Annotated in this window: 54 protein-coding genes (1 of these 54 running past the window's edge); 27 read left to right on the forward strand and 27 right to left on the reverse strand. The window is 66.5% G+C overall.

The genetic code is table 11. From position 1 onward, the window contains the following. Positions 1-355 precede the first annotated feature (355 nt). From B215_RS0116130 to B215_RS0116145, 5 genes are all read left to right on the forward strand, one after another. The gene (locus B215_RS0116130) at positions 356-1246 is read left to right on the forward strand and encodes a DMT family transporter (protein WP_019370680.1); all 891 of its coding nucleotides are present in this window, start codon (positions 356-358) and stop codon (positions 1244-1246) included. Continuing rightward, positions 1243-1722, forward strand: a complete 480-nt coding sequence (locus B215_RS0116135) for a GNAT family N-acetyltransferase (protein WP_019370681.1) — start codon at positions 1243-1245, stop codon at positions 1720-1722. Before B215_RS0116130 ends, B215_RS0116135 begins: the two co-directional genes overlap by 4 nt. Further along, entirely contained in the window at positions 1722-2045 is a 324-nt protein-coding gene (locus tag B215_RS0116140; protein ID WP_019370682.1) for a DMT family transporter, read from the forward strand. The genes B215_RS0116135 and B215_RS0116140 overlap by 1 nt, the downstream gene beginning before the upstream one ends. Positions 2046-2165: 120 nt before the next feature. Further along, complete coding sequence (locus tag B215_RS21030) at positions 2166-2408, forward strand: TfoX/Sxy family protein (RefSeq protein ID WP_236704373.1); 243 nt, start codon at positions 2166-2168, stop codon at positions 2406-2408. 56 nt (positions 2409-2464) lie between these two features. Beyond that, positions 2465-4822 carry a TIM-barrel domain-containing protein gene (locus B215_RS0116145; RefSeq protein WP_019370683.1) on the forward strand — a complete coding sequence of 786 codons (2358 nt, stop codon included), beginning with the start codon at positions 2465-2467 and terminating at the stop codon, positions 4820-4822. Between the two features lie 19 nt (positions 4823-4841). On the opposite strand, the gene B215_RS0116150 is transcribed toward B215_RS0116145, so the two are convergent. The 6 genes from B215_RS0116150 to B215_RS0116175 form a co-directional block, all read right to left on the reverse strand. Further along, entirely contained in the window at positions 4842-5984 is a 1143-nt protein-coding gene (locus tag B215_RS0116150) for a CehA/McbA family metallohydrolase (RefSeq protein ID WP_019370684.1), read from the reverse strand. Positions 5985-6026: 42 nt separating this feature from the next. Further along, the gene (locus tag B215_RS0116155) at positions 6027-6551 is read right to left on the reverse strand and encodes a DUF1345 domain-containing protein (RefSeq protein WP_019370685.1); all 525 of its coding nucleotides are present in this window, start codon (positions 6549-6551) and stop codon (positions 6027-6029) included. A 140-nt stretch (positions 6552-6691) separates the two neighbouring features. Further along, entirely contained in the window at positions 6692-7231 is a 540-nt protein-coding gene (gene ppa / locus B215_RS0116160; RefSeq protein WP_010543473.1) for an inorganic diphosphatase, read from the reverse strand. A 36-nt stretch (positions 7232-7267) separates the two neighbouring features. Continuing rightward, positions 7268-9157 (reverse strand): M61 family metallopeptidase, encoded by a 1890-nt coding sequence (locus tag B215_RS0116165; RefSeq protein WP_019370686.1) that lies wholly within the window; start codon positions 9155-9157, stop codon positions 7268-7270. Positions 9158-9248: 91 nt separating this feature from the next. Continuing rightward, positions 9249-9965 (reverse strand): hypothetical protein, encoded by a 717-nt coding sequence (locus tag B215_RS0116170; RefSeq protein WP_019370687.1) that lies wholly within the window; start codon positions 9963-9965, stop codon positions 9249-9251. A 6-nt stretch (positions 9966-9971) separates the two neighbouring features. Next, complete coding sequence (locus B215_RS0116175) at positions 9972-11177, reverse strand: toxic anion resistance protein (protein WP_019370688.1); 1206 nt, start codon at positions 11175-11177, stop codon at positions 9972-9974. Positions 11178-11313: 136 nt separating this feature from the next. On the opposite strand from B215_RS0116175, the gene B215_RS20310 reads away from it, so the two are divergent. Beyond that, a complete protein-coding gene (locus B215_RS20310) occupies positions 11314-11862 on the forward strand; it encodes a DUF3237 domain-containing protein (protein WP_160327941.1) in 549 nt (182 codons plus the stop codon). A gap of 105 nt (positions 11863-11967) precedes the next feature. After that, a complete protein-coding gene (typA, locus tag B215_RS0116185; protein WP_026009342.1) occupies positions 11968-13809 on the forward strand; it encodes a translational GTPase TypA in 1842 nt (613 codons plus the stop codon). 131 nt (positions 13810-13940) lie between these two features. Here the strand turns inward: typA and B215_RS0116190 are convergent, their stop codons facing one another. Then, complete coding sequence (locus B215_RS0116190; protein ID WP_019370691.1) at positions 13941-14468, reverse strand: rhodanese-like domain-containing protein; 528 nt, start codon at positions 14466-14468, stop codon at positions 13941-13943. After that, positions 14465-14794, reverse strand: coding sequence for an ArsR/SmtB family transcription factor (locus B215_RS0116195; RefSeq protein ID WP_201785374.1), 330 nt, complete (start codon positions 14792-14794; stop codon positions 14465-14467). Before B215_RS0116195 ends, B215_RS0116190 begins: the two co-directional genes overlap by 4 nt. Before the next feature lie 50 nt (positions 14795-14844). Between B215_RS0116195 and B215_RS0116200 the strand changes: the two genes are divergently transcribed. After that, complete coding sequence (locus tag B215_RS0116200; protein ID WP_019370693.1) at positions 14845-15201, forward strand: carboxymuconolactone decarboxylase family protein; 357 nt, start codon at positions 14845-14847, stop codon at positions 15199-15201. Between the two features lie 126 nt (positions 15202-15327). On the opposite strand, the gene B215_RS0116205 is transcribed toward B215_RS0116200, so the two are convergent. From B215_RS0116205 to B215_RS0116215, 3 genes are read right to left on the reverse strand one after another with little or no spacing between them, the layout of a single operon-like run. After that, complete coding sequence (locus B215_RS0116205; RefSeq protein WP_019370694.1) at positions 15328-15789, reverse strand: GNAT family N-acetyltransferase; 462 nt, start codon at positions 15787-15789, stop codon at positions 15328-15330. After that, on the reverse strand, positions 15786-16904 hold the full coding sequence (locus tag B215_RS0116210) for a M14 family metallopeptidase (RefSeq protein WP_019370695.1): 1119 nt from the start codon (positions 16902-16904) through the stop codon (positions 15786-15788). The genes B215_RS0116205 and B215_RS0116210 overlap by 4 nt, the downstream gene beginning before the upstream one ends. Beyond that, positions 16901-17512 carry a DUF4136 domain-containing protein gene (locus B215_RS0116215; RefSeq protein ID WP_236704371.1) on the reverse strand — a complete coding sequence of 204 codons (612 nt, stop codon included), beginning with the start codon at positions 17510-17512 and terminating at the stop codon, positions 16901-16903. Before B215_RS0116215 ends, B215_RS0116210 begins: the two co-directional genes overlap by 4 nt. A gap of 205 nt (positions 17513-17717) precedes the next feature. Here B215_RS0116215 and ykgO point away from each other — a divergent pair, with 205 nt between their 5' ends. The 3 genes from ykgO to B215_RS0116230 all read left to right on the forward strand — a co-directional run bounded on the left by ykgO (position 17718) and on the right by B215_RS0116230 (position 20184). After that, positions 17718-17843, forward strand: coding sequence for a type B 50S ribosomal protein L36 (ykgO, locus tag B215_RS0116220; protein WP_010543750.1), 126 nt, complete (start codon positions 17718-17720; stop codon positions 17841-17843). Positions 17844-17853: 10 nt separating this feature from the next. Beyond that, positions 17854-18474: an HAD family hydrolase gene (locus B215_RS0116225; RefSeq protein WP_019370697.1), complete on the forward strand. Its 621-nt coding sequence runs from the start codon at positions 17854-17856 to the stop codon at positions 18472-18474. A 789-nt stretch (positions 18475-19263) separates the two neighbouring features. After that, entirely contained in the window at positions 19264-20184 is a 921-nt protein-coding gene (locus tag B215_RS0116230; RefSeq protein WP_019370698.1) for a GGDEF domain-containing protein, read from the forward strand. Between the two features lie 182 nt (positions 20185-20366). Here the strand turns inward: B215_RS0116230 and B215_RS0116235 are convergent, their stop codons facing one another. After that, positions 20367-21236: a class I SAM-dependent methyltransferase gene (locus tag B215_RS0116235; RefSeq protein ID WP_019370699.1), complete on the reverse strand. Its 870-nt coding sequence runs from the start codon at positions 21234-21236 to the stop codon at positions 20367-20369. Then, positions 21233-22624: a threonine synthase gene (gene thrC, locus B215_RS0116240; RefSeq protein WP_019370700.1), complete on the reverse strand. Its 1392-nt coding sequence runs from the start codon at positions 22622-22624 to the stop codon at positions 21233-21235. The genes B215_RS0116235 and thrC overlap by 4 nt, the downstream gene beginning before the upstream one ends. Positions 22625-22720: 96 nt before the next feature. Between thrC and trhO the strand changes: the two genes are divergently transcribed. Continuing rightward, positions 22721-23698, forward strand: coding sequence for an oxygen-dependent tRNA uridine(34) hydroxylase TrhO (gene trhO, locus B215_RS20315; RefSeq protein ID WP_019370701.1), 978 nt, complete (start codon positions 22721-22723; stop codon positions 23696-23698). Here the strand turns inward: trhO and B215_RS0116250 are convergent. The 7 genes from B215_RS0116250 to B215_RS0116280 are packed head-to-tail and all read right to left on the reverse strand — an operon-like array spanning position 23671 to position 27578. After that, entirely contained in the window at positions 23671-24312 is a 642-nt protein-coding gene (locus tag B215_RS0116250; protein ID WP_019370702.1) for an SURF1 family protein, read from the reverse strand. The genes trhO and B215_RS0116250 overlap by 28 nt on opposite strands. Before the next feature lies 1 nt (position 24313). Then, positions 24314-24712, reverse strand: a complete 399-nt coding sequence (locus tag B215_RS0116255) for a DUF983 domain-containing protein (RefSeq protein ID WP_019370703.1) — start codon at positions 24710-24712, stop codon at positions 24314-24316. 1 nt (position 24713) lies between these two features. Then, positions 24714-25598 carry a cytochrome c oxidase subunit 3 gene (locus tag B215_RS0116260; RefSeq protein WP_019370704.1) on the reverse strand — a complete coding sequence of 295 codons (885 nt, stop codon included), beginning with the start codon at positions 25596-25598 and terminating at the stop codon, positions 24714-24716. A 38-nt stretch (positions 25599-25636) separates the two neighbouring features. Continuing rightward, entirely contained in the window at positions 25637-26176 is a 540-nt protein-coding gene (locus tag B215_RS0116265) for a cytochrome c oxidase assembly protein (protein ID WP_019370705.1), read from the reverse strand. After that, positions 26173-26343: a hypothetical protein gene (locus B215_RS21630; protein WP_019370706.1), complete on the reverse strand. Its 171-nt coding sequence runs from the start codon at positions 26341-26343 to the stop codon at positions 26173-26175. Before B215_RS21630 ends, B215_RS0116265 begins: the two co-directional genes overlap by 4 nt. Then, positions 26340-27248: a heme o synthase gene (locus B215_RS0116275; RefSeq protein WP_019370707.1), complete on the reverse strand. Its 909-nt coding sequence runs from the start codon at positions 27246-27248 to the stop codon at positions 26340-26342. The genes B215_RS21630 and B215_RS0116275 overlap by 4 nt, the downstream gene beginning before the upstream one ends. Before the next feature lie 42 nt (positions 27249-27290). Continuing rightward, positions 27291-27578, reverse strand: coding sequence for a hypothetical protein (locus tag B215_RS0116280; protein WP_019370708.1), 288 nt, complete (start codon positions 27576-27578; stop codon positions 27291-27293). Positions 27579-27766: 188 nt separating this feature from the next. Between B215_RS0116280 and B215_RS0116285 the strand changes: the two genes are divergently transcribed. After that, a complete protein-coding gene (locus B215_RS0116285; protein ID WP_019370709.1) occupies positions 27767-29932 on the forward strand; it encodes a TonB-dependent receptor in 2166 nt (721 codons plus the stop codon). A 223-nt stretch (positions 29933-30155) separates the two neighbouring features. Here B215_RS0116285 and ctaD read toward each other — a convergent pair whose 3' ends face one another. Further along, positions 30156-31814 (reverse strand): cytochrome c oxidase subunit I, encoded by a 1659-nt coding sequence (gene ctaD, locus B215_RS0116290; RefSeq protein WP_019370710.1) that lies wholly within the window; start codon positions 31812-31814, stop codon positions 30156-30158. A gap of 3 nt (positions 31815-31817) precedes the next feature. Continuing rightward, positions 31818-32933 (reverse strand): cytochrome c oxidase subunit II, encoded by a 1116-nt coding sequence (coxB, locus tag B215_RS0116295; protein WP_019370711.1) that lies wholly within the window; start codon positions 32931-32933, stop codon positions 31818-31820. Positions 32934-33103: 170 nt separating this feature from the next. Here coxB and pyrE point away from each other — a divergent pair, with 170 nt between their 5' ends. The 7 genes from pyrE (at position 33104) to B215_RS0116330 (ending at position 39652) form a co-directional block, all read left to right on the forward strand. Continuing rightward, positions 33104-33688 carry an orotate phosphoribosyltransferase gene (pyrE, locus tag B215_RS0116300; protein ID WP_026009343.1) on the forward strand — a complete coding sequence of 195 codons (585 nt, stop codon included), beginning with the start codon at positions 33104-33106 and terminating at the stop codon, positions 33686-33688. Beyond that, a complete protein-coding gene (locus B215_RS0116305; RefSeq protein ID WP_019370713.1) occupies positions 33685-34413 on the forward strand; it encodes a pyridoxine 5'-phosphate synthase in 729 nt (242 codons plus the stop codon). Before pyrE ends, B215_RS0116305 begins: the two co-directional genes overlap by 4 nt. A gap of 136 nt (positions 34414-34549) precedes the next feature. Continuing rightward, positions 34550-34963: a holo-ACP synthase gene (gene acpS, locus B215_RS0116310; protein WP_019370714.1), complete on the forward strand. Its 414-nt coding sequence runs from the start codon at positions 34550-34552 to the stop codon at positions 34961-34963. After that, complete coding sequence (gene lepB, locus B215_RS0116315; protein WP_019370715.1) at positions 34960-35853, forward strand: signal peptidase I; 894 nt, start codon at positions 34960-34962, stop codon at positions 35851-35853. Before acpS ends, lepB begins: the two co-directional genes overlap by 4 nt. Further along, positions 35850-36947 carry an AI-2E family transporter gene (locus tag B215_RS0116320; RefSeq protein ID WP_019370716.1) on the forward strand — a complete coding sequence of 366 codons (1098 nt, stop codon included), beginning with the start codon at positions 35850-35852 and terminating at the stop codon, positions 36945-36947. The genes lepB and B215_RS0116320 overlap by 4 nt, the downstream gene beginning before the upstream one ends. A gap of 4 nt (positions 36948-36951) precedes the next feature. Further along, positions 36952-37593: a maleylacetoacetate isomerase gene (gene maiA, locus B215_RS0116325; protein ID WP_019370717.1), complete on the forward strand. Its 642-nt coding sequence runs from the start codon at positions 36952-36954 to the stop codon at positions 37591-37593. Beyond that, positions 37586-39652, forward strand: coding sequence for a TonB-dependent receptor (locus B215_RS0116330; RefSeq protein ID WP_019370718.1), 2067 nt, complete (start codon positions 37586-37588; stop codon positions 39650-39652). Before maiA ends, B215_RS0116330 begins: the two co-directional genes overlap by 8 nt. Here the strand turns inward: B215_RS0116330 and B215_RS20320 are convergent. After that, positions 39637-40707 carry a glycosyltransferase gene (locus tag B215_RS20320; RefSeq protein WP_019370719.1) on the reverse strand — a complete coding sequence of 357 codons (1071 nt, stop codon included), beginning with the start codon at positions 40705-40707 and terminating at the stop codon, positions 39637-39639. The two genes, B215_RS0116330 and B215_RS20320, sit on opposite strands and share 16 nt — an antisense overlap. A gap of 212 nt (positions 40708-40919) precedes the next feature. Between B215_RS20320 and B215_RS0116340 the strand changes: the two genes are divergently transcribed. From B215_RS0116340 to B215_RS0116350, 3 genes are read left to right on the forward strand one after another with little or no spacing between them, the layout of a single operon-like run. Beyond that, positions 40920-41846, forward strand: coding sequence for a hypothetical protein (locus B215_RS0116340; protein WP_019370720.1), 927 nt, complete (start codon positions 40920-40922; stop codon positions 41844-41846). After that, positions 41843-42364, forward strand: coding sequence for a DUF2141 domain-containing protein (locus tag B215_RS0116345; protein ID WP_019370721.1), 522 nt, complete (start codon positions 41843-41845; stop codon positions 42362-42364). The genes B215_RS0116340 and B215_RS0116345 overlap by 4 nt, the downstream gene beginning before the upstream one ends. 9 nt (positions 42365-42373) lie before the next feature. Beyond that, positions 42374-43573, forward strand: coding sequence for a glycosyltransferase (locus tag B215_RS0116350; protein WP_019370722.1), 1200 nt, complete (start codon positions 42374-42376; stop codon positions 43571-43573). On the opposite strand, the gene B215_RS0116355 is transcribed toward B215_RS0116350, so the two are convergent. After that, positions 43510-45057: an ArnT family glycosyltransferase gene (locus tag B215_RS0116355; RefSeq protein ID WP_019370723.1), complete on the reverse strand. Its 1548-nt coding sequence runs from the start codon at positions 45055-45057 to the stop codon at positions 43510-43512. The two genes, B215_RS0116350 and B215_RS0116355, sit on opposite strands and share 64 nt — an antisense overlap. A 270-nt stretch (positions 45058-45327) precedes the next feature. Here B215_RS0116355 and B215_RS0116360 point away from each other — a divergent pair, with 270 nt between their 5' ends. Beyond that, positions 45328-46950 carry an alkaline phosphatase D family protein gene (locus tag B215_RS0116360; protein ID WP_019370724.1) on the forward strand — a complete coding sequence of 541 codons (1623 nt, stop codon included), beginning with the start codon at positions 45328-45330 and terminating at the stop codon, positions 46948-46950. Positions 46951-46995: 45 nt separating this feature from the next. Here B215_RS0116360 and B215_RS0116365 read toward each other — a convergent pair whose 3' ends face one another. Beyond that, positions 46996-48504 carry an ABC1 kinase family protein gene (locus tag B215_RS0116365; RefSeq protein ID WP_019370725.1) on the reverse strand — a complete coding sequence of 503 codons (1509 nt, stop codon included), beginning with the start codon at positions 48502-48504 and terminating at the stop codon, positions 46996-46998. Further along, the gene (pepN, locus tag B215_RS0116370; RefSeq protein WP_019370726.1) at positions 48504-51092 is read right to left on the reverse strand and encodes an aminopeptidase N; all 2589 of its coding nucleotides are present in this window, start codon (positions 51090-51092) and stop codon (positions 48504-48506) included. The genes B215_RS0116365 and pepN overlap by 1 nt, the downstream gene beginning before the upstream one ends. Before the next feature lie 158 nt (positions 51093-51250). On the opposite strand from pepN, the gene B215_RS0116375 reads away from it, so the two are divergent. Genes B215_RS0116375 through B215_RS0116385 form a run of 3 tightly spaced genes read left to right on the forward strand, consistent with a single transcriptional unit; the run spans position 51251 to position 55369 of the window. Further along, positions 51251-52903 (forward strand): M28 family metallopeptidase, encoded by a 1653-nt coding sequence (locus B215_RS0116375; protein WP_019370727.1) that lies wholly within the window; start codon positions 51251-51253, stop codon positions 52901-52903. 25 nt (positions 52904-52928) lie between these two features. Then, on the forward strand, positions 52929-54542 hold the full coding sequence (locus tag B215_RS0116380) for a M20/M25/M40 family metallo-hydrolase (RefSeq protein WP_019370728.1): 1614 nt from the start codon (positions 52929-52931) through the stop codon (positions 54540-54542). Between the two features lie 53 nt (positions 54543-54595). Further along, positions 54596-55369 (forward strand): epimerase, encoded by a 774-nt coding sequence (locus B215_RS0116385; protein ID WP_050990209.1) that lies wholly within the window; start codon positions 54596-54598, stop codon positions 55367-55369. Here B215_RS0116385 and B215_RS0116390 read toward each other — a convergent pair. After that, positions 55279-56009 carry the 3' portion of a DMT family transporter gene (locus tag B215_RS0116390; protein ID WP_019370730.1) on the reverse strand. 187 nt of this gene lie beyond the right edge of the window, so 731 of the gene's 918 nt are visible here — the last part of the coding sequence; its start codon lies off the right edge, out of view — the gene reads right to left on this strand; its stop codon occupies positions 55279-55281. The two genes, B215_RS0116385 and B215_RS0116390, sit on opposite strands and share 91 nt — an antisense overlap.

The raw sequence follows: 56009 nt of genomic DNA on the forward strand, positions 1-56009 counted from the left end.
CCCCCCCCCCGCCTCGCCGGCGGCATGTTCGGCTTTCCTACAGCCTGTAGTTCTTGCTATGTTCTCTCCTTCCCGGATATGCCGTGCGGAGGGACGAACGAAGGTGGCACGCCTAAACTTCCTGAACGTAAGCCACCGCGATCACCGCGCGGATGCCTGCCCGCCCGCGCTCGGCGCGCTGCCGGCGAAACATGCCGGGAGCCTAAACTTCCTAAACTTAAGCCACCGCCATCACCGCGCGGATGCCCACCGGCCCGCGCTCGGCGCGCTGCCGGCGAAACATGCCGCAAGCCTAAACTTCCTAAACTTTGTGCGCCTCTCGCCAACCGTCGCGGCGGTCGCTAACCGGCAGCCAATGTCCCGTTCTCCCGCTCTTGCCTTTGTCGTCGCCGCGATCGGCATCGCCAATTATTCGCTGATGGATGCCGTGATGAAGAGCATGTCGATCGCGTATGGCGCCTATAGCGCGGTGCTGTGGCGGTCGCTTGGTGCCATCGTGCTGCTCGGGCCGATCTTCCTCGTACGGCGGACACCCTGGCCGGGGCGCCAGGCGCTCAAGCTGCACGTCGCCCGTGGTGCCTTGGCGGGCACGTCGGTGCTGCTGTTCTTCTGGGGGCTTGCCCGCGTCACCATGGCACAAGGGATTGCGCTTACCTTTCTCGCGCCGCTGATTGCGCTGTTTCTTGCCGCCGCTTTTCTCGGCGAGCGCATCCGGCGCGCGGCGATCGGCGGGTCGATCGTCGCCAGCCTGGGCGTGCTGCTCATTGCCGGCGGGCAGGTACAGGCCGATGCGTCGACAGACGTGGTATTGGGCTCGATCGCGGTTTTCCTCGCCTCGATCCTCTATGCCGGCAGCCTCATTCTGTTGCGGCGCCAGGCCCAGATCGCCGATCCCATCGAAGTCGCGCTGTTCACCAGCATCGTGCTGGCGCTGCTCCTGCTCCCCGGCGCGCCCTGGTTCTCGGCGGTGCCGCAGGTGGCGATCTGGCCCTGGATCCTGGGCGCGGCGTTCGTCGGATCGATCTCGGCGGTGCTGCTCGCCTGGGCCTATGCCCATGCCGAGGCGCAGGTGCTCGCGCCGGTCGAATATACCGCCTTCGTCTGGGCGGCGCTGCTCGGCTATGTCGTGTTCGACGAACGCGTCTCGCCCTGGACGGTGGGCGGGGCGATGCTGATCATCCTGGGGTGTCTGGTCGCGATCCGCGGCCGCGTGGCGCCCGCTCCCCAAACCGAGGCCGGTGCATGACCCAGATCCGTTTCGCGCAGCCGGGCGATGTGCCCCAGATCCTGGCCTTTGTCCGCGAACTGGCGGCATTCGAGCGCGAACCCGATGCGGTGCTGGCGACCGAAGACATGCTGCAGGCTGCCCTGTTCGGATCCCGTCCGGCCGCGGAGGCAGTGATCGCCGAGCGGCCGGACGGAACGCCGCTCGGCTTCGCCCTTTTCTTCCAGAACTTCTCCACCTGGACCGGGTTGCCCGGCATGTACCTGGAAGACCTGTACGTCACGCCGGCCGCGCGTGGCGCCGGCGTCGGTAAGGCCCTTCTGCGGCATTTGGCCGATATCGCCGTAGAGCGCGGTTATGGCAGGTTCGAATGGTCGGTGCTCGATTGGAACCAGCCGGCGATCGACTTCTACCGGGCGATGGGGGCGAAGGGGATGGACGAATGGACGGTGCAGCGCGTCACCGGCGATGCGCTTCTGGCGCTGGCAGGCCGCTGATGGGCTGGCTCTTCCTGTTGCTCGGCGGCCTGTGCGAAGTGGGGTTCACCACCTCCATGCGGTTCACCGACGGGTTTCGCAACGTGCCATGGACGCTCGTCTTCCTCGGGTTCATCGCCGTGTCGATGGCGTTGCTCGATCTCGCCTCGCGCACCATCCCGCTCGGCACTGCCTATGCCGTGTGGGGCGGGATCGGCGCGCTCGGCACGGTGATCGTCGGCATGCTGTGGTTTGGTGAGCCGGTCAGCATGGTGCGGTTGCTGCTGATCCTCGGGCTGGTCGGCTGCATCGCCGGATTGCGGCTCGCCGGCGGCGGGCACTGATGGCCTTCGACACCGGACTGGTCGAATGGGTGCGCGAAGCACTCGCGCCGATCGGCACGGTGACGATGCGGCCGATGATGGGCGGGGCGACCGCTCTACTGCGACGGCACGGTCTTCGCGATCCTCGCCTTCGACGAACTCTGGTTCAAGGCCGACAGCGAAAGCGATGCCGCCTGGGATGCGGCAGGGGCCGATCGCTTCACCTATGCCGCCAAGGATCGCACGATGGTGATGAACTACCGCCGCGCGCCCGCCGATGTGTACGACGATGCGGAAGCCTTGCGCGAATGGGCCGGTATGGCGGTCGCGGCAGGGCTGCGGGCGCCGCGCCGAAGGCGGAGAAAAGCTGAAAAAGGGGACTAGGCGGCATCTATATAGTCTGACAAAATATCCGAAAGAAACTATCGTCGGAGGAGAGGATGTTCGTGCCAGCCAAGTGGCTCTTGCTAGTGGGTGCTGCATTCGCCACGACGATTGCGCCGAGTTTTGCGACCGAGTCCGCCGCCGCGCAGGTCGCTGCTGACCAGGGCACGACGCTGCTTGCCAAGACGCCGACCGGCGCGACTTTCCGCACCGCCCAAGGCGTGCTGGCGCTCACCGTCTGGGGCGATCGCATCCTCCGCGTGACGATGCTGCGCGAGGGCGCCGAGCGCATGCCGGATCTGGCGCTGGTCGGCGCGCCTGGCAAGGTGGCTTGGACGCTGGATCAGCAGGCGGAGCGCTATCTGCTCGCCACCCCGGCGATGCGGGTGAGCGTCGACCGGAGGAGCGGCGCGGTGGCGCTGCTCGGCGCGGATGGCAAGCCATTGGTCGCCGAAGCCAATCTAGAACGCCGCAAGCTCGGCGGCACGCCCGATGCGGAGGGCGCCGTCCGGATGCTGTTCACGCTGCCGGAGGGGCGGGCGGTTTATGGGCTTGGCCAGCATCAGGCGGGACTGCTGGACTATCGCGGATCGATCGTGCGGCTCCAGCAGGCGAACACCGATGTCGGCGTGCCGGTGCTGGTCTCGCCTGCGGGCTTCGGGTTGTTCTGGAACAATGCCTCGGTGACCGACGTGGCCGTGGATACGCCGCAAGCAGGCGGCCGAGTCCTGTTCCGGTCGCAGGCGGGCGAGGGCACCGACTATTTCCTTTTCGCCGGGCCGGACGTCGACCAGGTGATCGGTGCCTATCGCCAGCTGACCGGCGCGGCCTCGCTGCTGCCGCGCTGGGCCTGGGGGCTATGGCAGTCGAAGGAACGCTATGCCTCGCAGGCGGAACTGCTGGGGGTGGCGGCCGAATATCGCCGGCTGGGCATTCCGCTCGACGCGGTCGTGCAGGATTGGCAATATTGGCCGGCCGGTCGCTGGGGTAGCCACGAAATGGATGCCGCCCGCTTTCCCGATCCCAAGGGGATGCTCGATACGCTGCATCGGCAGAACCTTCACAGCATCGTCTCGGTCTGGCCGCGCTTCGACGTGAAGCTGGAGAATACGCAGGCGCTCGACTCGGTCGGCGGGCTGTATCCGAAGATCTATCCCAATGTGTATCCCGCCGGTGAAGGCCGCTGGTACGATGCCTTCTCCTCCAGGGCGCGGGCATTGTATTGGCGGCAGATTTCGGACCGGCTGGGGAAGGCCGGGTTCGACGGCTATTGGCTCGACGGCAGCGAAGCCGAACTGGGCGGGCAATGGGGCGAGATGGCGGAGGTTGCGACCGCCGCCGGCCCGGGAGCACTGCTCTTCAACGCCTATCCGCTGATGCACACCACCGCTGTGCACGACGGCATGGCCGCCGACTATCCCGCCAAGCGTCCGCTGCTGCTCACCCGCTCGGCCTGGGCCGGGCAACAGCGCAACGGTGCCTTCACCTGGTCCGGCGACGTGGCGGGGCGATGGGATGTGTTTGCCCGGCAGATCCCGGCGGGCGTGAATTTCTCGATGACGGGCAATCCCTTCTGGTCGGCCGATATCGGCGGCTTCTTCGGCGGCAGCCCCGAGGATCCGGCCTATCAGGAGCTGTTCACGCGCTGGCTGCAGTTCGCGGTGTTCAACCCGATGTTCCGCATTCACGGCACCGGCGAGGGCAAGGAAGTCTACAGATTCCCGGCAAGCGTCCGCCAGCCGCTGCTCGATGCGGTGGCGCTACGCTATCGGCTGCTGCCGTTCCTGTATGCGCAGAGCTGGCAGGTGGCGGCGCACGGCGGCTCCTTCCTCTATCCGGCGGGCATGGTGTTCCCCGAGGATCGTACGGCGCAGGATCTGCGCGACCAATATCTGTTCGGCCGCACGCTATTGGTAAGCCCCGTGATCGAGCCGGGCGCGACTGCGCGCAGCGTCTACTTGCCGGCGGGTACCGAATGGATCGATTTCTGGACCGGTGCGCGCCACGCGGGCGGGGCGAAGCTCCAGGTCGCCGCGCCGATCGGCCAGATTCCGGTGGCGGTGGCGGCGGGCACGATCCTGCCGCTCGGATCGCCGGTGCAACATGCCGATCAGTCGCCCGATCGGCCGATCGAGCTGCGCGTCTATCGCGGCGCCGACGGGCGCTTTACCTTGTACGACGATGCGGGGGACGGCCAGGGCTGGCGGCGCGGCGAGCGCGCGACGATCGAACTGGTACTCGACGACAAGGCCGGATCGCTGGTGATCGGCGCCCGGCAGGGCAGCTATCCCGGCATGGCCAGGACGCGCCGCTTCCGGGTGGTAACCGTCGCGCCCGGCACGGGGACCGGCCTCGCCGAGGCGGCGGGGCGCGAGGTAGTCTATAGCGGCAAGCAGGTGGTGGTGGCGCTGTAGCGCCCGACACCAGCTGCGGTCAGAAATTTGGATCGAAGTTGAAGAAGATCGGGTTGGACAGCGCGACCGTTGGGCCCGCCACCTTCAGGTGGTTGTCCACGCCGGGATAGGGGGTCTGGGGGCCGTCCACCTCGACGCGATAATAGCTGCGGGCGGTTGCCGCGGGCGTGTCGGTAAAGCGCGCGGTGCCGTCGGCGCCGATGTCGAGCGTGGCGAAGCTCTCGCCGTCCTTGACGACGCGAACATGGTAGGGGCCGGCCTCGCGCTTGCCGGCCAGGCGGACGGTGAAGCGCACCGGGTTGGAGGGTGCCGGGGCGTTGTCGCCCATCATCAGGTCCGCCCGGTCGTCGCCGTCCATGTCGGCGGTCAGCTCGACACGGGGAGCGAAGGGATTGGCGCTGATCGACACCCGCCCGCGGCCGATCGCGGCAATCACCGCCTCGCGGCTTCGAGCCGGCGCGAACACCCAGGTGCTGGGCGTGCCGATGTTTTTTTCGGTGGCCTCCACCGCCTGGCGGGCGGTGCTGCCGGGCACGGTGCCGTGGTGCGAATCGCTGCCGCCGCGCGCTGCGATCTTTCGCCCGGATCGCAGCATGTCGTCCCAGATCATCACATTCGCCCGATTGTTCGACCAGATGCCGTTCCAGACCTCCATCGAATCGACCATGTCGTAGGAATAGCCGAAATGATCCTTGTTCGAAGGATGGTTGGCCGACAGGTGGACGCCAAGGCCGTCCTTGACTTTCTGCACTTGCACGTCGCGGGCATCGCGGATGTCGTACAGCGTCTTGTGGTCATAGGGTGTGGCTGACAGGATCGCCGCATGGCCGCGGTTGGTGGTCCACTCGGCACCGTAGAGCAGCAGCAGCTTGTCAGAACGGAAGTCGGGGTCGCTCCAGGTATGGTGCGCCGTGTCGCCGTCTACATGATTGTCGTGATCGCTGATCAGCAGGAAGTCGAAGCCGATCCGCTCGGCATCCTCGATGATCCGGCGTTCGCTGTGGTTGGTCGAATCCAGGCTGTGGCGCGAGTGCACGTGCAGGTCGCCCTTCATCCAAACGCCGTCGGTAAGGCTGGCAACGACGAACTTGTCGTTGATCTGGGCATGCCCGGCGACAGGGACGAGCAGCGCGGCGAGCACGAGGGGGGCAAGGCGGTACATCGATTCTCCGGCAAGCTGATGTCGGGCGGACGCCCGCGCTGCTCAACTACCGCCGAGAACGTTGATCGTGAAGGCCAGCACGCCCAGGTTGAACACAAAGGCGGCGAGACAATGTAGCGTTACCACCCGTCGCATCTGCCTTGAGGTGACGGTGACGTCGCTGGTCTGAAAGGTCATGCCGAGGCAGAAAGCGAAATAGAGGAAGTCCCAGTAATTCGGCTCAGGCGTCTTTGGGAATTCCAGCCCGCCGCTATCGCGCCCGCCGGGCGCCGCGGTGTAGAACAGGTGGGCATAGTGGAGCGCGTACACGCCGTTGCTGAACGTCCAGCTGAGAGCAAGCGTGCCCAGAATCAGCGCGAGCGTTGCCGGTTGCGGTGCATGGCGTTCCATCAACTCGCTGGCCACGGCAATGAGGATGATGATCGTGACCGCGCCGGTTATGCCGAGCAGCATCAGGCGGTTTGCATCGTTGTTGCAGGCGGAGCGCCGCATCGCATCAGATTGGTGGCGCAGCATCGGCGCGCACAGCGCTAAGAAGAGCAATGCGCCCAGATCGAAGGCGAGCATCGCCCCCGTCCGGATGCCAAGGTGAGGGATTAGCGCCAGCGCCGCGGCACCAGTTGCGAGCGCAAAGGCAAGGAATCGCGGCGGCGCGAGAACGTTGCCGATCCCTCGGGGATCAGCGCCGCGCCGCCGCGATTGCCGGTTCAGGCTGCCTTGGCCTTCTTGGCGGCTTCAATTGCGTCGAGCACGATCTGGCGCGCTTCGGCGGCATCTCCCCAATTGCCGATCCGCACCCACTTTTCGGACTCCAAGTCCTTATAGTGGGTGAAGAAATGCTCGATCTGCTGGAGCACGATCGACGGCAGATCCGAACGCTCGCCTACGTCCGAATAGTAAGGGAAGGTGCTGTCGACCGGCACGCAGACCAGCTTCTCGTCGCCGCCGGCTTCGTCTTCCAGCTTCAGCACCGCGATGGGGCGTGCGCGAACGACGCAGCCCGGCACAAACGGCGATCGTGCAATCACGAGCGCGTCGAGCGGATCTCCGTCCGGCGACAGCGTATGCGGCACGAAGCCGTAATTCGCCGGGTAGCGCATCGGCGTATGCAGGATGCGATCGACGAACAGTGCGCCGCTCGCCTTGTCGAACTCGTACTTTACCGGTTCGCCGCCGACCGGCACTTCGATGATGACGTTCAGATTGTTGGGCGGGTCATCCCCGACCGGGATCAAATCGATGCGCATGGTTTTCCTAAACCTATGGTTGGCTTTCCCCCCGTCTCAGCGGGGTTGGAGCAGCTTGTCGAGGCCAGCCTCTCCTTCGACCGTCTTGACCAGGTGCGGATAGCGCAGCCCGTCATGATAGTCGATGATAACCTCTCGGTAACGATCGTCCCGTTTCAGAGTTAATTGAATTGGTGTCTTGGTGCCCTTGGCCGCCTTGATCGCCTCGACCAATGCTTCGCTGGAATAGCTGCGGCCATTTACCGCAATGATCTCGTCGGCGACGGTGACGCCCGCTTTGAACGCCGGACTGTCCCAGGCGACGCCGGCGATCCCGCTCTTGCCCAGCGCCAGACCCAGCGAATAGCTGAGATCCGTGGTGCCGGAGCGCGTCATCTTGTTCGGCACATCGGTGTAGACGAGCTTGTAGCCATTGCGCTCGAAGCCCTTCAGCGGCGCGCGATCGGAAACGTCGTGCAAGCGCGCGGTGAGCAGCGTGCGCCAGTCATAACGCTGGATCCCCTCCAGCGTCTTCACCACATCGTCGAACGTGTAGGTGACCTCGCCGTAATCGCCGTCGCGGCCGCCGAAGAAGATGCGAGCGAAATCGTCGATCGACTTGGTACCACGGCTTTGCTCGCGCAGGATGGAGTCGACCTCCATCCACACCAGCAGACCTTCATTGTAATAATCTTCCGAACGCTGCCAGCTGGTCCATGCCTTGGGCGCGCGGGGGGTGAGGATCGGATCGTTGGTCGTATCGATCAGCGGGCGCCACTCGCGGCCGGCGCGCGTATCGAGCGCCGCCATGATGCCTGCATAGCCTTCCAGCGTCTCTTCCTTGGAGACCAAGCCCGACCGCGCTTGAAAGACATACCCCCAGAACTGTGTCTGACCTTCATAGACCCAAAGCGACTGATCGCGCATGGGCATCCGGAAGTCGGGAGTCCAGAGCTCCGCGCCGCGACGATATTTGCCGTCCCAGCTATGAGTGAATTCATGGGGCAGCAGATTGCGCGACCCCGCCTGCTCTGCCCATTTGGTGAAATAGCCCGGCCGCACGCCATTTTCCGAGCTGCGGTGGTGCTCCAGCCCGATGCCGCCGAGCTTGTCGCTGATCGACAGCAGGAAGTGATATTGATCGTAATGCTGGGCGCCGAACGTCTTCACCGCCTGTTCGACCAGCCGCTTATGCGCATCGATCTGCTCGGGCTTGGCCTCGAGCTCCTCGGCGCTGTCTGCCACGACGTCGAGCGTCACGCGATCGGTGAGCGGGAACTTGCGATAATGGCGGCCGGCGATCACCGGCGAATCCACCAGGATTTCGTAGCTGGTCGTTTCATAGGCATAAGTCGACCCCGTCGCCTTGGCTGGCACCGCGCCCGCCGCCGTCCAGCCTTCCGGATACTTCACCGTCGCCTGAATGGGGATGCGGCGCGTGAAATAGCCCGCCGGATAGAGGCTGAGCGAGTTGAACTGCAGACTCATCATCTCGGGCGTCATCACGATCCGGCCCTGATCGCCCTCAGTGGCCGACACGAACTGGAATTCGATATCTAGCTGCTTGGTACCGTTCGGTACATCAATATGGAAGGCGAACACGTCTACCGTGTCGCGCGTCCAGGGCAGGCGCTTGCCGCCGGCACGGATCTGCAGGCCGGCAAGCTTTTCAATCTCGCCGCGGGGGCCATGCTTGCCCGGCAGCCATTCGGGGAAAAGCAAGGTAACGCGTCCGGCCTTGGCGACCGGGATCGTTTCCCGCACGCGGAAGATGCCGCGCATCGTGTCCGTGGCGTCGACGGTGAGCTTGATCGTTCCCGGATAGGCAACGTCGCGCGCGGCCGGGATCGTGTCGACGAACGATGTCGGCTGCGGCGCTGAGTTCTGCGCCAGCGCGGGCGTGGTGGTGGCCAGCAGCAGGCTGGCAAGCGACATGGCGCGAAACATTCGGTGACGGCCCCTTATGACGAGTTTCCAAGCAAGAATGCGCCCGGATCGGGTAACATTGTTGCTCGGGAATGTCCCCGGGGCAAGGGGCTCAGCTCAGTTCGTCGTCCTTGTACTTGATCTGCAGAAAATGGCCGCGTGTGGCCAACGCGTCGAGGTCGCCCTGAGCCAGCTGTGCCGTCATCTCCGCGATTTCCTCGTCGATCACCTGCAGGCCTTGTGCCAGCTGCTGATCGGGCGTCAGGCCGTTACGAGCAACGGTGCGCAGTGGCTCGGGGACACGGCCATAGCCCTTGACCAGCTCGGGCAGTTGCTCGCCGATGAGCTTGCGAACTTCATTGGCCGCGGGGGAGGTTTCGTCGAGGCGGGCGAGCTGCGGCGCCAGCGTTTCCAGCTTCACGCCGATTGAATCCACCAGCGTGCGCGCCGGCGCCGGCAAGGCCAGCCGCTGCGTCTCCAGCCAGCGCTCGGTGGTGGCCGGCAATGCCTTGAGCGGCACCTGCACCAGTTGCTCGACCCGTGGTGCCGTCGTGACAGGCAGGGTGGCGAAAACAAACGTCGCCAGGATCAGCAGTGCCATCACTGCTAGCGCGCCGAACATGCCAATCCCGGTCGGCAGCAGCATGCCGACGGCGATTGCGGCAATGATGATCACTGCGTCCGCCGCAGCGATTCGGCCCAGTCGCGCAAGGATCTCCGCCTCGCGCCGCTTGCGGGTGCGGGTGGCGAGCGCGCCTTCGGTGCGGGCGCGCGAACGCTCGATCAGTTCCTCGCCGCGGGCGAGCAGGCGGTCCACGTCACTCGGCATCGCGGGTTACATCGCCTCCAGCTTGAAGCCGTCCGCCGTGCCGCTCAGGCGGTTCTGCTCGGCACCCTCGGCACGGGCGATATAGCCCTTCGACTTCTCGACCTCGTTCGACAGCGTGTTGACCGTCACCTTCATGCTGTCGAGCGCCTTGAGCTTGAAGGTGTCGATCGCGTCCATCGTGTCGTAGATGTTCTGGAAGGCCCGCTGCAGCGTCTCGACGGGAATGGTCGAGCTCGCCGCCTGTTCGTGAATCGCTGCCGTCTGGCTCTTGAGCAACTGCCCGGTGGAATCAATCAGGTTGGCGGTTGTGGTGTTGAGCGCGGTGATCTGGTCGAGCACCAGCTTCTGATTGTTGAGCGCCTGCGCCACGGTGACCGCGGTGCGCAGCGCCGAGACGGTGGTGGTCGACGCGCGATCAACACCCTTGATAAGCTCGACATTGTTCTTCTTGACCAGGTCGAGCGCGAGATAGCCCTGAACCGTCACCGCCATCTGAGTGAGCAGGTCCTGGGTGCGCTGACGGACATAGAAGAGCGCGGTCTCGCGGATCGCCTTGGCCTTCGCGGGATCGGTGTGATCCAGCTCGTTGGCCTTGTCCTCGAGCTTTTCGTCCATCGCCTTGGAAAGGTAGATCATCTGCTCGAGACGCCCCATCGCGTTCCACAGATTGGCGCGCTCGGTGGCGATCGCGGCATTGTCCTGCAGCAGCTCGTCCTTGCCGTTGGCCAGGTTCTTGAGGATGCCGTTGATGTGGCTCTGGGACGATTGGTACTTGCGGAAATAGTTGGTTAGCGCGCCGCCCCCGAAGAGCTTCGACAGGAAGCCGTCCTTGCCGCCGATAAGCTTGCCGTTGCGCGAGGGATCGAGGTCTTCCACCGTCTTGCGTAGCGCCAGCAGGTCGGCGCCGACCCCACTATCATTGCCCATGGCGCGCACCGGGCGATCAAGGAAGCGGTTCGACTGGCCGGCCGCGTCGCGGATTTCCTTCTGGCCCATCGCAGCGATCGCATCGACACGCTTGCCGAATTCGGGCGAGTTCACGTCCTGCGCAATCAGATCGTCGATGAAGCCGGTGACGCGCTTGTCCAACTCCGACTTCTTCGTGTCCTCCACCGGTACGAGGCCCGCCGCCTTTTCCGGAGCCACGGCAGGGACGGGATCGGGGGGCGTGAGCACCAGATTCTGATCGGCCGTCGCAGTTTCCGTCGCCATCGTCACTCTCTCTCCAACTCCGTGCGCGCAACCATGCAGGCGAAGCACATATCCCGCAAGTGTGCGATGTAGATAGCACAGTGGTGGATTCAACTTGATTCCGTTCCACCCGCCGAGGCTTATGAGGACAATTGTTATGGAGGGGAGCGTTATGGATGCGATCGGGCGACGCGAGCTTCTGGGTGCGATGGGCATGATCGGCGTTGCTGCCGCCAACGCCCGTGCGGCCGCTCCGCAGGCGAAGGCGTCGGAACGGCTGACCGAGCTGCCACTGGAATTCGCTTATGAGGCGATCGTCACGCTCGCAGCGGGGACGCCGGTGGGCAAGACGCCATATGGCACGCGCAATCGCATTCCGATCACTGGCGGCACGTTCGAGGGCCCGCGTATCCGCGGCAAGGTGCTGCCCGGCGGCATGGACTGGCAGCTGGCGCGGCCGGATCGCATGCTGGACGTATACGCCGACTACATGATGCAAGCCGATGACGGCACGCTGATCCACGTCATAAACAAGGGGCTGGTCAGCCTCGATCCTGCGCGGCCTTATGTCCGCACCATTCCATGGCTAGAGGTGTCGGAAGGGCCGCATGACTGGCTGAACCAGTCGCTGTTCACCGGCACGATCGGTGCGCCGCCTTCGGACCGGGGGTCGGCCGTGCGGATCACAGTCTATCGAATCCTGTAGCGGGAAAGCCCGGAGGAACCGCACCGCGCAGGGGCCTTCCCGCGGCGCACCATTTCGGCTATGGGCGCGGCCGTACGCGCGCTCCCGCGCCAATCAGGAAATCGCATGAATCTCCGTAACGTCGCGATCATCGCGCACGTCGACCACGGCAAGACCACCCTCGTCGACCAGCTTTTCCGCCAGTCCGGCACCTTCCGCGACAACCAGCGCGTCGAAGAGCGTGCGATGGATTCGAACGATCTTGAGAAAGAGCGCGGGATTACGATTCTCGCCAAGCCTACCTCGGTCGACTGGGCGCCGGAGGGGCAGCCCGACAATATCACCCGCATCAACATCGTCGACACGCCCGGCCACGCCGATTTCGGCGGCGAGGTGGAGCGCATCCTGAGCATGGTCGACGGCGTGATTCTGCTGGTCGATTCGTCGGAAGGCGCGATGCCGCAGACGAAGTTCGTGACCGGCAAGGCGTTGAAGCTGGGCCTGCGTCCGATCGTGGTCGTCAACAAGATCGACCGCGCCGATTCGCGCGTGCAGGAAGTGCTCGACGAAGTGTTCGACCTCTTCGTCACCCTTGAGGCGACTGACGAACAGCTTGATTTTCCTGTGCTTTATGCGTCGGGCCGCAACGGCTATGCCTCGGACGATCCCGATGCGCGCGAAGGCACGCTGGTGCCGCTGTTTGAGAAGATCGTCGAGCATGTGCCCCCGCCCAAGGTGGATCCCGACGCCGAGTTCAAGTTCCTCGTGACGCTGCTCGATCGCGACAACTTCCTCGGCCGCATCCTTACCGGCCGTGTTGAGAGCGGCACGGTACGGCTGAACCAGCCGATTCACGCGCTGGACAATGACGGCAATGTCATCGAGACCGGCCGCGCATCGAAGATCCTGTCGTTCCGCGGCCTGGATCGCGTGCCGGTGGAAGAAGCCAAGGCGGGCGACATCATCAGCCTCGCCGGCCTGGCGATTGCTACTGTTTCGAACACCATTGCCGACACCTCGGTCAGCGAGCCGCTGCACGCGCAGCCGATCGACCCGCCGACGCTGTCGATGCGCTTCGCCGTCAACGACTCGCCGATGGCGGGCCGCGAGGGCAGCAAGGTGACGAGCCGCATGATCCGCGACCGCTTGCTGCGCGAAGCCGAATCGAACGTCGCCATCAAGGTGACCGAGAGCGAGGACAAGGACAGCTACGAAGTCGCCGGTCGCGGCGAACTCCAGCTGGGCGTGCTGATCGAAACGATGCGCCGCGAAGGCTTCGAACTGGGCATCAGCCGTCCGCGCGTGCTGTTCCGCGAAGGCGAGAACGGCCGTGAAGAGCCGTACGAGACCGTCGTGATTGACGTGGACGAGGAATTCTCGGGCACGGTCGTCGACAAGATGAACCAGCGCAAGGCCGAGATGACCGACATGCGTCCCTCGGGCGGCGGCAAGACCCGCATCACCTTCTCGGCACCGTCGCGTGGCCTGATCGGCTATCACGGCGAGTTCCTGTCGGACACCCGCGGCACCGGCATTATGAACCGCCTGTTCGAGAAGTACGGGCCGTACAAGGGCAAGATCGAAGGCCGCAAGAACGGCGTGCTGATCTCCAACGGCGCCGGCGAAGCCCAGGGCTATGCGCTGGGTCCGCTCGAAGAGCGCGGCATCCTGTTCGTCGGCCACGGTGAGGCCCTGTACGAGGGCATGATCATCGGCGAGAACGCCAAGACGGAAGACCTTGAGGTCAACCCGATGAAGGCGAAGCAGCTGACCAACTTCCGCGCTTCGGGCGGCAAGGACGACGCGATCCGCCTGACCCCGCCGAAGAAGATGACGCTGGAACAGGCCATCGCCTACATCGACGACGACGAGATGGTCGAAGTAACGCCCAAGACGATCCGTCTGCGCAAGCGCTTCCTCGATCCGAACGAGCGCAAGCGCGCTAGCCGGGCGAAGTCGGCCGCGTAACCTCGCCGCCTTACAAGGGCGAGAATGGGCCCCTGCCGGCGACGGCGGGGGCTTTCTCGTTGAAAGGCCTCGGCACCCTTGCCGCCGGCATCCCGGCGTTCGCTGGAGTTACGGCAGAGGTGGAGGGATGCCTAGGCTGAAGCGCGGTTCCACGGCATGCGCTGGAGCAGCAGGCCTAGGCCGCACCAGCCGCTCATCCCCGCGAACGCCAACATGAAGCCAAAGAAGCCAGCGGCGTAGAAGCCCGGCGTAAAGCCGGCGAGCCCCGCCAGCGTGAAGGCCAGAACCAAAAGGCCGACGATCATCTGCACCTGGCGGAAGATCGAGACGCGGGGCGCGGCCGTGCCGGCGAGCGGCAGGCCGGCGGCGGCCCAGGCTTCGATCCCGCCACTGAGGTTGCTCACCCGATCGCCCAGCATCCCGTGCGCCAGCGCACAGGCTTGGCCGCCGCGCCCGCCTTTCTGGCACTGAAAGATCAACAGCCGGTCGGCTGGCAGATCGGCATCGACGAGCAGCGCCGGCAGCGCTCGCAGCGGCATCGAGGCGGCATAGGGAATATGGCTGGCGGCGAACTCATCCGGCTCGCGTACGTCGATCAGCATCGCCTCGCCACGGGCTAGCAGGCGGTGCGCCTCGGGCGCGCTTATGATGGCGGTCATGCGTGATCCTTTTCGCAGAAATGAGCGTGGAGTACCGCCATGAGATCGCGGGCGGCGGGGTGGATTATCGTGTAGAACAACGTCCGATGTTCGCGCCGAGCGGCAACGATTCCCTCGTCCTTCAGCTTGTTGAGATGCTGCGACATCGACGTCGGCGCGATCCCGGTCGCGTCGATCAGCGCGCCGACGCTGCGCTCGCCTTCCACCAGCGCGCACAGGATCATCAGCCGGTTCGGATTGGCGAGGCCCGAGAGCAAGGCGGCGACGCCGGCAGCCTTGGGCGCCATCGCTTCCATCAGGGGATGTACGGAGAGACTTGCGTTCATTGCACTTCTATATCAATTCATATCAATGTGAATCAATAGGGGGTTGCCCAATGGCCAAGGATTATCGTGCGTTCACCCAGGATATCTCCGCCTATTCGGCGCAGCTGCGAAAGCTGGCGCCCGAGCCCATGGCGGGCTTTCACGCCCTTGCGAAGGCGGCAGGTGCGGAAGGTGCGGTGGACGCCAAGACCAAGGAACTGATCGCGCTGGCGATCGGCGTTACCCAGCGTTGCGACGGCTGCATCGGCTTCCACGCCAAGGCACTGGTGAGCATGGGTGCGAGCCGTGCCGAAATAGCCGAAGTGATGGCGATGTGCGTCTATATGGGCGGGGGCCCCGCGCTGATGTACGCCGCCGATGCGCTGCGTGCATATGACCAGTTTGCCGAAGGAGCGGCTGCGGCCTGATGCCGGCGTGCGGAAGCGGGGAGCGTCTACACAGCGCTCCCCTGCCGCCAGCGCGGCTGGTGGGTAAACGACGGAACACAGGCGCTCGATTTTCGGGGACCTGCTTCGCCAGGGTTGGGCGCCCGGCTACAGCTCGCGCGTCAAAAACCGGCTGTGGGGATCGTCGTCGCGGTAGCTGCCGAAAGCGGGGCAAGGGACGAAGCCGGCGCGGGCGTAAAGCCGAAGAGCGGGCTCGAAGCTCGGAGCCGTACCGGTTTCGAGGCTTAGTCGGGTAAGGCCCCGCGCCCGCGCCGTTTCGAGGATGTGATTCAGGATCGCCGCGCCGACGCCCTTGCCGAGATGGGCGGGGGCGGTGCGCATCGACTTCACTTCGCCATGGCGCGCATCGAGCTGCTTGAGCGCGCCGATGCCGAGCAAGGCCTCGCCCTCCCACGCGCTCCAGAAACTGACGTCTGCCGCCTGAAGACCGGAGAGGTCGAGAAAGTGGCAGCTTTCGCGCGGCGAGTTGGCGAGCATGCCCGATGCGTGCAAGCGCAGCAGATCCTGCACCTGGGGCGTCTCCAGCCCGCCGTCCCGAATCGCGATCACAGTTCGTCGATCATTCCTGCCAGCGTTTCGAGGCAGGCATGGGCGAGCAGCTTGCTGCGGATCGGGGACCAGCCGAATTCGGGATCGGCATTGGCGTCATGATCCTTGAACGGCATTTCCAGCGTCATCGACACCGCGCCGAACCGCTCGGCGAGCTGGTTGGTGGACATGGCCAGGTTTGCCTTGCCGGGAGGCGATTTGTCGTAGCCGAGTTCGGTCTGGAAATCGGGGGTGTGCGCGGCGAGCCGGCGGGCGAAGCTGTAGAATTTTTCGCCGAGTTCGTCGGTCCAGCTGGGGATGCCTTCGAAACCGGCGAGGAAATTGGCGGGGATCGCCTCGTCGCCGTGCACGTCCATGGCGAAGTCCACCCCGGTCTCATCCATGGCGTTCCGCACCGCCAGCACTTCCGGGCTGCGTTCGGCGGTAGGGGTGTGCCATTCGCGATTGAGGTTTACCCCCGCCGCATTGGTGCGCAAATGGCCGCGAAGCGAACCATCCGGGTTCATGTTCGGGACGCAGTGGAAGGTCGCCCTGGTGCGGAGTTCGCGGGCGACGGCGTTGTCCTCGTCGGTCAGGAACTCCAGCGCGCCTTCCATCCACCATTCGGCCATGCTCTCGCCAGGATGCTGGCGGGCGTAGAGCCAGACCTGTTTCGGCCCCTCGCCCAAGGTGAGGCAATCGAGCGGCTGACCATCGAGCGTCACGCCCAGCTGGCGGTGGGTGACGCCCTCCGCCAGCGCGATGCGGCTGACCAGATCATGGTGCCGCTCCATCGAATAAGGGGCGAAATAGGCGAACCAGGTGATCGCCGTCTGGCAGGTGTGGCGGATGGTGAGCACGCCATCGGCATAGTCGGTATCCGTCATCCGCCACGATTGGCGATCCGCCGACCAGCGCGCCTTATAGCCCGGCCAGCCGAACGGATAGGCCGATTTGCTGGCGTTCAGGATACGCAGCGTGAGCGTGCGGCCCGCCGCGCCGGCGACGCGGAAGTGGAACCACTGATAGAAGTCCGACTGGTGATCCTGGACGATCTCGAGATCGACCCGGTCTCCTTCGATGGCGACGACACGAATGTTGCCGCTATCGAAGGCGGCGCTGATCTGGATGCTCATTTCACCGTAATAGTGATGCCGGACTCGCCGGGAAAGTCCTTGAACAGCGCGGCGGCGAGGCGCTGGGCAGTGGCGGCGGGCTGATTGGCCTGCACGCCCACGCCGGTGGTTTCCGCCCGGCCTTCCCAGATCACGCTTTCGCCGGCGCGGCGACGCAGCTGCACCCAAAGCTGCGAGACCAGGATCTCGCGCTGCTTGCCCTTGCCGAGGCCGAAGGAAACGCCGCCACCCAGGCCGACGCCGCCGCCGCGACCGCCGCCGAAGCTGCCGCCGCCAAGCCCCACCGAGACGGGCGGCGCATCCTGAATCACGCCGCGCGACGCCCGGGTGAACGACACCGATGCGATATAGCCCGCCGGCCGATCGCTGGTGGCGGGCACATAGCCGAGCTTCGACAGCTCCGCCTGCACGGCATCGGCATAGACGCGATATTCGGCGCTGACGTCCATCGCCCCGCTCATCGGCATGACGGTGACGGTGGTACGCTCCATCGGCTGGCCGAGGTGATAGCGGGTGACGTCGATCGGCGTCCGCCCGGTAGTGGAGGTGCACCCCGCAGCCAGCACGGGCAGGGTGGCAAGCAGGGCAAGACGCAGATACTGATTCACGAACACACTCCTGTTTCGCGGCCGCAACGGCTGTATCCTGCCAACCGCCCTGCGGTCGAGTCGGTTCCGCCGTCTGCCTGCCGCTGAAACGCCCGAGATGCGCGATCAGACGCATTTGCGCGGCCGCGCCTTGACTTCCTGCCCCCGCGCTTATAGGCGGGCGCCTCTTTCCGGCATTCCAGATAATTTGAGAAGCGAATCGGTCATGAAGATCGTGAATTCATTGAAGTCGCTCAAGGGGCGGCACCGCGACAACCGCGTGATCCGCCGCCGTGGCCGGATCTACGTGATCAACAAGACGCAGAAGCGTTTCAAGGCACGCCAGGGCTGAGCCCCAGCGCGTGGGGACGCCGCCGCACGCCGTAATCTTCGACGTCGGCAACGTCCTGTTCCCCTGGGAACCGCGGCGCGTATACGAGCGCCTGTTCGATGACGAGCAGGCGCTCGACGCGTTTCTGTCGCAGATCGCGACCAAGGAATGGCATTTCCAGCATGACGCTGGCCGCCCCTTCGCCGAGACATCGGCGGAGCTGAGTGCGCTGTATCCCGAGCATGCCGACAAGATCGCGCTCTGGGGCCCGCGCTTTGGCGAGCAACTGGGGCCGCCGATCGCCGGCATGGCCGAGCTGGTCGAGGAACTCGATTCGGCCGGCGTAGCGCTGTACGGCATCACCAATTTCTCCGGCGACTTCTGGCGCGACTGGGCGCCGGCGCACGACGCGCTGTTCGGCCGATTTCGCGACATCGTGATCTCCGGTGACGAGAAGGTCACCAAGCCCGACCCCGCCATCTACGAACTGGCGCTGGCGCGGTTCGGGTTGGCGGGTCCGGATGCGGTGTTCGTTGACGACATGCCGGTCAATGTGGAAGCCGCGATCCGTTTCGGCATCCACGGCGTGGTGTTCACGGGTGCGCAGGATTTTCGCGCGGAGCTGGTGCGGCTGGGCGTGCTCGCCGGCTGAGGGCCCTTGTTCGTCGTTATCGTCCGCCTTTGCGGGGATGACGATGGTGGTGGCGAGCGATTGCAGTTTCGGTAAGTTTAGGAAGTTTAGGCTCGTGCGCGATTTCGCCGCAGGTGCCATTCCGCGCTTAGCTACGGACAAGGGATGCGTTGGCCGGGCTGGTCGGTTCTCGCGCAAGGCGGCTCTGGCACGGCAAGCCATTGTTCTATAGAAGAAACCAGGATTTCCGCTGCCTGAAGGCTAAAGACGCAGCCGGCGATTCAGCGCCAATGGCTTCCCGCTTTCCCGGGGACGGCCGCGGTGGCAGCGGGCGCTTGCAATTTCGGTAAGTGTAGGAAGTTTAGGTTCGCGCGGGTGTTGCGGAGAGGACTTGACGGTTCGGCCGCGCACGCCGGCCAAGTTCGCTTCACGCGAACAGGTTCAACGGGTTCAAAGAGCGGTGCCCTACCGGGTGGGCGACGAGTACATATGGGAAACATTGTCCCGATTACTAGAAGTGCGGCCCCGGTGATCAGGGACGGGATCGGACGGCAAGAGGCGGCGGCACCCAAAAGCAGGCGGGGCCGGGCTTTGGCTGGCGGCGGTAGAAATGCCGCCGTTCATCGCAGTCGATCGGCCTCCTCCTGCGCAAAATTCTGCGCGATTACTGTTCTCTAACCCGGAAAGCGCAGATAAGCGTGCCACCCTAGGTTTCACGCCTGCCTTATCCATTGATCGGACCCGCTCTCCATGCCGCAAAATGAACTGCACTCCGTTTGTACCGAGGTGCCTTCTGGCGCGCCGGCCAAAGTGACTGCCGGCGCGGAGGAAGCCGTCTACCGAACGCTGCTCGAATCGACGCGCGCCATTCCGTGGAAGATCGACTGGGCAACCATGCGCTTCGAATATATCGGCCCGCAAATCGCGACGCTGCTCGGCTGGCCGCAGGACAGCTGGGTTTCCGTGGAGGACTGGGCGTCTCGCATTCATCCGGACGATCGGGAGCATGTCGTCAACTATTGTGTCGCCCAATCCATCGCCGGCGTCGACCATGAGGCAGACTATCGTGCGCTCACGCAGGATCGGGGGTTCGTCTGGATCCGCGACGTCGTCCACGTCGTTCGCAATGCCCAAGGGGAGGTGGAGAGCCTGATCGGATTCATGTTCGACATCAGCGAGCGCAAGCGGATCGAGCAAGAACTGGCGAAGATGCAGCGGAAGCTGGAGGCTCTGTCCTTCGAGGACGGGCTGACCCGGATCGCGAACCGCCGGCGGTTCGACGAACGGCTCGAAGCGTGCTGGGACGAGGCCCGACGCACCGGCAGCCCGCTGTCGCTGATCTTGCTCGACATCGATCATTTCAAAGGCTTCAACGATCGATACGGCCATCTGCGTGGCGACGAGTGCCTCGTGTCGGTCGCCGCCGCGCTGAAGAAGATCGGTCGCGAACAGGATGTAGTCGCGCGGTTCGGCGGCGAAGAATTCGTTCTGCTCCTGCCCCAGACGGACGACGTCGCTGCTTTGGATATCGCGCGTCGCTGCCGCCATGCCATCGAGGCACTCGCGATCCCGAACGCGGCGTCGGATTGCAGCCCGTTCGTCACCGCAAGTCTGGGTGTCAGCACTGTGATCCCAAGCGATGGCCAGCATGTCCGCGACTTCTGCGAAGGCGTCGATCGTCTGCTCTATGGCGCCAAGCAGAACGGGCGGAACCAGCTGCTTTTCGCCTGAGCCCGCGCCATTCAAGGGCGTCGACGAGGCCGCCGGGAAGCCGACCACGGAGCTCAAACACGGGCGATCGTTGCACCACGTCCGTGGCGGTGGTCGCCCGCCGACGGAGGGCAAGGCCTAATCCCCAAGCCCCGGTACGCTGCCAGCCGGCCTTCGCTTCCGTTCAGCGCTGCGCCGATGCCTTACCGTGACCACCGCGCGAAGATCGCGGTCGGCAGTTCCAGCCCGCGCGCTTCCTCGCGCACGGTCAGTTCGCCCGCTTCGACCGTGCCGCCCTTGCCGGCCATCGCCTGGCCGACGAGTTCACCGATCGCCAGCGCCGACATCCGCACCGCGTAGACTGTCAGGAACAGGAAGCGCGAGTCCGCATCCAGCAGCTTGGCCACGTCGTCGATCAGCGACGGCAGGCCTTCTTCCAGCTTCCACACCTCGCCGTTCGGCCCACGGCCCCATTTTGGGGGATCGAGGATGATGCCGTCATAGCGCCGCCCCCGGCGCACCTCGCGTGCGGTGAATTTCATCGCGTCGTCGATCATCCAGCGGATCGGCTTGTCGGCCATGCCCGAAAGCTGGGCATTGGCCTTGCCCTCCATCACCGACTTCTTGGAGGCATCGACATGCGTCACCTTGGCGCCCGCCGCCGCCAGCGCCAGCGAGCCGACCCCGGTATAGCCGAACAGGTTCATGCACTCGGGCTCGGCGAGCCCTTCGATCCGGCCGCGCATCCAGTCCCAAACCGGCGCCATATCGGGAAAGAAGCCGAGATGGCGGAAGGGCGTGGTCTGGGCGGTGAAGCGCACCTCGCGCCACGCCAGCGGCCAGCCTTCGCGCGGTGTAGGCTTCAGATATTCCCAACGGCCACCGCCATCCTCGTCGGAACCGGGGACGAATTCGGCATGTGCGTCCCAGTCGGCCGCGGCAGGCGCCCACATGGCCTGGGGCTCGGGGCGGATGAAGCGATAGGCGCCGTAGCGCTCGAGCTTGCGGCCATGGCCCGAATCGATCAGGCCATAGTCGCCCCAGGGCTCGCCGGTGAGCGTGACGAGCTTCATGCCCGGGCGCGAGCACGCTCGGCGATATAGCCGGTGATGGCGCCGAATTCGGCCGGCAGCACGTCGTACCGCTCCTGCCGCTCGAACAGATCGCCGACGCGGTTCGGCACCTGCGGGCGCATGCCGGTGGCGCGCTCGACCGCGTCGCGGAACTTGGCCGGGTGCGCGGTGGCGAGGGTGACGACCGGCATGTCGGCGGGCAAGCCGGCGCGCTGGGCGGCGGCGAGGCCGATCGCGGTGTGGGGATCGATCACCTGGGCGGCTTCGGCACAGGCCCAGCGCATCGCTTCGTTCATGCCCTCCGCATCGATCGCGTCGCTGGTGAACAGCGCGGCGGCGCCGCTGCGCTGGGCGTTGGTGAGCTGCATTGCCCGGGTCGATTCGAAGCCGCGCATCTGATCGGCGATGGGGGCGCCCGCCAGATCGAACAGCAGGCGTTCGAAGTTGGAGCTGACCTGGATGTCCATCGATGGCGCGGCGGTGGGCGTGACGGTGCCCGCCGAATAGTCGCCGGCCGAAAGCGCGCGGTGAAGGATGTCGTTGACGTTGGTGGCGACGACCAGCTTCGCCACCGGCAGGCCCATGCGCTGGGCGACATAGCCGGCGAACACGTCGCCGAAATTGCCGGTGGGCACCGCAAAGGCGACCGGCCGCTCGGGCGCGCCGAGGCGGACCGCGGCATAGAAATAATAGACCACTTGCGCCATCAGCCGGGCCCAGTTGATCGAATTGACCGCGCTCAGCTGGAAACGGCCGGAGAAGGCCGCATCGTTGAACATCGCCTTCACCAGCGCCTGGGCATCGTCGAAGCTGCCTTCGATGGCGATGTTGTGGACGTTGGGGGCGAGCACGGTGGTCATCTGGCGGCGCTGCACGTCGGAGACGCGGCCCTTGGGATGGAGCATGAAGATGTCGACGCCGATGCGGCCCGCCACCGCATCGATCGCGGCACTGCCGGTATCGCCCGAGGTGGCGCCGACGATGGTGAGATGCTGGCTGGTGCCGGCGAGGAACTTTTCGAAGAACAGGCCGAGCAGCTGGAGGGCGACGTCCTTGAAGGCGAGGGTGGGGCCGTGGAACAGCTCGAGCAGCCAGTGCTGCCGGTCGAGCTGGACCATCGGCGTCACCGCCGCATGGGCGAAGCGGCCATAGGCCTGAGTGCAGAGCTGGCGAAGCTCGTCTTCGGACAAGTCCGGCGTGACGAAGGGCAGCATCACCCGCACCGCCGTCTCGACATAGGAAAGGCCACGCATCGCGGCGATATCCTCGGCCGAGAAGCTCGGCCAGGCGACCGGGACATAGAGGCCGCCGTCGCTGGCGAGCCCGGTGAGGGTGACGTCCCGGAAGCCCAGCGAGGGCGCGGCGCCGCGGGTGCTGTGATACTGCATGGCCGATCGCGTTACCCGGCGAGGGCGGGCGCGACAAGATAGCTGTGCTTGGGGCGGGAATGGCGCGCGCGGGCGAATCGGGCTACAGGCGCGGCGATGAACAGGAACGCGCAGGATGTCTCCGCGCTGCCGATCTGCGTGGCGGCGCTCTACCAATTCACCCGGTTCGACGATCCCGCGGCGCTGCAGGGGCCGCTGGCCAGGCTGTGCTGCGGGCGGCAAGTGAAGGGCACGCTGCTGCTGGCGCGCGAGGGGGTGAACGGCACGATCGCGGGGAGCGACGATGCCATCGCGGCGGTGGTGGCGCATGTCCGCGCGTTGCCGGGCTGCGCGGGGCTCGACGTGAAATATTCACGCGCGGCCGAACAGCCTTTCTACCGGATGAAGGTGCGGGTGAAGCGCGAGATCGTGACGATGGGCCAGCCGGACATCGATCCGCTGGCGAGCGTGGGCACCTATGTGGCGCCGGAGGACTGGAACGCGCTGATCGCCGATCCGGGCACGATCGTGATCGATACGCGCAACGATTATGAAGTGGCCGCCGGCACGTTTCGCGGGGCGATCGATCCGAAGACGAAGAGCTTTCGCGATTTCCCCGAATGGTTTCGCGCGCATCGCGACGAACTGCTGGGGCGCGGCGAGGCCAGCCCAAAGGTCGCGATGTTCTGCACCGGCGGCATCCGCTGCGAGAAATCGACGGCGTTCCTGAAGTCCGAGGGAATCGAGCAGGTGTTCCACCTGAAGGGCGGCATCCTCAATTATCTGGAGAAGGTGCCAGCGGACGCGAGCCTGTGGGACGGCGAATGCTTCGTGTTCGACCAGCGGGTGACGGTGGGGCACGGGCTGGCGCCGGGGAGCTATGGCTTGTGCCATGCCTGCCGCCGGCCGGTGAGCGCCGAGGACCGGCAATCGCCGCGGTTCGAGGAAGGGGTGAGCTGCGCCGCCTGCTATGAGGAGCGGAGCGAGGCGGACCGCGCGCGCTATCGCGAACGCCAGCGGCAGGAATGCTTCGCCGCCACGCGCGGCGACAGCCATGTCGGCAAGGTCTATCCGGTGACCGAGGGCGAGGGCTGAGCCGCGGCGCGAGCGCGGACACGCAGCGCAAGGACATAGATGATCACCGCGACGCCGGCGAACAGGAACCATTGCACCGCATAGGCGAGGTGATTGTTGGGGATGCTCGACAGATCCGGTGGGGCGCTGGGCTCCAGCCCCGGCGCGGCGCGATCCGATACCAGCATCAGCGTACGCGGCTCGCTGCTGAAGGCCGAGGCGATCAGCGGGCGGTGATCTGGTGCATGGGTGAGCGTGCCCGAGACCGCACCGCCCGCCCAGACCGGCCGGAACAGCGGATCGCGCGTCACCCCCATGTCGACCGGGAGCAGCGTGCCTTCAGGCGTGCGGCAGGTGGCGATCTGGCGCCAGCCCTGCAGCCCTTGGGTGCCGCGCCCGCCCTGGCGCTGCCAGTCGAGGACGGCGATGCAGGCCGAACGGGCATGGCGGAACAGGAGTGCAGGATCGTCGGTGTGGCCGTCGAACCGGATCGTGGGCAGCAGCAGGTTGGCGGCGTAGAGCTGCAATGCCGCATGCTTCTCGCCGCGGCGCTGGAGCTGCCAGACGCCCAGCGCGATCATCGCCGCGACGGCGAGGGCGACGAGGATCGTCGGGATCAGGGGAATGCGGCGCATCTCAATCCTCGCGCAGGCGGCCTTCCTGCGCCTTGTTGCGGAACTCCAGCGCGAGCAGCAACCCCTTCGAGATTCGCAGCATCAGCACGGTAAGGACCAGCGTGATCGGGATCCATAGCAGCACATGGACGAGCACCGGCGGCGAGAAGGTGAATTCCACCCATAGCGCGAGGATCGTCACCAGCGTGCCGATGCCGAGGGTGAGGAACACCACCGGCCCGTCGCCGACGTTGAAGGCAGTGAAATCGAGCCCGCACGCGCCGCAACGATCGGCATAGGCGAGGAAATTGCGGAACAGCGTCTTGGCGCCGCAGCGCGGGCAGCAGCCATAGAGGCCGGATGCGATCGGGGGCGGCAGCTTGCTGCCGCCCCCGGCGGGATCAGGTTTGGGTGAGGTCACGTCAGCCGGCGTGCACCGGCGCGCCCCAACCGCCCCAGACATAGATCGATGCGAACAGGAACAGCCATACCACGTCGACGAAGTGCCAGTACCAGGCAGCGGCTTCGAAGCCGAAATGCTGGCGAGGCGTGAAATCGCCGCGATAGGCGCGCACCAGATTAACAATCAGGAAGATCGTGCCGACGATGACGTGGAAGCCGTGAAACCCGGTCGCCATGAAGAAGGCGCCGCCGTAGCTGGAGCCGCCTTCGCTGGTCGCCTTGAACGGGAAGGGAGCTTCCATATACTCATAGGCCTGGAGGCAGCTGAACAGCAGCCCGAGCAGCACGGTGAGCCACAGGCCCTTCTTCACCGTATCATTGTCGCCGACGCCGAGCAGGCCCCAGAGGCCGCGCATCTCGCCGCCGCGTTCGTTGTGGATCAGCCCGTGATGCGCCCAGGTGACGGTGCAGCCAGAGCAGAGCAGGATCAGCGTGTTGAGCAGCGGGAACTGCCAGGCATCGAGCACTTCCATGCCCTTGGGCGGCCAGGTGCCGCCGACCGCCTCGACGCTGGAGGGGAACAGGGAAAAGTCGAACCAGGCCCAGAACCAGCCGACGAAGAACATCACTTCGGAGGCGATGAACAGGATCATGCCGTAGCGCAGGTGCAGCTGAACGATCGGCGTATGATCGCCGGCATGCGCTTCCTGGATGACCTTGCCCCACCAGCCCACCATGGTGAGCAGCACCAGCGCGAAGCCGGTGGTGAGCACGAGCAGGCCGTTCGGCTTCTCGTGCATCCAAAGGACTGCGCCCGAAGCGAGAATCAGCCCGCCCAGCGAGCCCAGCAACGGCCAGATGCTCGGCGGCAGGATGTGGTACTGGTGGTTCTTTGCTCCAGCCATGGGCTTGTCCCCAATCCTCTCTCTAATTTCACGGGATGCTAGCTTGGTGTCTTCGACGAATCCACTGGATAAAACGTGTAGGACAACGTGATTTCCTGCACGTCGCGCGCATCGGCATCGTCCAGGATCTTCGGATCGACATAGAAGATCACCGGCATCCGCACCGTCTCGCCCGGCTGCAGGGTCTGCTGGGTGAAGCAGAAACACTGGATCTTGGTGAAATATTTCCCCGCCTGGGCCGGCGTGACATTGAACGTCGCGGTGCCGGTGAGCGGCCGGTTGGACAGATTGGTGGCCGTGAAGAACGCCATGTCGCGTCCGCCGATGTCGATCGTGTCGGCGCGTCGCTCGGGTTGGAACTTCCAGGGCAGCTTGGGGCTGACGTTGCTGTCGAACGCCACGGTGATCTTCTGCCCCGTCGCGCCCGGCGCGCGCAGCCCGCGCTGGGTGGTGCCGTTCAGCCCGGTCGCTTCACAGAACATCCGGTACAGCGGCACCGCGGCAAAGCCGAGGCCGGTCATGCCGCACACCAGCACGGCACCCATCAGGCCGACGCGCAGGTTACGGCTGAATCTCATCCGCCATGCCCCAGCTGCATCTTCACGATCGAAATGGCGAAGACGAGGATGACGAACCCGCCCAGCAGCAGCGCCATCACCCGCGCGCGGCCCCGCTGGCGCGCACGGACCAGCTCCAGCTGCGCGGCGGGGCTGCGGGCCAGATCGTCGTCACGCGAGTCGTTCATGCCAGCCACCACCTGTCGATCACCAACGCGCCGAATAGCACGAAGAGATAGAGTATCGAAAATTTGAACAGCCGCTTTTCCGGGATCATACGGTCTTCCGCTTCCGAGCGACGCGTGGCGACCTGGATTGCCATGGCCAGGAAGATGCCGGACATCAGCGCGGCGACCAGGCCATAGACCATGCCGGTGAGCCCGAGCGGCCAAGGCGCGGCGGCCACCGCGATCATCGGCAGGGTATAAAGGCCGATCTGGATCCGGGTGGTGCGTTCGCCGGCGACGACCGGCAGCATCGGCACGCCGGCGTTGGCGTAATCGGTCTTCACGAATAGCGCGAGCGCCCAGAAATGCGGCGGCGTCCACAGGAAGATCAGCGCGAACAGCAGGATCGGCAGCGTCGCAACCTCACCCGTCGCCGCCGCCCAGCCGATCAGCGGCGGAAAGGCGCCTGCCGCACCGCCGATCACAATATTCTGCGGCGTGCGGCGCTTGAGCCAGATCGTGTAGACGAAAACGTAGAAGAGGATCGAGACGGCGAGAATCAGCGTCGCGACCCAATTGATCGCGACGAACATCAGGAACAGGCTGAACGCTGCGAGGCCGACCCCGAAGTGCAGCGCCGACTGGCGTTCCATGCGTCCGCCGGGCAGCGGGCGGCCCTGGGTGCGCTTCATCTTCGCATCCAGATCGGCTTCGTACCACTGGTTGAGCGCGCCGGCGGCACCGGCGCCGAGCGCGATGCACAGAATGGCGGTGAAGCCCAGCACCGGATGGATCGGCACCGGCGCCGCGAGCATCCCGCACAGGCCGGTGAAGACCACCAGCGTCATCACCCTCGGCTTGGTGAGCGCCAGGAAATCGCGCCAATCGGCGGGCAGAGCGGGATTGGCATTGGCGGCAGACATCATCGGCAGTGATATACGGCCCTGTTCCGGCGCGGGGAAGTGCCCTCAGCCCAACCGCTTGGCATTGGCGCGCACCTTGCGGCGATAATGCAGCAACGCCTTGCTCGCCTGGGCATGCGGCGTGCTGCCGAGCTTGCCCGTGGTGGCGGCGACCTGCAGTTCGAAGGCGGCCTGCATCTTCTCTGCGATCATCCGCTGCGCCTCGGCCGAGGCGGCCGGGCCACCGGCAGCGAGCTTGGCCATGCGCAGGCCGATCACCGTCGATGCTTCCCACCCCAGCATCCAGCTGTCGATGCCGATCTTCATCCAGTCCGCATAAGGGGCGTTGCGCATGGGAATCTCCAAATTGGGCCGGTACGGGGCTGAACGCTCGGCAAAGGCAGGCGGGCCCGCGGTAAACGGAAATCACGTCACCTGGGCATACAGCCTTCTAATAAAGTTTGCGCGCCCGCGGAACCATTTGTGCAAACGATCGTGCAAAGCAGGCTTCCACGCTATTGCGTATGAATATCAGCAGGCATATGCGGCGGCTACACCGCACGGCGAACACGCCGGCGCAGACGCAGTTCATCTCTTCCGCCGGGGGGCCTACCATCATGTTCGTCAAACCCTATCCATGCCAGGGGAGTCTGCTGCTCCTGGCCGCCACGACGCTCGCGCTGCCGGCGACGGCGCAGGAGCGGCCTGCGGCAGAGCGCGACGACATTATCGTTACGGCGCGGGCGGCGAGCGCCAGCATCCTGGGCAGCGACGTCTCGCCACTGGCCTATCCGCAATCGGTGCGGGTGCTGGATCGCACCTTGCTGGACGCCACGAACGCGACGCGGCTGGCAGACGTGTTCGATCTGGCCGGCGGAATAGCCCGGCAGAATGATTTCGGCGGCCTGTGGGACAAGGTTTCCATTCGCGGCTTTGCCGGCGATGAGAATGCGGGGCCGGACATCCGCATCAACCGCTTCAGCAGCAATTTCGGCTTCAATGCGCCGATCGACACCGCGACGATCGAGCAGGTGGAGATATTGAAGGGCGCGACCGCCGCGCTCTCCGGGCTGGGCGAGCCCGGCGGGGCGATCAACATCGTGACCAAGGCGCCGCTCGATACGTTCCAGGGCAGCGCTGCGATCAGCTATGGCAGCTGGAACAGCGCGCGGGCGAGCGCGGACGTGACCGGGCCGCTCTCGGACGGACTTTCGGTGCGGCTGATCGGCGTGGCCGAGGCGCGCGACAGCTTCCGCGAGCAGGTGCGCGGATCGCGCCAGCTGATCGCGCCGTCGATCGCGTGGCGGCCGGCGGATGCGCTGCGCCTGCTGTATCAGGCGGAATATATGCGTAACACCAGCGTGCTCGATCGCGGCGTGGTGGCGATCGGCGGCAATGCACGGGCGATGGACCGCCGCACCTTCCTGGGCGAACCTGGCGACGGAGACATCGTGCAGACCGGGCTGTGGCAGCAGGCGAGCCTGTTCGCCGACCTGGGTGGCGACACGCGGCTGGAACTGGGCGGCAGCCACCGCGACGGATCGCTGCGCGGCTATGCCACCATGGTCGATTTCGGCCCGCGCGGATTGCAGGCTGATGGCCGCACCGCGGGCCGCGACCGGCGCTACCATGATTTCGACTGGCAGGATCTGTCGCTGCGCGCCGAGCTGACCGCCAAGGCGACTCTGTTCGGCATGACGCATGATCTGCGCATCGGCGCGGACCGGGTACGCCACGCGATGGATTTCGTGCTCGACCGCGCGCGCGGCACGGCCATCCGGCCGCTGCTGCCGATCGACCTGTTCGATCCGGTATATGCGCAAACGACGCTGCCGGTGCCGCCGGCCTTTGCCAGCCGGTACACGCGCTTCCGCAGCGAAAGCGTATATGCGCAGGATCTGATCGGCGCGGGTCCGTTCACGCTGCTGCTCGGCGCGCGGTGGAACAGCTTTCGCGAGACGGTAATCAATCGCCTGGCGGCGAACCGGCGGCTGGAAACCGAGGACAAGGGCGTGACGCCGCGCGTGGCGCTGACCTGGCGGGCGAGCGAGGCGCTGGCGCTCTATGCGAGCTGGGGCGAATCGCTGCGGCTCAACCCTTCCGAGGGGGTGAACACCTTCGATGCCGAACGCAGCCATTCGGCGGAGGCGGGGGTGAAGTTCGCGCTGTTCGGCGGGCGGCTGACCGGGCAGGCGGCGCTGTTCGACATGATCAAGCGCAACGTGCTCAACCCCAACGCCGTCGATCCGTTCGTGAAGACGCAGATCGGCCGGCAGCGCTCGCGCGGAGGCGAGATCGAACTGAACTGGACGATGGCGCACGACCTGCTGGTTACGGGCACGTATACGCATCTGGATGCAACGGTACGCAACGACGCCAATGTCGCGCTGATCGGCACGCCGCTGAGCAACGTGCCCGCAGATATGGGCAGCCTGTTTGTGCAGAAGACGCTCGGCCGCGTGGCGCTGGGCGGCGGCGTGAGCCATGTCGGGCGCCGCGCCGGCGATCCGTTCGGCACCGCCTATCGCCTGCCGGCCTATACGATCGCGCGGGCGAACCTGAGCTTTGCGGTAAGCGAGCGGCTGACGCTGCGGGCCGACATCGAGAACCTCTTCGACACGAATTACATCGCCAGCAGCTACGCGAATGTGTGGACGATGCCGGGGGCGCCGCGCAACTTCCGGGTGACGGCGTCGACCCGGTTTTGAGAGCGGCGGCGGGGGCCGAGACCGCGACGACCGGGTTGCCTTCGCCCCCACCGTTTCCGCCCAGTCGCCCCCGGCCAATCTTGCAGGCAGGGACAGCAAGCCCGTCATGTGAGGGCCAGTGGCTTCGACCGTCTGGTGCCTGGCGCGCGAAGGGTAGGCGCACCCAAAGGAAACGCCCCGGAGGTTTCCCCCCGGGGCGCCATCCTCTCCAGCCCGGTTCGACTTAGTCGATCTTGGGCAGCGTTTCGAACTGGTGGAAGGGTGGGGGGCTCGACAGCGTCCATTCGAGCGTGGTCGCGCCTTCGCCCCACGGATTCGCTTCCGCCTTGCGGCCGGCGAGCAGCGAATAGATCAGGTTGATGAAGAAGATGCCCATGCCGGCAGCCATGATCATGTAGCCGACCGTCGCCATATGGTTCCAGTAGGCATATTGGTCCGTATAGTCGGGGATGCGGCGCGGCATGCCCTGGAGCCCCAGGAAGTGCATCGGGAAGAACAGCAGGTTCACGCCGGCGAAGAACACCCAGAAGTGCAACTGGCCGAGGAACTCGTTGTACATCTTGCCCGTCATTTTCGGGAACCAGTAGTAAAAGCCCGCGAACAGGCTGAACACCGCGCCCAGCGACAGCACATAGTGGAAGTGGGCGACGACGTAATAGGTATCCTGCATGTAATCATCAACGCCGCCATTGGCGAGCACGACGCCGGTCACGCCGCCGACGGTGAACATGAAGATGAAGCCGATCGCCCAGACCATCGGAGTCTTGAAGCTGATCGAGCCGCCCCACATCGTTGCGATCCACGAGAAGATCTTCACGCCGGTAGGCACCGCGATCACCATGGTGGCCGCGGTGAAGTACATCTTCACCTGTACCGACAGGCCGGTGGTGAACATGTGGTGCGCCCACACCACGAAGCCGACCAGGCCGATCGCGACCATGGCATAGGCCATGCCGAGATAGCCGAACACCGGCTTGCGGCTGAAGGTGGCGACGATGTGGCTGATGATGCCGAAGCCCGGCAGGATCATGATGTACACTTCGGGGTGGCCGAAGAACCAGAACAGGTGCTGATAGAGCACCGGATCTCCGCCATATTGCGGATCGTAGAAGGCGGTGCCGAAGTTGCGATCGGTGATCAGCATGGTGATCGCCGCGGCGAGCACCGGCAACGCGAGCAGCAGCAGGAAGGCGGTGACCAGCACCGACCAGGCGAACAGCGGCATCTTGTGCAGCGTCATGCCCGGCGCGCGCATGTTGAAGATCGTGGTGATGAAGTTGATCGCGCCGAGGATCGACGCCGCGCCCGCAAGGTGGAGCGAGAAGATCGCGAAATCGACGGACGGCCCCGGTTCGCCATAGGTGGAGAGCGGCGCATAGACCGTCCATCCCGTGCCCGCGCCCACGCCGACGAAGGGCGAGAGCATCAGCAGCACGAAGCCCGCCACGGTGAGCCAGAACGAGATGTTGTTCATCCGTGGGAAGGCCATGTCCGGCGCGCCGATCATGATCGGCACGAACCAGTTGCCGAACCCGCCGATCATAGCGGGCATGACCATGAAGAACACCATGATCAGGCCGTGGGCGGTGATCAGCACGTTCCAGAAGTGCATCGCCTCGTCGAACGTGCCTTCGCCGTGCAGCGTCTGCACCCACCAGGGCAGATACTGGATGCCCGGCTGCATCAGCTCGGCGCGCATGACGCCCGAAATCGCGCCGCCGATGATGCCGGCGAAGATCGCGAAGATCAGGTAAAGGGTGCCGATATCCTTGTGGTTCGTCGACATGAACCAGCGGGCGAAGAAGGCCGGCTTGTGATCGGCATCATGATGCGCATGGGCAGCATCGTGCGCGGCGGAATAGGGGAGCGCAGTATCGGTCATGGCTCAGTTGCCCGTGTTACCGGCGCCGGCGGGATTCGCGGTCGCAGGCTTGTTGGACGGTGCCGGGGTGGCGGTGGCGGCGACGGTCGGCGCGGCTTCCATCGCGCCGTTGGCGGTGGCGTCGCCCTGATCATTCCCCATGGCGGTGGTGCTGGCCGGCTCGGCCGCGGCTCCCGGCATGGTGCCGCCCTTGGCGGCGACCCACTGCGCGAACTTGGCCTGGCTCACCGCTTCCACCGCGATGGGCATGAAGGCATGGCGCGCGCCGCACAGTTCGGAGCATTGGCCGAAATAGACGCCTTCCTTCGGGATGATGAAGCTCGTCTCGTTCAGTCGGCCCGGGATCGCATCGAGCTTGATCCAGAAGGCCGGGATCGCCCAGCTGTGGATCACGTCGGTCGCGGTGGTGACGAGGCGGATCGGTACGCCCACAGGCAGCACCACGCGCTGGTCGGTCGCTAGCAGGCGAGGGCCGTCGGCATCGGTGCGATAGCGCTGGCCCTTGCCGACCTGATCGCCTTCCTTGAGCATGTTGGCCGTCAGCTGGATGCCGCCATGATCCGGATACTCATAGGACCAGAACCACTGGTTGCCGATCGCCTTCAGCGTCACCGCGTTCTTCGGTGCCGGCTTGAACTGCGCGGCGAGCAGCTTGATCGAGGGAATCGCGATCGCCACCAGGATCAGCACCGGCGCCAGCGTCCACACGATCTCGATCGCGGTATTGTGGCTGGTGCGCGACGGCGTGGGATTGGCCGCGCGGCGATAGCGGATGATCACATAGACCAGCAGCAGCAGCACGAACACCGAGATGATCGTGATCAGCGGCAGCAGGATCGTGTTGTGGAACCAATGCGCTTCCTCGCCCGTGGGCGTCACCTGCGGCTGGAGCGAAATGCCGCGATCCACCGGCTGGCCGACACCGGGCGCTGGCCGGGTGAGCGGCATGCCCTTGGCATCGACGGTGGGGTCCGCCACCTTGGCGGCGGCAGGCGGTTCGGCAGGCGCAGCGGGCGCCACCGCTGCAGCAGGCTCCGCAGCGGTGGTCTGCGCCACCGTCGGCGAAGCAAAGGCCAGCCCAGCGGCCAGCAAGATCGACGTAAACGAAAGATTGCGCATCGCGTGTGGTCACCCCTCTCCAGGAACGCACAACCCGGGCATCGCACCGGCCCATGTTGGGGAAGGTATAGCCCGGAAAAGGCCATTCTCAACCTTTTTCGCGCGCAGTTGCGGACGGTGCCTCCGCCACTTAAAGGATCGCGGCCATCGATTGCTTTGGAGTGCAGACATTGACCGGAGACGCCATCCTCGACGAGTTTCGCGACGCGGGTGCGTTGCTTGAGGGGCATTTTATCCTGTCTTCCGGTTTGCGCTCTCCCGTATTTCTCCAGAAGATGCGCATTTTCGAGGATCCGGCGCGCACCGAGCGGGTGTGCGGCGCGTTGGGCAAGCTGATTCGCGAGACGTTCGGCCCTGTCGACATCGTCGTTTCCCCCGCAATCGGCGGGATCATCCCGGGCTATGAGACGGCGCGTGCGCTGGGCTGCAAGGCAGTGTTTGTCGAGCGCGAGGACGGCGAATTCCAGCTGCGCCGCGGCTTCGAGATTCCCCAAGGTGCACGGGTGGTGATGGTGGAAGACATCGTGACGACCGGACTTTCCTCGCGCGAATGCATCGCCGCGATCCAGAAGCATCCGGGCACGCTGGTGGGGGCCGCCTGCATCGTCGATCGTTCGAACGGCAAGGCGGAGGTGGGCGTGCCGCTGATCTCGCTGACCAAGCTGGACGTGCCGGCCTATCCGGCCGATCAGCTGCCGCCAGAACTCGCGGCGATCCCGGCAACCAAGCCGGGGAGCAGGACGATCCCGGCATGACCGGCAAGCTCCGCCTCGGCGTCAATATCGACCATGTCGCCACGGTCCGGAATGCGCGCGGCAGCGGCTATCCCGATCCGGTGCGCGCGGCGCTCCTTGCAGCGGAAGCCGGGGCGGACGGAATCACCGCGCATCTGCGCGAGGATCGCCGGCACATCACCGATGCCGACATCGCGCGGCTCTCGACCGAGCTGACCGTGCCGCTCAATCTGGAAATGGCGGCGACCGAGGAGATGCTGGCGATCGCGCTGAAGCATCGCCCGCACGCCGTGTGCATCGTGCCCGAGAAGCGCGAGGAGCGGACGACCGAGGGCGGGCTGGACGCCGCTGGTATGTTCGATCTGCTGGCGCCGATGATCGCCAGGCTGCGCGACAATGGCAGCCGCGTGTCGCTGTTCATCGAACCCGAAGCGCGGCAGATCGACGCGGCGATTCGTCTCGGCGCGCCGGTGGTGGAGCTGCACACCGGCCGCTATGCCGAGCTGGAGGGCGACGATCTCGCTGTCGAGCTGAAGCGGCTGTCCGACGCCGCGGCGCTGGCGGCGCGCAACGGCATCGAGCCGCATGCCGGCCATGGCCTTACCTTCGACAATGTGGTGCCGATCGCCGCGATCCCGCAGGTAATGGAGCTAAATATCGGCCACTTCCTGATCGGCGAGGCGATTTTCGACGGCCTGGCGCCGGTGATCCGCCGGATGCGCGAGTTGATGGATTCGGCCCGGTGAGGCTCTTTCCAAATCCTCTCCGGGACGGGGAGGGGAACCGCGCCCCAGGCGTGGCGGAGGGGCGGCTTCACCAGCGATGCCTTGGCGGAGAGCCCCCTCCACCACGCCGCGCCCCGCTCCGAAGAGGGTTTGAAATATGATCCTCGGGCTGGGATCGGACCTGTGCAATATCGAGCGGATCCAGCAGTCGCTTGATCGCTTCGGCAAGCGCTTCGAAGCGCGCGCATTCACCGAGCTGGAACTGGCCAAGGCCGCCAAGCGGCCGCACAATTATGCCGCCACGCTGGCCAAGCGCTTTGCGGCGAAGGAAGCATTTTCCAAGGCAGTCGGAACCGGGTTCAAGCACGGCGTGTTCCTGAAGGATATCGGTGTGGTGAACGCACCGTCCGGCGCGCCGACCCTGGCGCTGACGGGCGGGGCCAAAGCCCGGCTTGACGCCCTGACTCCGCCGGGACACGTGGCGCGCGTGCACCTGACGCTGACGGACGATCATCCCTGGGCGTTCGCGATGGTGATGATCGAGGCCGTGCCGGCGAAAAGGGAAGCATGATGGGGGCGGACGAGCTGACGTTGCGCAGCAAACGGATCGAGCGACGCCGGCGTGCCGTAAGCCAGGGCACCGACTGGTGGGCCGAACTTGTCGGCATCCTGTGGCTGGTGTTGGGCGTGCTGCTGTTCCACAGCCTGATCGCCAAACCTTTCTACATCCCGTCCGAATCGATGCTGCCGGCGCTGCGCGTGGGCGATCAGCTGATCGTGACGAAATATCCCTATGGCTATTCGTTCGTGACGCCGACCTTCCACCTGCTGCCGCCGATCCCGGGTCGCCTGTTCGGTTCGCTGCCAGCCAGGGGCGACATCGTGATCGTCACGCCGCCGCAGCATCGCACCGATTACATCAAGCGCGTGATCGGCCTGCCCGGCGATACCATCGCGGTGCGCGATGGCGAGCTGTGGCTGAACGGCAAGCCGGTGCCGCGCGTCGCGCTGGGCGAGCGGCTGGTGCCGATCGACGGCAATACCCGCTGCGATCCCAATCCCGATCGCGGCGGTTCGATCTTCTATGCCGGCCGCCGCGTGACTCATGACGGCAGGCCCTATTGCAGCCTCACGCTGTACCGCGAGACGCTGCCGGGCGGCGCCAGCTACGACATCGCCGATCTGGGCGATTCGCCGGGCGATCATTATGGCCCGGTGACGGTGCCGAAGGACCATGTGTTCCTGATGGGCGATAACCGCGACAACAGCGCCGACAGCCGCTTCACCCTGGAGCAGAACGGCCTGGGCGGGCCGGTGCCGTGGGAGAATATTGGCGGGCGGGCAGAATTCATCACCTTTTCCCGGGACGGATCTTCGACCTGGAATCCGCTGACCTGGTTCAACGGGTTCCGTGGCGAGCGCACCGGCATCACGCTTCACCCCAGCCGCGAGGGCAAATGAGCAACGATCCGCTCGAATCGGCGCGCGTTCGCGTTGTTCGCGAACCCGGCCCCAACGAGTTTCGCGATCCCGCCATTCGCGCCGAGATCAAGAAGGCGGCGGTGTGGCTGGGCATGGCGGTGGCGATCGCCCTCATCGTGCTGCTGGTACAGCCGCTGCTGATCATCTTCGGCGGGCTGGTATTCGCATCGATGCTGGACGGCGGCGCACGTCTGCTGGGCAAGGTGCTGCCGATTCCGCGCGGCCTGCGCATTGCGATCGTGTTGCTGCTGGTGTTCGCGTTCTTCGGTCTCGTCTTCTACCGCACCGGCATGCAGATCGCCGACCAGGCCGAGCAGCTGCGCAGCACGCTGGAGGCCCAGGCCAACCGCATCGCCAAATGGGCATCGGACATGGGGCTGATGCCCGGCCGATCGGACATCAGCGGGATGGTGCGCCAGGCGCTGGGATCGGTGGGCCGTCTCACCTCCGCCGTGGGTACCGCGATCGGCGCGGTGACGAGCATGGTGATGATCCTGATCATCGGCCTGTTCGTGGCGCTGGACCCGCGCATCTACGAGCGTGGGCTGCAATGGATGGTGCCGCTGGATCAGCGCCACGCCTTTGCCCAGATGCTGGGCGGCATGGCGACGACGATGCGGCGGCTGCTGGCCGGGCGCCTGCTCGGCATGGCGTTCGAAGGCGTGCTGACCTGGATTTTGCTGAGCGTGGCCGGGGTGCCGATGGCGCTGCTGCTGGGCATCATCACCGGCGTGCTGGCGTTCATCCCCAATGTGGGCGCGATCATTTCGGGCGTGCTGATGGTGGCGGTGGGCTTCAGCGCGGGGACCGATACCGGCATCTGGGCGCTGATCATCTATTTCGGCGTGCAGAATTTCGACGGCTATGTGGTGATCCCGATGGTCGCCAAGCGCACCGTGGACCTGCCGCCGGCGCTGACCCTTTCCTCGCAGATCCTGGCGAGCACGCTGTTCGGCATATTGGGGCTGGCGCTGGCCGATCCGATGGTGGCGATGATCAAGGTCGCGCTGGAGAGCAATGCGCGCCAGAACGGCAAGAAGCCCAAGGGCGACGGCGACTCCGGCGAGGGCTGAGCAGATGCTGGTGCTGCACGATTATTTCCGCTCCTCGGCGGGGTATCGGGTGCGGATCGCGCTGAACCTGAAGGGCGTGGACTATGTGCGCCGCGAGGTGCCGCTGCTGGAGAATGCGCAGCGCAGCCCCGAGCATCTGGCGCGGAATCCGCAGGGGCTGGTGCCGGCGCTGGAGGTGGAGGGGCGGGTGCTCACCCAGAGCCTGGCGATCGTCGACTGGCTGGACGCGCGCTATCCCGAGCCGCGGCTGATCCCCGCCGACTCCCAAGCGCGCGCGGCGGCGCTGGCGCGCGCGATGGTGGTGGGGATGGATGTGCACCCGATCAACAATCTGCGGGTGATGCGATATCTGGAGCAGGAGCTGGGGGCCAGTGTTGAGGCGCGGTCGGCCTGGACCGCGCACTGGATGGCCGAGGGGTTCTCCGCGCTGGAGACCATGGCGCGCACTGCCGACGCCGAGGGTCCGTTCCTTGGCGGTGCCGCGCCTGACATTTCCGACTGTTTCCTGATTCCCCAACTGTTCAACGCCCGGCGCTTCGCAGTGCCGCTGGACGCCTATCCCCTGTTGCTGCGGGCGGAGGCGGCTGCTGTCGCGCACCCTGCCTTTGCAGCCGCCCATCCGGATCGAGTCGCGCCGAATGCTTGAAAAAATTGGATGCGCCGTCGCGGCGCTGTGCGCGGCGCTGCCTGCGGTCGCGCAGGATGCGGCGCCGGCGGAGATCGTCGTCACCGGCCGCGGGCTGGACGTGCCACCGGGCGACGCCGCCTATGCCGTGGTGACGATCGACGCCGCAAGGCTCGCGGACACCGCGAGCAACCGCATCGAGGACGTGCTCGCGGACGTCGCCGGGCTGGCGCAGTTTCGCCGATCGACCTCGACCTCGGCGCACCCGACCAGCCAGGGGATCACCCTGCGCGGGCTGGGCGGCAATGCATCGAGCCGAGCGCTGCTGCTGCTGGACGGCGTGCCGCAGACCGATCCGTTCGGCGGATGGGTGCCGTTCCCGGCCTATATGCCGGGCCGGCTGGCGACGGTGCGGGTGACGCGCGGCGGCGGCAGCGGCTTTGCCGGGCCGGGCGCGCTGGCGGGGACCGTGGAACTGGAAAGCGGCGGACCGGCGGAATTGGGGCGGCTGAACCTCGCCGCCTTCTATGGCAGCCGCGACAGCGTGGATGCGAGCGGGGTGGCGGCAGTGCCGGTGAACGGCGGCTTCCTCACGATCGCCGGGCAATATGGCCGCAGCGACGGGTTCGTGCCGATCGTGAACCCCGGGCCGGTGGATCGCGCGGCGCCCTATGAACAGGCGAGTCTGGCGGTGCGCGGCGTTGCCGATCTGGGCGGCGGCACCGAATTGCAGACCAATCTTTCCGGCTTCACCGACCAGCGCGATCGCGGCACCGACTTCACCGACGTGCTGAGCAAGGGCGCCGATGCCAGTGTGCGGCTGGTGCGGCGCGGCGATGCGCAGCGCGGCGAATGGGGCTGGTCGGCGCTCGCCTATCTGCAGGTGCGGGAGTTCGACAGCGGGTTCGCCAGCATCGCCGCGGCGCGCGACGCGGTTAGCCCGGTGGTGCAGCAGCATGTGCCTTCGACCGGCCTGGGCGGGCGGATCGACGTCGCGCCGCCGGTGGGGGGCGGCGTGACGTTGCGGCTGGGGGCCGATCTGCGGCGCGTTTCCGGCGAGACGCGTGAGCTCTATACCTTTGTCGGCGCCAGCCCGACCCGGCGGCGGACGGCGGGTGGCGCCAGCCTGACGGCGGGCGGCTTCGCCAATGCCAGCTATGCGGCCGGCGGCTGGACGCTCGATGCGGGCGGGCGGCTGGACCATTGGACGATCGCCGACGGCAGCCTGGTCGAGCGGGCGCTCGCGGGCGGGCCGGCGATCACCGACACAAGCTTCGCAAACCGCCGCGGCTGGGAGCCGACCGGGCGGCTGGGTGCGGCGTATGCGTTCGGGGCGGCAAGCCTGCGCGCGGCGGGCTATCGCGGCTGGCGGCTGCCGACGCTCAACGAACTTTATCGCCCGTTCCGCGCGGGGGCGGATGCCACCGCCGCCAATGCGGGGCTGGACCCCGAACGGCTCTGGGGCGGGGAAGTGGGAATCGATCTGCGCCCGACAGCCGATCTGGTGCTGCGGGCGACCGGCTATTGGAACCGGCTGGACGGGGCGATCGCCAATGTGACGCTGGCGCGCGGACCGGGCAGTTTCCCTGGCGTAGGATTCGTCTCGGCGGCCGGGGCCTATCGCATGCGGCAGAATCTGGACGCGGTGGAGGCGCGGGGCATCGAGCTGGACGGGCGCTGGACGCTGGGAGCGTGGAGCCTTGCCGGATCCTGGGCCTATGCCGACAGCAGGGTGGCGGCTTCGGGCGCGGCGGCGTCGCTGGACGGGCTGCGGCCGGCGCAGACGCCGCGCTTCCAGGGATCGGGCACGCTTGCCTGGCGGGCGGCGGCGGCGAACGCGTCCCTGACGCTGCGCTATGCCGGCGCGCGATTCGAGGACGACCAGAACAGCGCCCGGCTGGACGCGGCCTGGACCGCCGATGCGACGCTGGGGCTGCCGATCACCGGCGCGCTGCGCGCCGAGGCGCGGGCGGAAAATCTGTTCGATGCCGAGGTGCAGGCGGCGATCAGCGGCGGCGGGGTGATCGAGCGTGCGACCCCGCGCACGCTGTGGATCGGCCTGCGTTATGCAATGCGCTGACCGGCGAGGCGGCTGAACAGCGCCAGATAGTCGCCGATCGGATCGCCCGCATCGGTGCGCGGCGCGGGGCGGGCGCGGCCGGGGGTCAGCCAATGATCGAGCGCCGCGACCAGCGCATCGCCATCCTCGCGCGACACCACGGTGCCGAGTTCGGGCGCGTCGATGATCTCGCGCACGGCGACGCTGGCTTCGGTGGCGACCACCGGCGTTCCCTGCGACAGCGCCTCCCGGATGACGCCGGGCACACCTTCGAAATCGGAGGTGAGCGCCGCCACCGTGGCGCCCTTCAGCGCAGGCAGCGGATCGCTGACATGGCCGGGCATCAGCACGCGGGCGCCCAGGCCCAGCTGCGCCACCTGTGCCGCCAGCGCGGTACGGGCGGTGCCTTCGCCGAGCAGCAACAGCTTGACCGAGGAATCCGCCAGCCGCGGCAGCGCCGCGATCAGCCGATCCCAGCGCTTCTGCGGCTCCAGCCGCCCGACGCCGACGATGTAGCGCCCATCCGGCAAGGGCGGCGGAGCGGCATCGGGGATCGCTTCGGCCGGCGGGTTTGCGATCACGCTGACCCGCCCGCGCGGCATCGCCATTTCCGCGATCGCCTCTTCCGCCATCGCCGGGGTCATCGCCACGACATGATCCAGGAACGCCGGGTGCATCCGCAGCCATCGGCGGTACCCCCAGGCGAAGATCCGCGCCATTTCGGGACGGACAAGCGCGTTGGACACCTTCGCTACGACCGGCGGGGTGCGGCGGCCGAGCAGCAGTCGGGTGATCGCCGAGATCGCGGTATAGTAATTACCGGGACAGAAGACGATGTCCGGTTCGACGCGTCGGATCACGCCGGCCAGGCGGATGAGAATGGGATAGCGGCGGCTGCCGAGCTCCACGATGGTGACGCCCGCCGGCACCTCGGCCGCGAGCGGCCCCTCGCAGGAGCCGAGGACAAGCGTGACGCTGTGCCCGCGTTCCACCCAGCCCGCCGCCATGCGCAGCAGCGCGCGTTCGACGCCGCCGCCTTGTAGCGTCTCTGCGAACGAGAGGATATGCAGCGGCATCGGAGGGGGGGCGCGGTACAGCATCTACTTGCGGATTGCCTTTCTAAAGCCCAAATCGCTGCCGGAATAAACCGCAATGTGGTGACATTGGCCGGTGCCGCGCAAGGCGCAGAACCCCGGTGGGACGCCGAAACGCGGAATGCATCAAAAATGTTTCGGTCTTGTCGGTGGCACAGTTGAATGGTTCGAACAGACAGGCCCGGGAGGCTTCGTTGAATACAAGCGTTGTCGAGGCCACCGTTCCCGGGGCTGCCGACCTTGCGGGCCTGGAACCCGTAGAGAAGATCAAGCGTCGCTGGCCGATGTGGCTGGGCGGCGCGCTGACGCTGCTGATGGTGGCGGGGCTTGGCCGCGAGCTGCTTTCGGGCGGGCTGACCGGGCTGGCGCGCGCACTGCCAAGCAACCCGCTCTTCTACCTGGTTTTCCTGCTCTATTATCTCGCGTCGCCGACGTTCGATTATGTGATCTTCCGCCGGCTGTGGCGCATTCCGATCGACGGGATGATCGCGCTGCACAAGAAGCGGATCGCGAACGAAGTGCTGCTCGGCTATTCGGGCGAGGCCTATTTCTACGCCTGGGCGCGGCAACGCACGCAGATGGTGGCGGCGCCGTTCGGCGCGGTGAAGGACGTGACGATCCTCTCCGCCATCGCCGGCAACGCGATGACGCTGGCGGTGGTGGCGCTGGCGCTGCCGTTCGGCATCGACCTGCTGAAGCCGGCCGAATTCAATACGCTGATGGGGTCGATCGCGGTGATCTTCGCGATGTCGCTGCCCTTCCTGATCTTTTCCAAGCGCGTCTTCTCGCTGCCGCGTGGCCAGCTGTGGTGGGTGTTCGGCATTCATTGCCTGCGCATCGTGAGCAGTTCGGTGCTGATCGCCTTTGCCTGGCACTTCGCCATGCCGCAGGTTTCGGTCGGAATCTGGCTACTGCTGTCGGCCGGACGCCTGCTCGCTTGGCGCTTGCCGCTGGTGCCCAACAAGGAACTGCTGTTCGCAAGTTTCGCGATCATGATCATCGGGCAGGGCGAAGCGCTGTCGGAGCTGATGGCGCTGATCGCCGGCCTGTCGCTGGTCGCACACATCATCCTGATCGTGGGATTCGGCGTGCATGCCCTGCTGAAGAGGAAAGAAGCATGACCCGCACCGCCCTGTTCGCCGCGGCTGCGATCGCCCTGTCGAGCGTTTCGAGCGCTGCCCATGCCCAGGTTCTGGGCGAGGATGCGGCCGCCTGCACCAGCGGGCGGGGGCCCGCGATCGAAGTGACGGTGATCGGGCTGAAGGACCGCAACGGCCGGCTGAAGCTGGAACTCTATCCCGCCACCGAGGACGATTTCCTGAAGGACGATCACGATCTGGTGCGCGAGGGCAAGACCTTTCGCCGGGTCTGGGCCAACACACCACCTTCGGGCGGCGTGACGCTGTGCATCCGGGCACCTGCTCCCGGGCGCTATGCCCTGCTGTTCACCCATGATCGCGATGGCAAGAACAAGTTCAACTTCTGGTCCGACGGCGCCGGGTTCGTTTCCAACCAGCGGTTGGGCCGCAGCCGGCCGAAGGTGCGGCAGGCGACGATCGAGGTGGGGAACGGAGTGACCCGCGTAAACATTCGGGCACAATATCTGCGCGGGCTAGGAGGATTCGGGCCGCTGGACTAAGGGATCGCGATGCGCATCGTCGACGTCAACGAATTCTATTCGCCGACCGGCGGGGGTGTTCGCACCTATCTGGATCGCAAGATGGGGATCCTGGCCGATCTGGGCCATGAACTGACCGTGATCGCGCCCGGCGCGGAAGACTGGGTGGAGGAACGCCCCGGCGGCGGCGCGATCCACTGGGTCAAGGCGCCGTTGCTGCTGCTGGATCGCAACTATCGCATCTTCGTAAAGGACGAGCCCGTCTGGGCGGCGCTGGATCGGCTGGCGCCGGACATCGTCGAGAACAGCTCGCCCTGGCTGCCGGCCTGGACGGTGGCGCGGTGGAAGGGCGATGCGCTCAAGGTCTATTTCGCGCATGGCGACCTGGTCGGCACCTATCCGCAGCGCTGGCTGGACAGCGTCGCGACGCCGCACCAGGTGGAGCACGCCTTCGCCTGGTACACGCGCTATATGGAGCGCTTCCTGGCGCATTATGATGCATTCGTGACCAACGGGCCGGCGCTGGCCAAGCGGTTTCGCCGGCGCGGCCTGCGCGTCGACGCCTCGGTGCCGCTGGGCATCGAACGCGACTGGTTCTCCCCCGATCTGCGCGACGAGAAGCTGCGCGCATCGATGCTGGCGCAGCTGGGGCTGCCGCCCGAAGGGCATCTGCTGCTCGGGCTGGGACGGCACCACAAGGAAAAGCGCTGGCCGCTGGTGATCGACGCGGTGGAGGCGGCCGCCAACGATCTGCCGGTGGGGCTGATGCTGCTGGGCGACGGGCCGCAGCGCAAGCAGCTGGAGGCGCTGATCGCCGGCAGCCCGCACATCCGCATCTTCCGCCCGGTGTATGACCGGCTGCGCCTGTCGCGGATCATGGCGAGCTGCGATGCGCTGATCCACGGATCGGATGCCGAGCCGTTCGGGCTGGTCGCATCGGAGGCGCTGGCATCCGGCCTGCCGCTGATCGGGCCGGACGAGGGCGGCTTCGCCGAAATCGCCGATCCGCTGTTCGCGGAAACCTATGCCGCGCGCGATACGCTGTCGGCGGCCGATGCGATCCGCCGGCTGTTCGCGCGCGACCAGGTGATCCTGCGCCAGGCGGCGCGCGTCGCTTCCGCACGGGTGCGCAGCGACGAGGACCATGCCGCCGCGCTGATGGATTATTATGCCCGGTTGCTGGCGACGCGCCGCGGCGGATCGCCGATCGCCACGCCCGGCGCGGCATAAATGAAAATCGGCGTCCGCCCGAGCATGTAGCGGCCGCGCACGGCGTAGCCGAGCCGCTGCAGGTGGCGCATTACCTGCGCGCGCACCGCCAGCCGTTCGCCGCGGAAGGGCGATCGCATCACCACGATGGCGGGCGGGCGCGCGAAGATCCGGTCGACCTCGACCATCTGATCAGCCCCGAGCGCGCCGTTTTCGCGTTCGCGCGACAAATGGCTGGGGAACAGCCAGCGGCTGGTCGCGCAGCGGCCGGTATAGCCATAGACCATCGAATCGCCCGAATGGACGTACATGCAGCCCGGTCCATGGCCGATCGCGTCGGCGATCGCCTCCAGTTGGGCGGCCCTCCCGCGCTTCGCCTGCGCGGCAACCACCAGTCCGATGCCGGCGACCATGACCACCGCGAGCAGCACCGGAGCGGTGATGCGGGGCGCGCGGCGATCGAGCGAGAGCCAGGCTGCGCAGCACAGGCTGCCCGGCACCATTACCGGCAGCGCGTAATGCGGGAACCAAGCGCCGAAGACAATCAGCCCGACCATCGCGCTGGCGAGCCAGCCGAGCAGCAGTACGGCCGGTGCCGATACCGCGCCGGATCGCCGTAGGTCGCGCCAGCCGAGCCAACTGACTGTCAGCAGCGGTGCGAGCGGCACCATCACTTCGAAAAAGGCGCCGACCAGATCGATCAGCGGATCGCTGCGACGATCGAGGATGGAGCCGAAATTGGCATAGAACCACGCATCGAAATGGCCGAGCGCAGCATAGACGGCGGCGGCAACGAGCGTGGGGAGCGCGGCCGTTCCGGCATAGGCGATGCCGCGCCGCACGACGTGCACGACCCCGGCGCCGAGCCGCACTTCGCGGTGGAGCAGCCACAGGCCGAGGAACAGCCCTTCGAACACCACCGAATATTTGACCTGGAGGGCGAGGCCGATCAGCAGCATCGCCGCCAGCCCGCGACCTATCCGGGCGCGATCCGCGCTGCGATCCTCCGCACGCGGAAGCAGCAGCGCGACCGCGCAAACGGTGAGCAGATTGTAGAAGACCGGTGCCTGCCCGCCCTGGCCATCGGCGAGGTTGAGCGCGAAGATGTAGAGCAGCGCCGCCGGCAACGCGCCCACTCTCCAGCCGACACGATCGGCGATTCGCGCGATCATCGCCGCCGTGGCGACGACGGAGGCGAGCGCCATCAGCTGATAGGCGAGGATGCCCCAGGGCGCGCCCAGCGCGGCGGCGGGGGCGTAAAGCAGGAACAGGCCGACTGGCTTGCGATCCCAAATGTCAACGAAGGGCAGCGCGCCCTGCAGCATCCGCTGGGCAGTGACCCAGTAGAATTGCTCGTCGACATGCACCAGCGGGTTGCCGAAGGTGACGGCGCGCACCGCGATGGCGGCGAGCAGCAGCACCAGCCAGCGCGGCAGCGCGGCGACGGTGGCACCTAGACTCGAACGGCTATCTCCCAGCGTGATCGGCAGAATCCGCGTGGCCATCAGCGGGGGCACCGGAAGGAACAGTAGCGTGCGACGGCGTGGCGGCGCGGCTGTGGGCGCGTCGCGGCGAGATCGAGCATGGGAAAGGTCACGCGCGTCATGGTCTCCGTACCACCGGCGGTCGCCCGGCCGGCAGATTGCGTTCCCCTGTTGATGTGCCCCGACATTCCGATTCGGCGGGTGGCCTAGCCCAGCTTTCGTCCGCTGTCACGAACACGAAACCAAGCCGCTGCAAGCAGCGCCGCATCACCACCACGGGACGCCTGAACCATGACTCTTCGCCTCGACCGTCGATCGCTGCTGCTTGGCGGCACCTTGGGGATAAGCGCGCTGGCGCTGCCCGGCGTCGTGCTGGCGCAGGCCACCGCGCGCGGCTTCACCCATTCGGTTGCCAGCGGCGAGCCGGGTGCCGACACAATGCTGCTGTGGACGCGCTACGTTCCCGCCGATCGCGGCGCGGTGAAGCTGCGCGCGCAGATCGCCACCAGCGCCGATTTCAGCCGCATCGTTGCCGAGGGCGAGCAGATCACCGGCCCGTGGCGCGACCATACCGCCAAGGTGACGCTGGCCGGCCTCTCGCCGGACACGCGCTATTTCTATCGCTTCGTGGCGCCGGATGGCAGCTTCTCGCCGGTGGGGCGCACCAAGACATTGCCGCTGGGCGATGCCAGCCGCTTCGGCATCGCGATCTTCTCCTGCTCGAACCTGCCGTTCGGCTATTTCAACGCCTATGGCCATGCCGCAGCGCGCGACGATATCGACCTGTGGATCCATCTGGGCGACTATCTCTACGAATATAAGCAGGGCGGCTATGCCCCAGCCGGCGGACCGGTGGGCGGCCGGCTGCCCGAACCGGTGGGCGAGATGATTCACCTGGCGGACTATCGCCTGCGCTATGCAAGCTACCGCGCCGATCCCGACCTGCAGGCGCTGCATGCCGCCAAGCCGATGCTCGTGCAGTGGGACGACCATGAGAGCGCGAACGACAGCTGGGAGGGCGGCGCGGAAAACCACCAGCCGGACAGCGAAGGCGACTGGAGCGCGCGCAAGGCGGCGGCGATGCAGGTGTTCCGCGAATGGATGCCGGTTTCAGAAACGCCTTGGGGCAGCTACGACATCGGCACGCTGGCGACTTTCTTTCGTACCGAAAGCCGGTTGCTGGCGCGCACCGAGCAGCCCGATGTGGCGCCGCTGTTCAAGCAAGCCGACCCGGCCAAGGCGCTCGCCGCGTTCCGCGACGGGCCCTGGCGCGATGCAGCTGCGACGATGCTGGGCAGCGAGCAGGAAGTGTGGCTGGACCATGCGATGCGCCGCTCGGTAAAGGCCGGGCAGCGCTGGCAGGTGGTCGGCTTCGGGACGATCATGGGCAACACGGTCACCCCCGCCGAGGCGCTGGGCTGGCTGGCCCCCGATGCCAATCCACGCGCCAAGGCCTATGTGCAGGCGGGCGTGATGGCTGGCAAGCTGGGGCTGCCGATGAATTTCGACAATTGGGGCGGCTATCCGGCGGCGCGGGCGCGGTTCCTGGCATCGTCGCAGAACATGGGCGCGAACCTGCTGGTGGTGTGCGGCGACAGTCACAATGCCTGGGCGTTCGACCTGGGCCAGGGGGGCAAGCCCGCCGGGGTCGAGTTCGCCGGCCATGCGGTGACGTCGCCGGGGTTCGAGAGCGCCATCAAGACCGATCCGAAAATCGTCGCGACCGCGCTGGTGAAGGCCAATCCCGAGCTGAAATGGTGCGACACCAGCCGACGCGGGTACATGGCGCTGACGCTTACGCCCGAACAGGCGCGTAACGACTGGGTGTTCGTGGAAACCGTGACGGAGCGCAGCCTGAAGGCAAGCATCGGGCACAGCGCCACGGTGCGGCGCGGGCGGAATGTGATGGCGTGAAAGAGAGAGTGTTTCCTCCCCCTGGCGGGGGAGGAAACACTCTATTCACCCCAGCCCGAGCGCGGCGGCGATAAGCGTCGCGCTCCCTACCAGCGCGGCCGCGATCCAGCCGCCGGCCTTGGTGATCGCAGCCGCCGTGCCGGTATCCGCCACCGGGGCCTCCAGCCGCGCAGCCGCCGCGCGCAGCAGGCGAGGCGCATCCTCCCCCAACTCGGCCAGCGCCAGCGCCAGCGCCGCCGAACTTGCCGCCATCCGCGCCGGGCCGAAGCGGTTCGCCAGCAGTGCGACTTGCGCCCGACCGATCGAACCCGACAGGTCGAAGCCCGGCGCGATGCGGGCGAGCACGCCGTCGAGCGTCACCATCGCCTTGAACACCAGCAGCAGGTCTGGCGGCAGCACCAATCCCTCTTCGCGCAACAGCCGGAGGAAATCAGGCATCAACGCCGATAGGACGAGCTTGCCGCCGCCATGGCGCTGAACGATCGCCTCGGCGGCGCGGTCGATCGTGCGGCGGGGGACGGCATGGCCCTCGCTCCACAGCGCCAGTGTGTCGGCGAGTGCGCGCGCATTCCCGTTGGTGAGCGCCAGCACGAAAGCGATGAACTCGTCGCGGCGCTTGGGACCGAGATGACCGATCGAGCCGAGATCGAGCAGCGCCAGCTTGTCGCCGGGCAGGCAGAGCAGGTTGCCGGGGTGCGGATCGGCATGGAAGCGGCCGTTGACCAGCACCATCGCGATGACGGTGTCGGCGCCCAACTCGGCGATCGCTTCGGGATCGATGCCGGCGGTGCGCAAGTTCTCGCCGGAGACAGGCTTCACGCCGGCGATATAGTCCATCACCAGCAGCGTCTCGGACGTCCATTGCCAGTGGATCTCGGGCACCACGACGCGGCGGTTGTCCGCCATGTCGGCGCGAAGCAGATCGGCGTTGCGCCCTTCGTTCGTGAAATCGAGTTCTTCCAGCAGCGCCTGGCGCAACTGCCGCGCTAGTGCGACGGGCTCGAAGCGCCGCGCCTCCGCGCTGCTCCGGGAGACCAGCGCGGCCAGTTCGCCGATCAGCCGAAGGTCCGCCTCCATCGCGGCGCGGATGCCTGGGCGGCGAACCTTCAGCACCACCTCGCGGCCGTCCGTCAGCCGGGCGCGATGGACCTGCGCCATCGAGGCGGCGGCCAGCGGCTGCGGGTCGAACCAGGCAAAGGCTTTTTCGGGCTGCGCCCCCAGCGCCGCTTCCACCTCGCTGCGGATTTCCTCGAAGGGCAGCGTTGGCGCGGCGCTCTGGAGCAGTTCCAGCTCGGCGATCCAGTCGGGCGGCAGCAGGTCGCCGCGCGTCGCGAGGATCTGCCCGATCTTCACATAGGTAGGGCCGAGCGCTTCTAGCGCCAGCCGGGTGCGGCGGGGCAGGGGCAATGCGCCGGTTTCGGGATCGGCCGCATCCGCTTCGCCCGTGAAGCCGAGCTTCTCCAGGAGCACGCCCAGCCCGAAGCGCGCCGCCACGGCCGCGACGGTCCGCACGCGGGCGGAATCGCGCACCGTGGCGGTGAGCAGCCGTAGCATCAGTCGAGCGACTTGGTGGCCTGCTCGAACATGTCCTTGCTGAGGCCCGGTGTTGCCACGATCCGCTCCAGCTCTGCGCGCATCTTCGCGGCGCGGGCAGGGTCGAAGCGCTTCCAGCGGCCGAGCGGCGGCACCAGCTTGGCGGCGGTCTGCGGGTTGAGCTTGTCGAGCGCGATGAGCTGGTCCGCGACGAAGCGATAGCCGCGACCCGAAGGATCGTGGAACGCCCGCTGGTTGATGCTGAACGCGCCCACCAGCGCACGTGCCCGGTTCGGATTGGCCAGCGTGAAGTCGGGGTGCTTGGCCAGCTTCTCGACGGCGGCGAGCGTATCCTCGCGCGACGAGAGCGCCTGGGTCTGGAACCATTTGTCCAGCACCAGCGCGTTGCCGGCATAGCGCTGGTAGAAGGCTTCGATCGCCTTCTCCCGCAGCGGCGACGTGCCGTTGACCAGGGTGGCGAGGCCGCCCTGACGGTCGGTCATGTTGTCGGCCGCGTCAAACTGGGCATAGGCAAGCTCCGCGGCGTCGGCCGCGCCGCTCGCCGCGATGTAGCCGAGCGCCACGTTCTTCAGCCGGCGCGCGCCTTTGGCGGCCGGCGAATATTCGAAGCGATTGGCCCGTGCGCCCTCATAGGCAGCGCGCCATTCGGCTTCGAGCAGGTTGCCGAGATCGGCGCGCAGCGCTTCCCGGGCCCGGAAGATCGCCTCGGGGTCCACCACCGCCATCTGGTCGCCGATAAAGCTGTCCGAGGGGAGCAGCACCGCTTCGGCGATGAAGGCGCGGTCGAGCGACGGATCTGTCAGCGTGTTGCGCACGGCATCGATCAGCGCGCCATGCTCGCCCTTGCCGGTGGTCACCGCACCTACAAGGGTGTCGAGCATCAGCTGCTGCATCGCCTCGTAGCGGGCGAAGGGATCGTCGTCATGCGCCGAGAGGAAAGCGAGATCGGCGGCGCTGCGATTGGCGTCGACGATGACGGGTGCCGAGAAGCCGCGATTGATCGAGAGCACCGCGCGCTCGGGCAGGTTCTCGAAGCGCAATTCCTGCTCTGGCTTGTCGAGCAGCACCAGCTGTTCGTCGGTCAGCGGCGCGCCGCTCTTCTCGCCGAACAGACGGATCTTGAGCGGGAGGACCATTGGCTCCTTGACCGGCTGGCCCGGCGTCGGCGGCACGGTCTGGGCGAGCGCGAGCCGGGTGGTTGCGCCGTCCTGGACGAGGTTGGCCGAGACGCGCGGGGTGCCGGCCTGGCTGTACCAGCGGCGGAACTGGCCGAGATCGACTCCGCCGGCCTCTTCCATGCTCGCCACGAAATCCTCGCAGGTGGCGGCGGTGCCGTCGAAGCGATCGAAATAGAGGTCGGTCGCGGCGCGGAATTTCTGGGGCCCGAGGATGGTGGCCATCATCCGGATCAGCTCGGCGCCCTTGTTGTAGATGGTTGCCGTGTAGAAGTTCGAGATCTCGATATATTCGTCCGGGCGCACCGGGTGGGCGAGCGGGCCGGCATCCTCGGGGAACTGGCTGGCGCGAAGCGAGCGCACGTCCTCGATCCGCTTGACCGCGGCCGAGCCCTGATCGGCCGAGAAGCTCTGGTCGCGGAAGACGGTGAAGCCTTCCTTCAGGCTCAGCTGGAACCAGTCGCGGCAGGTGACGCGGTTGCCCGACCAGTTGTGGAAATATTCGTGCGCGACCACGGCGGCGATCGCGTCATAGTCCCAGTCGGTGGCGGTATCGGGGTCGGCGAGGATGTAGCGGCTGTTGAAGACGTTCAGCCCCTTGTTCTCCATCGCGCCGAAATTGAAATCGTCCACCGCGACGATGTTGAACACATCGAGATCATATTCGCGGCCATAGACGTCCTCGTCCCACTTCATGCTGAGCTTGAGGGCATGCAGGGCGTGGTCGGTCTTGGGCAGGTCGGGCGCGCGGACATAGATGCCCAGCTGCACTTCGCGGCCGGACATGGTCGTGAAAGTGCCGGTGTTGGCGACGAGATCCCCCGCGACCAGCGCGAACAGATAGCTCGGCTTGGGGAAGGGATCGTGCCACTCCGCCCAGTGGCGGCCACCTTCCGCATCACCCTGCGCGATCGGGTCGCCGTTGGCGAGCAGCACCGGGAAGCGCGCCTTGTCCGCCACCATGCGGACCTTGTACTTGGAGAGCACATCCGGCCGATCGGGGAAGAAGGTGATGCGGCGGAAACCCTCGGCCTCGCACTGGGTGCAGAGCATGCCCGACGAGGCGTAGAGGCCCTGGAGCTGGGTGTTGCGTTCCGGCGCGATCACCACTTCGGTCTCGATCGTATGCGTGCCGCCGGTGAGCGGGATCACCAGATCCTGCCCCTCCATGCGCCAATCCTGGGTTTCGACGCCGTCCACCTTGACGGCGACAGCGCCCAGCCCGTCCCCGTTCAGTACCAGCGGACGATCGTGCGTGCCGTTGCGGGAGACATGGAGCGCGGCACGCACGCGGGTGGCGGCAGGATCGAGATCGAAATCGAGCGCGATTTCCGGCACCAGCCAATCCGGTTGACGATAGTCCTCGCGGCGAATGGCCTTGGGAGCTGCGGCGGCGATGCGGGCGTCACTCATACGGGATCGATATAGGAGAAGCGGCCTTGCCTGCTACTCAAATTCTGACGATTTGTCCGATTGGGCAAAAGCATGCGCAACACGGCCACACGTGGCGATTGACGGGCATCGCCGCGCTGCTAGGCTTGAAATATTGTTACGACCTTCAGGGAATTCCGATGCTTCGATCGACTGCGACGCTTGCCCTTCTCCTGTGCGCGGCGTCGCCTGCCCTTGCCCAATCCACCGCCGAGCGGAACGCCCTGCTCACCGCGCCGCTGCCGCCGGAAGAGGCGGCGCTGAAAAGCCATGTAATGTTCCTGGCATCCGATGCGCTGAAGGGCCGCGAGGCAGGCTCGCCTGAATTCGACATCGCCGCCAATTACGTCGCTTCGCAATTCTACGCCGCCGGGCTGAAGCCAGCAGGCGACGAGGGCGGCTATCTGCAGAAGGTGCCGCTGATCAGCTACAAGCTCGACGGTATCGGCGCGATGGCGGTCCAGCGGGCCAAGTCCGCACCGGTCGCGTTGACCGCCGGCAAGGATTTCATCGCATCGGCCAACCCGTCGCAGCCGGAATACAGCCTGACGGCACCGGTGGTGTTCGTCGGCTATGGCATCGTCGGCCTGGGGCGCGACGACTACAAGGGCGTCGACGTGAAGGGCAAGATCGTCGCCTATTTCGGCGGCGCCCCATCGAGCCTGCCGGGCGAGGAAGGCGCGCATTTCCAGAATCCCGCTGCCAAGGCCGAAATCGCCCGCAAGCGCGGTGCGATCGGCACGATCACGCTCGAATCGCCGCTGAGCGCCAAGACCCGTCCGTTTGCGACGCTGGCTGCTTACTCTACGCGGGCGCGGATCACCTGGGGCAATGCCGATGGCACGGGCCATATCCCCGCGCCGGGCACGCCGAGCCTGGGCATGCTGAGCATGGCCGGTGCCGAGAAGCTGTTCGCCGGCGCCAAGACGCCCTGGGCGACGATCGCCAAGGCGGCCGCCGTCGATGGCGCGACGTTCAAGCCGTTCCAGCTGCCGGGCACCATCACGGTGGCGGCGAAGACGGCGATGACCAAGCTGCCCAGCTTCAACGTGGCGGGCATGATCGAGGGCAGCGATCCCAAGCTGGCTGGCGAAGTCGTGGTGCTTTCCGCCCATCTCGATCATATCGGGACCGGTCAGCCGGACGCGAAGGGCGACACGATCAACAACGGCGCGCTGGACGACGCGATCGGCATTGCATCGCTGATCGAAGAGGCCAAGCGCTTCAAGACGGCAGCCGCCAAGCCGCGCCGCTCGATCCTGTTCCTGGCGGTCACGGCGGAAGAGAAGGGGCTGGTCGGCTCCGACTATTTCGCCAACAATCCCACCACCAAGGGCACGATCGTTGCCGACGTGAACCTGGACATGCCGATCATCACCTATCCGTTCGAGGATATCGTGGTGTACGGCGCCAACCATTCGACGCTGGGGCCGATCGTGGAGAAGGCGGCGGGGGAGATCGGCGTGAAGATGTCCGATGACCCGCTGCCCGGCGAGAACATCTTCGTGCGCAGCGATCACTACAATTTCGTGCGCAAGGGCGTGCCCTCGGTGTTCCTGTGGCCCGGCGCAGGCGGGCCGGGCCGTGCGGCGATCGATCACTTCATGAAGAACCATTATCACCAGCCTTCCGACCAGATCGATCAGCAGCCGGCGATCAACTGGCGGTCTGGCGTGCGCTTCGTCGATGTGAACTATCGCATCGCTCGCGCCATCGCCGATGGCGACCAGCGGCCGCAGTGGAACAAGGGCGACTTTTTCGGGCTCACCTATGAGGGCCCCGGCGCCAAGTAACCGGTCCGGAAGGAAGAGAATGGGCATGTTCCGGCCATTGCTTGCGCTGCTGCTGTTTGCCGCCGCCCCGGCGGTGGCGCGGCAGGCGGCGCTGACGCCGGAACAGGCGGCGCTGAAGGCGCATATCCAGTTCCTCGCTTCCGATCCTTTGCGCGGACGCGAGGCCGGAACCCGCGACTTCGAGGTAGCGGCCGAATATGTCGCCGCGCGGATGCTGGCCATGGGGCTGAAGCCAGGTGGGCCGAACGGCAGCTGGTTTCAGCCGGTGAAGCTGGCGACCTATCGCGCAGCGGAGCGGGCGACCTGGACGTTGCGGCGGGGCGGGCGCGAAGTGCCGTTCAGCTTCGGCAAAGACTTCGTAAACGAACCGGTGCCGTCCGCGCCCGATTTCAAGGCGGAGGGTGAGATCGTCTTCGCGGGCTATGGCATCGTCTATCCCGGCGCCGGGCGCGACGATTATGCGGGCCTGGACGTGCGGGGCAAGATCGTGGCGATCCTGGCGGGTACGCCCGCCGCCCTGCCGGCCGATGTGCGCGCGCATTTCGACGATGACGGGCAGAAGGCGCGGCTGGCGGCTACGCGCGGCGCCAAGGCGGTGCTGGTGTTGGAAACGGCAGCGCGGCGGCGCAACTTCAGCGTCGAGAGCATGGCGCCTTACTATGCCTATGCGCGCAGCGCCTGGGTGGGCCCCGACGGGGTGACGAACGGCCCCTCGCCACGCGCGCCGGTGGTAGGGCAGGTGAGCCAGGCGGGTGCCGCCAAGCTGTTCGACGGCGCCGCGATGCGTTGGGCGGAGGTGCAGGCGGCTGATGCTCGCGGCGGCAGGATGCCGACCGGCCCGCTCGCAGGCCATTTGTCGGTGGCAAGCAAGACGCGCATCTCCACGCGAGAAAGCCGCAACGTGGTGGGCGTGATCGAAGGCGGCGATCCGGCGCTGCGCGGGCAGTATCTGGTCCTCTCCGCTCACCTCGATCATGTCGGCATCGGCGAAGCGGTGCAGGGCGATACCATCTACAACGGCGCGATGGACAACGCCGCCGGCGTGGCGATGATCCTCGAAGTCGCGCGCGCGATTCAGGAAGGCAGCAAGCGGCCGCGGCGTTCGATCGTGGTGCTGGCGTTGACCGCCGAGGAGAAGGGTTTGATCGGTTCGGACTATTTCGTCCACCACCCGACGGTGCCGGCGGGTTCCGTGGTCGCGGCGGTGAATCTGGATATGCCGATCCTCACCTATCCGCTGGTCGACCTGGTCGTGCTCGGGGGCGAGCGTTCGAGCATCGGCCCTGCGGTGGCGGCGGCCGCCCGGGCCGAGGGGCTGGCAGTGGTGCCCGATCCGGCGCCGGAGGAAATGTTCTTCGTCCGATCGGATCACTACAGCTTCGTCAAGGCCGGCGTCCCGGCGGTGTCGATCGATACCGGGCCCGGCGGCACCGGTGCGGTAGCGGCGCGCGCGTTCCTCGATCGCAACTATCACGAGCCATCGGACCAGATCGACTTGCCGTTTGATTGGAAATCGGCGGCGACGTTCAAGCGCGTCGCACTGGGGACCACGCTCGCGCTGGCCAATGCAGCCGCGCGGCCGAGCTGGAACAAGGGCGACTTCTTCGGAACGACATTTGGCGGAGCGGAGGCGCCGTGAGCAGGGCCGTCCGCCTGCTCGTCTTCGGCCCGGGCTACAGCGCTTCGCGGCTGATGGCTGCGGTTGCGGCAGCCGGCGGCGACGCAACGGCCGTGACCCGCGCTACCTTCGGGGATCGGGAAAGCACCCGCGCACGGATCGCCACGGCAACTCACATCCTCTCGAGCATCCCGCCAGGCGAGGGCGATCCGGTGCTGGCGGCCTATGGCCGCGATCTGGCGGCGAGCGGGGCCTGGCTCGGCTATCTTTCCTCGACCGGCGTCTATGGCGACACCGGCGGGGGCTGGGTGGACGAGAGCGCGCCCTTGCGCGGGCGGCGCGGCACGCGGATGGATGCGGACCAGGCCTGGGCAGCGCTGCCGCGCGCCTGTGTGTTCCGATTGCCCGGCATCTATGGGCCCGAACGATCCGCACTGGAGCGGATGGCGGCGGGTGCGGTGCGGGTGAACTTTCCAGGCCAGGTATTCAGCCGGGTGCATGTCGACGATTTGGTTGCAGGGGTGATGGCGGCGTTCGATGGGCCGCCGGGCCTCTACAACCTTGCCGACGATCACCCTGCGCCGCAGAGCCATGTGCTTGCCTATGCCGCCGAACTGCTGGGGATCGATCCGGGGCCGGAACTGCCACCGGACGGGGTGGAACTAAGTGCCGCCTCGCGCGCCTTCTATGCCGAAAACCGGCGGGTGGCGAACGGCCGGGCGAAGCGGCTGCTCGGCTGGCGGCCGCGCTACCCCGACTACCGGTTAGGTCTGCGCGCCCTCAGGGCCAGTACCAGCCCGGCGAGCACCAGCACGCCGCCGCCCAGCGCCAGCAGCGACCAGCGATAGCCTTCGAACAGCGTTGACAGCAGCATCGCGATCACCGGGATCAGCACGCTGGTATAGGCTGCCTTGGCCGGGCCGATGGTGCGGATCAGCTGGAAATAGATGGTGAAGGTGAGCGAGGAGCCGATCACGCCGAGATAGAGGATGCCGAGCAAATAGGCCGGCCGCGTCTCGATCACCGGCGGACCGACCGTTGCGAGTGCGAAACCCGCATCGATAGCGGCGCCGATCAGCATCGCCCAGCCGAGCGTGGTCGCCATCGGATAGGCCTTCGCGGTGCCGGTCGCTTGCATCACGTTGGCGACGGAGGCGGAGAGCACGCCGGCAAGCGCGATGCCGATGCCGATCAGCGCTTCGTGCGGCCCAACCGGATTGAGGCGGGCTTCATGGACGAAGAGCAGCGCAACGCCCGCCATCGCCACGGCCGAGCCGAACAGCAGCTGCCGCCCCATCTTCTGGCCGAGGAAGAGGCGGGCGAGGATCGCGTTCGGCACCAGCAGCAACGCATAGACCACCGCCACCACGCCCGAGGTGACGTGTGCTTCGGCGCGATAGACGAAGTTGAAGTTGAGCACGAACTGAGCAAGCCCCAGGCATGCTGCGAAGGTGAGCCCGCGCGCATCGAGCCACAGCCGATCACGGC

The sequence above is a fragment of the Sphingomonas sp. ATCC 31555 genome (assembly GCF_000282895.1).
In the GTDB taxonomy this organism is placed as follows: Bacteria; Pseudomonadota; Alphaproteobacteria; order Sphingomonadales; family Sphingomonadaceae; genus Sphingomonas.

Coding starts and splice junctions, on each gene's coding strand:
- coxB (WP_019370711.1), bottom strand. CDS start 32,933: ATGCGCAATCTTTCGTTTACGTCGATCTTGCTGGCCGCTGGGCTGGCC.
- B215_RS0116380 (WP_019370728.1), top strand. CDS start 52,929: ATGTTCCGGCCATTGCTTGCGCTGCTGCTGTTTGCCGCCGCCCCGGCG.
- B215_RS0116350 (WP_019370722.1), top strand. CDS start 42,374: ATGCGCATCGTCGACGTCAACGAATTCTATTCGCCGACCGGCGGGGGT.
- B215_RS0116320 (WP_019370716.1), top strand. CDS start 35,850: ATGAGCAACGATCCGCTCGAATCGGCGCGCGTTCGCGTTGTTCGCGAA.
- B215_RS20320 (WP_019370719.1), bottom strand. CDS start 40,707: ATGCCGCTGCATATCCTCTCGTTCGCAGAGACGCTACAAGGCGGCGGC.
- B215_RS0116265 (WP_019370705.1), bottom strand. CDS start 26,176: ATGAGATTCAGCCGTAACCTGCGCGTCGGCCTGATGGGTGCCGTGCTG.
- B215_RS0116275 (WP_019370707.1), bottom strand. CDS start 27,248: ATGATGTCTGCCGCCAATGCCAATCCCGCTCTGCCCGCCGATTGGCGC.
- B215_RS21630 (WP_019370706.1), bottom strand. CDS start 26,343: ATGAACGACTCGCGTGACGACGATCTGGCCCGCAGCCCCGCCGCGCAG.
- pepN (WP_019370726.1), bottom strand. CDS start 51,092: ATGAGTGACGCCCGCATCGCCGCCGCAGCTCCCAAGGCCATTCGCCGC.
- B215_RS0116385 (WP_050990209.1), top strand. CDS start 54,596: ATGGCTGCGGTTGCGGCAGCCGGCGGCGACGCAACGGCCGTGACCCGC.
- B215_RS0116135 (WP_019370681.1), top strand. CDS start 1,243: ATGACCCAGATCCGTTTCGCGCAGCCGGGCGATGTGCCCCAGATCCTG.
- B215_RS0116175 (WP_019370688.1), bottom strand. CDS start 11,177: ATGGCGACGGAAACTGCGACGGCCGATCAGAATCTGGTGCTCACGCCC.
- acpS (WP_019370714.1), top strand. CDS start 34,550: ATGATCCTCGGGCTGGGATCGGACCTGTGCAATATCGAGCGGATCCAG.
- B215_RS0116150 (WP_019370684.1), bottom strand. CDS start 5,984: ATGTACCGCCTTGCCCCCCTCGTGCTCGCCGCGCTGCTCGTCCCTGTC.
- B215_RS0116250 (WP_019370702.1), bottom strand. CDS start 24,312: ATGCGCCGCATTCCCCTGATCCCGACGATCCTCGTCGCCCTCGCCGTC.
- B215_RS0116195 (WP_201785374.1), bottom strand. CDS start 14,794: ATGAACGCAAGTCTCTCCGTACATCCCCTGATGGAAGCGATGGCGCCC.
- B215_RS0116280 (WP_019370708.1), bottom strand. CDS start 27,578: ATGCGCAACGCCCCTTATGCGGACTGGATGAAGATCGGCATCGACAGC.
- B215_RS0116190 (WP_019370691.1), bottom strand. CDS start 14,468: ATGACCGCCATCATAAGCGCGCCCGAGGCGCACCGCCTGCTAGCCCGT.
- trhO (WP_019370701.1), top strand. CDS start 22,721: ATGAACAGGAACGCGCAGGATGTCTCCGCGCTGCCGATCTGCGTGGCG.
- B215_RS0116165 (WP_019370686.1), bottom strand. CDS start 9,157: ATGTTTCGCGCCATGTCGCTTGCCAGCCTGCTGCTGGCCACCACCACG.
- ykgO (WP_010543750.1), top strand. CDS start 17,718: ATGAAGATCGTGAATTCATTGAAGTCGCTCAAGGGGCGGCACCGCGAC.
- typA (WP_026009342.1), top strand. CDS start 11,968: ATGAATCTCCGTAACGTCGCGATCATCGCGCACGTCGACCACGGCAAG.
- B215_RS0116200 (WP_019370693.1), top strand. CDS start 14,845: ATGGCCAAGGATTATCGTGCGTTCACCCAGGATATCTCCGCCTATTCG.
- B215_RS0116260 (WP_019370704.1), bottom strand. CDS start 25,598: ATGGCTGGAGCAAAGAACCACCAGTACCACATCCTGCCGCCGAGCATC.
- B215_RS0116345 (WP_019370721.1), top strand. CDS start 41,843: ATGACCCGCACCGCCCTGTTCGCCGCGGCTGCGATCGCCCTGTCGAGC.
- B215_RS0116355 (WP_019370723.1), bottom strand. CDS start 45,057: ATGGCCACGCGGATTCTGCCGATCACGCTGGGAGATAGCCGTTCGAGT.
- B215_RS0116170 (WP_019370687.1), bottom strand. CDS start 9,965: ATGCCGAGTGACGTGGACCGCCTGCTCGCCCGCGGCGAGGAACTGATC.
- B215_RS0116210 (WP_019370695.1), bottom strand. CDS start 16,904: ATGAGCATCCAGATCAGCGCCGCCTTCGATAGCGGCAACATTCGTGTC.
- B215_RS0116360 (WP_019370724.1), top strand. CDS start 45,328: ATGACTCTTCGCCTCGACCGTCGATCGCTGCTGCTTGGCGGCACCTTG.
- ctaD (WP_019370710.1), bottom strand. CDS start 31,814: ATGACCGATACTGCGCTCCCCTATTCCGCCGCGCACGATGCTGCCCAT.
- thrC (WP_019370700.1), bottom strand. CDS start 22,624: ATGCAGTATCACAGCACCCGCGGCGCCGCGCCCTCGCTGGGCTTCCGG.
- ppa (WP_010543473.1), bottom strand. CDS start 7,231: ATGCGCATCGATTTGATCCCGGTCGGGGATGACCCGCCCAACAATCTG.
- lepB (WP_019370715.1), top strand. CDS start 34,960: ATGATGGGGGCGGACGAGCTGACGTTGCGCAGCAAACGGATCGAGCGA.
- B215_RS0116155 (WP_019370685.1), bottom strand. CDS start 6,551: ATGCTCGCCTTCGATCTGGGCGCATTGCTCTTCTTAGCGCTGTGCGCG.
- B215_RS20310 (WP_160327941.1), top strand. CDS start 11,314: ATGGAGGGGAGCGTTATGGATGCGATCGGGCGACGCGAGCTTCTGGGT.
- B215_RS0116305 (WP_019370713.1), top strand. CDS start 33,685: ATGACCGGCAAGCTCCGCCTCGGCGTCAATATCGACCATGTCGCCACG.
- B215_RS0116130 (WP_019370680.1), top strand. CDS start 356: ATGTCCCGTTCTCCCGCTCTTGCCTTTGTCGTCGCCGCGATCGGCATC.
- B215_RS0116375 (WP_019370727.1), top strand. CDS start 51,251: ATGCTTCGATCGACTGCGACGCTTGCCCTTCTCCTGTGCGCGGCGTCG.
- B215_RS0116140 (WP_019370682.1), top strand. CDS start 1,722: ATGGGCTGGCTCTTCCTGTTGCTCGGCGGCCTGTGCGAAGTGGGGTTC.
- maiA (WP_019370717.1), top strand. CDS start 36,952: ATGCTGGTGCTGCACGATTATTTCCGCTCCTCGGCGGGGTATCGGGTG.
- B215_RS0116330 (WP_019370718.1), top strand. CDS start 37,586: ATGCTTGAAAAAATTGGATGCGCCGTCGCGGCGCTGTGCGCGGCGCTG.
- B215_RS0116235 (WP_019370699.1), bottom strand. CDS start 21,236: ATGAAGCTCGTCACGCTCACCGGCGAGCCCTGGGGCGACTATGGCCTG.
- B215_RS0116365 (WP_019370725.1), bottom strand. CDS start 48,504: ATGCTACGGCTGCTCACCGCCACGGTGCGCGATTCCGCCCGCGTGCGG.
- B215_RS0116145 (WP_019370683.1), top strand. CDS start 2,465: ATGTTCGTGCCAGCCAAGTGGCTCTTGCTAGTGGGTGCTGCATTCGCC.
- B215_RS0116285 (WP_019370709.1), top strand. CDS start 27,767: ATGCGGCGGCTACACCGCACGGCGAACACGCCGGCGCAGACGCAGTTC.